General features: G+C 67.9%; 64 protein-coding genes (1 of these 64 cut by a window edge). 42 read left to right on the top strand and 22 right to left on the bottom strand.

All coding sequences use genetic code 11. The annotated features are described in order from the left end of the window. From rplW to VKA86_19145, 28 genes are all read left to right on the top strand, one after another. Positions 1-236 carry the 3' portion of a 50S ribosomal protein L23 gene (gene rplW, locus VKA86_19280; GenBank protein HKK73352.1) on the top strand. It extends 52 nt beyond the left edge of the window, so 236 of the gene's 288 nt are visible here — the last part of the coding sequence; its start codon lies off the left edge, out of view; the stop codon is at positions 234-236. 20 nt (positions 237-256) lie between these two features. Then, a complete protein-coding gene (rplB, locus tag VKA86_19275) occupies positions 257-1084 on the top strand; it encodes a 50S ribosomal protein L2 (protein HKK73351.1) in 828 nt (275 codons plus the stop codon). Between the two features lie 36 nt (positions 1085-1120). Beyond that, the gene (gene rpsS, locus VKA86_19270; protein ID HKK73350.1) at positions 1121-1390 is read left to right on the top strand and encodes a 30S ribosomal protein S19; all 270 of its coding nucleotides are present in this window, start codon (positions 1121-1123) and stop codon (positions 1388-1390) included. 15 nt (positions 1391-1405) lie between these two features. Further along, positions 1406-1774, top strand: a complete 369-nt coding sequence (gene rplV, locus VKA86_19265) for a 50S ribosomal protein L22 (protein ID HKK73349.1) — start codon at positions 1406-1408, stop codon at positions 1772-1774. Between the two features lie 14 nt (positions 1775-1788). Continuing rightward, a complete protein-coding gene (gene rpsC / locus VKA86_19260; protein ID HKK73348.1) occupies positions 1789-2460 on the top strand; it encodes a 30S ribosomal protein S3 in 672 nt (223 codons plus the stop codon). Position 2461: 1 nt separating this feature from the next. Beyond that, on the top strand, positions 2462-2875 hold the full coding sequence (gene rplP / locus VKA86_19255; GenBank protein ID HKK73347.1) for a 50S ribosomal protein L16: 414 nt from the start codon (positions 2462-2464) through the stop codon (positions 2873-2875). Continuing rightward, entirely contained in the window at positions 2876-3085 is a 210-nt protein-coding gene (rpmC, locus tag VKA86_19250) for a 50S ribosomal protein L29 (protein ID HKK73346.1), read from the top strand. It begins immediately after the preceding gene. A gap of 59 nt (positions 3086-3144) precedes the next feature. Continuing rightward, the gene (gene rpsQ / locus VKA86_19245; protein ID HKK73345.1) at positions 3145-3429 is read left to right on the top strand and encodes a 30S ribosomal protein S17; all 285 of its coding nucleotides are present in this window, start codon (positions 3145-3147) and stop codon (positions 3427-3429) included. Between the two features lie 43 nt (positions 3430-3472). Further along, positions 3473-3841, top strand: coding sequence for a 50S ribosomal protein L14 (gene rplN, locus VKA86_19240; protein ID HKK73344.1), 369 nt, complete (start codon positions 3473-3475; stop codon positions 3839-3841). 14 nt (positions 3842-3855) lie between these two features. After that, entirely contained in the window at positions 3856-4101 is a 246-nt protein-coding gene (gene rplX / locus VKA86_19235; GenBank protein HKK73343.1) for a 50S ribosomal protein L24, read from the top strand. Between the two features lie 38 nt (positions 4102-4139). After that, positions 4140-4676 carry a 50S ribosomal protein L5 gene (gene rplE, locus VKA86_19230; protein ID HKK73342.1) on the top strand — a complete coding sequence of 179 codons (537 nt, stop codon included), beginning with the start codon at positions 4140-4142 and terminating at the stop codon, positions 4674-4676. A gap of 16 nt (positions 4677-4692) precedes the next feature. Continuing rightward, positions 4693-4878 (top strand): type Z 30S ribosomal protein S14, encoded by a 186-nt coding sequence (locus tag VKA86_19225; GenBank protein HKK73341.1) that lies wholly within the window; start codon positions 4693-4695, stop codon positions 4876-4878. A gap of 30 nt (positions 4879-4908) precedes the next feature. Further along, complete coding sequence (gene rpsH / locus VKA86_19220) at positions 4909-5304, top strand: 30S ribosomal protein S8 (protein ID HKK73340.1); 396 nt, start codon at positions 4909-4911, stop codon at positions 5302-5304. A gap of 16 nt (positions 5305-5320) precedes the next feature. Continuing rightward, positions 5321-5863, top strand: a complete 543-nt coding sequence (gene rplF, locus VKA86_19215) for a 50S ribosomal protein L6 (GenBank protein HKK73339.1) — start codon at positions 5321-5323, stop codon at positions 5861-5863. A 20-nt stretch (positions 5864-5883) separates the two neighbouring features. Further along, a complete protein-coding gene (gene rplR / locus VKA86_19210) occupies positions 5884-6261 on the top strand; it encodes a 50S ribosomal protein L18 (GenBank protein ID HKK73338.1) in 378 nt (125 codons plus the stop codon). A gap of 19 nt (positions 6262-6280) precedes the next feature. After that, complete coding sequence (gene rpsE / locus VKA86_19205; GenBank protein HKK73337.1) at positions 6281-7003, top strand: 30S ribosomal protein S5; 723 nt, start codon at positions 6281-6283, stop codon at positions 7001-7003. Between the two features lie 6 nt (positions 7004-7009). Beyond that, positions 7010-7204, top strand: a complete 195-nt coding sequence (gene rpmD, locus VKA86_19200) for a 50S ribosomal protein L30 (GenBank protein HKK73336.1) — start codon at positions 7010-7012, stop codon at positions 7202-7204. Positions 7205-7211: 7 nt separating this feature from the next. Next, positions 7212-7682 (top strand): 50S ribosomal protein L15, encoded by a 471-nt coding sequence (gene rplO / locus VKA86_19195; protein HKK73335.1) that lies wholly within the window; start codon positions 7212-7214, stop codon positions 7680-7682. A gap of 24 nt (positions 7683-7706) precedes the next feature. Next, a complete protein-coding gene (gene secY / locus VKA86_19190) occupies positions 7707-9017 on the top strand; it encodes a preprotein translocase subunit SecY (GenBank protein HKK73334.1) in 1311 nt (436 codons plus the stop codon). A 16-nt stretch (positions 9018-9033) separates the two neighbouring features. Further along, on the top strand, positions 9034-9600 hold the full coding sequence (locus VKA86_19185) for an adenylate kinase (GenBank protein HKK73333.1): 567 nt from the start codon (positions 9034-9036) through the stop codon (positions 9598-9600). Next, positions 9581-10342, top strand: a complete 762-nt coding sequence (gene map, locus VKA86_19180; protein ID HKK73332.1) for a type I methionyl aminopeptidase — start codon at positions 9581-9583, stop codon at positions 10340-10342. Before VKA86_19185 ends, map begins: the two co-directional genes overlap by 20 nt. Before the next feature lie 19 nt (positions 10343-10361). Continuing rightward, positions 10362-10580, top strand: a complete 219-nt coding sequence (gene infA, locus VKA86_19175; GenBank protein HKK73331.1) for a translation initiation factor IF-1 — start codon at positions 10362-10364, stop codon at positions 10578-10580. A gap of 16 nt (positions 10581-10596) precedes the next feature. Continuing rightward, entirely contained in the window at positions 10597-10710 is a 114-nt protein-coding gene (gene rpmJ, locus VKA86_19170) for a 50S ribosomal protein L36 (GenBank protein HKK73330.1), read from the top strand. A gap of 68 nt (positions 10711-10778) precedes the next feature. Next, positions 10779-11147, top strand: coding sequence for a 30S ribosomal protein S13 (gene rpsM / locus VKA86_19165; GenBank protein ID HKK73329.1), 369 nt, complete (start codon positions 10779-10781; stop codon positions 11145-11147). A 67-nt stretch (positions 11148-11214) separates the two neighbouring features. Beyond that, on the top strand, positions 11215-11607 hold the full coding sequence (rpsK, locus tag VKA86_19160) for a 30S ribosomal protein S11 (GenBank protein ID HKK73328.1): 393 nt from the start codon (positions 11215-11217) through the stop codon (positions 11605-11607). A 129-nt stretch (positions 11608-11736) separates the two neighbouring features. Further along, entirely contained in the window at positions 11737-12741 is a 1005-nt protein-coding gene (locus VKA86_19155; GenBank protein ID HKK73327.1) for a DNA-directed RNA polymerase subunit alpha, read from the top strand. 21 nt (positions 12742-12762) lie between these two features. Beyond that, positions 12763-13305: a 50S ribosomal protein L17 gene (gene rplQ, locus VKA86_19150; GenBank protein ID HKK73326.1), complete on the top strand. Its 543-nt coding sequence runs from the start codon at positions 12763-12765 to the stop codon at positions 13303-13305. 188 nt (positions 13306-13493) lie between these two features. Beyond that, entirely contained in the window at positions 13494-13730 is a 237-nt protein-coding gene (locus tag VKA86_19145) for a hypothetical protein (protein ID HKK73325.1), read from the top strand. A gap of 7 nt (positions 13731-13737) precedes the next feature. On the opposite strand, the gene glp is transcribed toward VKA86_19145, so the two are convergent. From glp to VKA86_19080, 13 genes are all read right to left on the bottom strand, one after another. After that, positions 13738-14961: a gephyrin-like molybdotransferase Glp gene (gene glp / locus VKA86_19140; GenBank protein ID HKK73324.1), complete on the bottom strand. Its 1224-nt coding sequence runs from the start codon at positions 14959-14961 to the stop codon at positions 13738-13740. Beyond that, positions 14958-15893 (bottom strand): bifunctional molybdenum cofactor biosynthesis protein MoaC/MoaB, encoded by a 936-nt coding sequence (moaCB, locus tag VKA86_19135; GenBank protein ID HKK73323.1) that lies wholly within the window; start codon positions 15891-15893, stop codon positions 14958-14960. The genes glp and moaCB overlap by 4 nt, the downstream gene beginning before the upstream one ends. Then, positions 15890-16492 carry a molybdenum cofactor guanylyltransferase gene (locus VKA86_19130; protein HKK73322.1) on the bottom strand — a complete coding sequence of 201 codons (603 nt, stop codon included), beginning with the start codon at positions 16490-16492 and terminating at the stop codon, positions 15890-15892. Before VKA86_19130 ends, moaCB begins: the two co-directional genes overlap by 4 nt. Beyond that, complete coding sequence (locus tag VKA86_19125; GenBank protein ID HKK73321.1) at positions 16489-16941, bottom strand: MOSC domain-containing protein; 453 nt, start codon at positions 16939-16941, stop codon at positions 16489-16491. Before VKA86_19125 ends, VKA86_19130 begins: the two co-directional genes overlap by 4 nt. A 36-nt stretch (positions 16942-16977) precedes the next feature. Then, complete coding sequence (moaA, locus tag VKA86_19120) at positions 16978-18003, bottom strand: GTP 3',8-cyclase MoaA (GenBank protein HKK73320.1); 1026 nt, start codon at positions 18001-18003, stop codon at positions 16978-16980. A gap of 115 nt (positions 18004-18118) precedes the next feature. After that, positions 18119-18649, bottom strand: coding sequence for a molybdopterin-guanine dinucleotide biosynthesis protein B (gene mobB / locus VKA86_19115; protein ID HKK73319.1), 531 nt, complete (start codon positions 18647-18649; stop codon positions 18119-18121). Beyond that, positions 18646-19464: a 4Fe-4S binding protein gene (locus VKA86_19110; protein HKK73318.1), complete on the bottom strand. Its 819-nt coding sequence runs from the start codon at positions 19462-19464 to the stop codon at positions 18646-18648. The genes mobB and VKA86_19110 overlap by 4 nt, the downstream gene beginning before the upstream one ends. Then, positions 19461-20000, bottom strand: a complete 540-nt coding sequence (locus VKA86_19105; protein ID HKK73317.1) for a 4Fe-4S dicluster domain-containing protein — start codon at positions 19998-20000, stop codon at positions 19461-19463. Before VKA86_19105 ends, VKA86_19110 begins: the two co-directional genes overlap by 4 nt. 22 nt (positions 20001-20022) lie before the next feature. After that, positions 20023-20322 carry a chaperone NapD gene (locus VKA86_19100; protein HKK73316.1) on the bottom strand — a complete coding sequence of 100 codons (300 nt, stop codon included), beginning with the start codon at positions 20320-20322 and terminating at the stop codon, positions 20023-20025. 71 nt (positions 20323-20393) lie between these two features. Continuing rightward, positions 20394-22784: a nitrate reductase gene (locus tag VKA86_19095; GenBank protein ID HKK73315.1), complete on the bottom strand. Its 2391-nt coding sequence runs from the start codon at positions 22782-22784 to the stop codon at positions 20394-20396. A gap of 11 nt (positions 22785-22795) precedes the next feature. Beyond that, on the bottom strand, positions 22796-23215 hold the full coding sequence (locus VKA86_19090; GenBank protein HKK73314.1) for a multiheme C-type cytochrome: 420 nt from the start codon (positions 23213-23215) through the stop codon (positions 22796-22798). Between the two features lie 65 nt (positions 23216-23280). Then, positions 23281-24774: a NapC/NirT family cytochrome c gene (locus VKA86_19085; GenBank protein ID HKK73313.1), complete on the bottom strand. Its 1494-nt coding sequence runs from the start codon at positions 24772-24774 to the stop codon at positions 23281-23283. 12 nt (positions 24775-24786) lie between these two features. After that, positions 24787-26160 (bottom strand): multiheme c-type cytochrome, encoded by a 1374-nt coding sequence (locus VKA86_19080; protein HKK73312.1) that lies wholly within the window; start codon positions 26158-26160, stop codon positions 24787-24789. Between the two features lie 515 nt (positions 26161-26675). On the opposite strand from VKA86_19080, the gene VKA86_19075 reads away from it, so the two are divergent. The 10 genes from VKA86_19075 (at position 26676) to VKA86_19030 (ending at position 38818) form a co-directional block, all read left to right on the top strand. After that, positions 26676-28286, top strand: coding sequence for an ATP-binding protein (locus VKA86_19075; protein ID HKK73311.1), 1611 nt, complete (start codon positions 26676-26678; stop codon positions 28284-28286). Beyond that, positions 28258-29616, top strand: coding sequence for a sigma-54 dependent transcriptional regulator (locus VKA86_19070; protein HKK73310.1), 1359 nt, complete (start codon positions 28258-28260; stop codon positions 29614-29616). The genes VKA86_19075 and VKA86_19070 overlap by 29 nt, the downstream gene beginning before the upstream one ends. A gap of 188 nt (positions 29617-29804) precedes the next feature. Then, positions 29805-31289: a hypothetical protein gene (locus tag VKA86_19065; protein ID HKK73309.1), complete on the top strand. Its 1485-nt coding sequence runs from the start codon at positions 29805-29807 to the stop codon at positions 31287-31289. Positions 31290-31432: 143 nt separating this feature from the next. Continuing rightward, positions 31433-31705 (top strand): chaperone NapD, encoded by a 273-nt coding sequence (locus tag VKA86_19060; GenBank protein HKK73308.1) that lies wholly within the window; start codon positions 31433-31435, stop codon positions 31703-31705. 303 nt (positions 31706-32008) lie between these two features. After that, on the top strand, positions 32009-33196 hold the full coding sequence (locus tag VKA86_19055) for an aminotransferase class I/II-fold pyridoxal phosphate-dependent enzyme (GenBank protein ID HKK73307.1): 1188 nt from the start codon (positions 32009-32011) through the stop codon (positions 33194-33196). Continuing rightward, a complete protein-coding gene (locus VKA86_19050; GenBank protein ID HKK73306.1) occupies positions 33193-34203 on the top strand; it encodes a beta-ketoacyl-ACP synthase III in 1011 nt (336 codons plus the stop codon). Before VKA86_19055 ends, VKA86_19050 begins: the two co-directional genes overlap by 4 nt. Before the next feature lie 28 nt (positions 34204-34231). Further along, entirely contained in the window at positions 34232-35164 is a 933-nt protein-coding gene (locus VKA86_19045) for an ABC transporter ATP-binding protein (GenBank protein HKK73305.1), read from the top strand. Beyond that, positions 35161-35946: an ABC transporter permease subunit gene (locus tag VKA86_19040; protein ID HKK73304.1), complete on the top strand. Its 786-nt coding sequence runs from the start codon at positions 35161-35163 to the stop codon at positions 35944-35946. The genes VKA86_19045 and VKA86_19040 overlap by 4 nt, the downstream gene beginning before the upstream one ends. Continuing rightward, positions 35943-37436: a Gldg family protein gene (locus VKA86_19035; protein HKK73303.1), complete on the top strand. Its 1494-nt coding sequence runs from the start codon at positions 35943-35945 to the stop codon at positions 37434-37436. The genes VKA86_19040 and VKA86_19035 overlap by 4 nt, the downstream gene beginning before the upstream one ends. Further along, positions 37427-38818, top strand: a complete 1392-nt coding sequence (locus tag VKA86_19030; GenBank protein HKK73302.1) for a DUF4340 domain-containing protein — start codon at positions 37427-37429, stop codon at positions 38816-38818. The genes VKA86_19035 and VKA86_19030 overlap by 10 nt, the downstream gene beginning before the upstream one ends. A 1-nt stretch (position 38819) precedes the next feature. Here the strand turns inward: VKA86_19030 and VKA86_19025 are convergent, their stop codons facing one another. From VKA86_19025 to VKA86_19010, 4 genes are all read right to left on the bottom strand, one after another. After that, complete coding sequence (locus VKA86_19025) at positions 38820-40493, bottom strand: amidohydrolase (protein ID HKK73301.1); 1674 nt, start codon at positions 40491-40493, stop codon at positions 38820-38822. 10 nt (positions 40494-40503) lie between these two features. Next, a complete protein-coding gene (locus tag VKA86_19020) occupies positions 40504-41055 on the bottom strand; it encodes an outer membrane beta-barrel protein (protein ID HKK73300.1) in 552 nt (183 codons plus the stop codon). A gap of 95 nt (positions 41056-41150) precedes the next feature. Continuing rightward, positions 41151-43154, bottom strand: a complete 2004-nt coding sequence (locus VKA86_19015; GenBank protein HKK73299.1) for a PEP-utilizing enzyme — start codon at positions 43152-43154, stop codon at positions 41151-41153. Between the two features lie 43 nt (positions 43155-43197). Continuing rightward, a complete protein-coding gene (locus VKA86_19010) occupies positions 43198-44589 on the bottom strand; it encodes a peptidoglycan DD-metalloendopeptidase family protein (GenBank protein ID HKK73298.1) in 1392 nt (463 codons plus the stop codon). Between the two features lie 141 nt (positions 44590-44730). Between VKA86_19010 and VKA86_19005 the strand changes: the two genes are divergently transcribed. Next, on the top strand, positions 44731-47007 hold the full coding sequence (locus VKA86_19005; protein ID HKK73297.1) for an NADP-dependent malic enzyme: 2277 nt from the start codon (positions 44731-44733) through the stop codon (positions 47005-47007). A gap of 33 nt (positions 47008-47040) precedes the next feature. After that, the gene (locus VKA86_19000; protein HKK73296.1) at positions 47041-48999 is read left to right on the top strand and encodes a hypothetical protein; all 1959 of its coding nucleotides are present in this window, start codon (positions 47041-47043) and stop codon (positions 48997-48999) included. A 2-nt stretch (positions 49000-49001) separates the two neighbouring features. Here the strand turns inward: VKA86_19000 and VKA86_18995 are convergent, their stop codons facing one another. The 3 genes from VKA86_18995 to VKA86_18985 are packed head-to-tail and all read right to left on the bottom strand — an operon-like array spanning position 49002 to position 51257. Then, positions 49002-50282, bottom strand: a complete 1281-nt coding sequence (locus VKA86_18995; GenBank protein ID HKK73295.1) for an ATP-binding protein — start codon at positions 50280-50282, stop codon at positions 49002-49004. Next, positions 50279-50902: a hypothetical protein gene (locus tag VKA86_18990; protein ID HKK73294.1), complete on the bottom strand. Its 624-nt coding sequence runs from the start codon at positions 50900-50902 to the stop codon at positions 50279-50281. The genes VKA86_18995 and VKA86_18990 overlap by 4 nt, the downstream gene beginning before the upstream one ends. After that, positions 50895-51257 (bottom strand): response regulator, encoded by a 363-nt coding sequence (locus VKA86_18985; protein ID HKK73293.1) that lies wholly within the window; start codon positions 51255-51257, stop codon positions 50895-50897. The genes VKA86_18990 and VKA86_18985 overlap by 8 nt, the downstream gene beginning before the upstream one ends. A 195-nt stretch (positions 51258-51452) precedes the next feature. On the opposite strand from VKA86_18985, the gene VKA86_18980 reads away from it, so the two are divergent. Both VKA86_18980 and VKA86_18975 read left to right on the top strand, forming a co-directional pair. After that, a complete protein-coding gene (locus VKA86_18980; protein ID HKK73292.1) occupies positions 51453-53366 on the top strand; it encodes an ATP-binding protein in 1914 nt (637 codons plus the stop codon). Beyond that, positions 53363-53740, top strand: coding sequence for a response regulator (locus VKA86_18975; protein HKK73291.1), 378 nt, complete (start codon positions 53363-53365; stop codon positions 53738-53740). The genes VKA86_18980 and VKA86_18975 overlap by 4 nt, the downstream gene beginning before the upstream one ends. On the opposite strand, the gene VKA86_18970 is transcribed toward VKA86_18975, so the two are convergent. Together VKA86_18970 and VKA86_18965 are read right to left on the bottom strand one after the other, a co-directional pair. Further along, complete coding sequence (locus VKA86_18970; protein HKK73290.1) at positions 53741-55015, bottom strand: secretin N-terminal domain-containing protein; 1275 nt, start codon at positions 55013-55015, stop codon at positions 53741-53743. A 17-nt stretch (positions 55016-55032) separates the two neighbouring features. Further along, positions 55033-55294 (bottom strand): hypothetical protein (locus VKA86_18965; protein HKK73289.1); only part of this gene is annotated, 262 nt, incomplete at its 5' end.

The following is a 55294-nucleotide window of genomic DNA, read 5'->3' as shown; positions in this document are numbered from 1 at the left end:
CCGCAATGGGTGAGAGCAACAAGTACGTCTTCGAGGTCGCTCCGGCGGCCAACAAGGTCGAGATCCGACAGGCCGTGGAACGCTACTTCGGCGTGAAGGTTCTCGACGTCCGCACCATGAACGTGAAGGGCAAACCCAAGCGACTCGGCATGTACACCGGGCGCCGTCCCGGATGGAAGAAGGCCGTCGTCACGGTCGGCGAAGGCGACAAGATCGACCTGTTCGACGTGGTCTGAGGCGCTGGGAGAGAGGTCTCATGGGAGTCAAGAAGTTCAAGCCGGTGACCCCGTCCGCTCGCTACCGCACGGTGTCGGACTTCTCGGACGTCACGAAGAGTGAGCCCGAGAAGGCGCTACTGGAGCCGCGCAAGCGTACGGGTGGCCGCAACAACCGTGGCCGGATCACCAGCCGTCACCGTGGTGGCGGTCACAAACGGCGCTACCGTCTGATCGATTTCAAGCGCAAGAAGCACGACATCGAGGCCCGGGTCGCGGCGATCGAATACGATCCCAACCGCTCGGCCCGGATCGCGCTCCTGCACTACATCGACGGCGAGAAACGCTACATCATCGCGCCCAAGGGCCTCGAGGTCGGCGCGAAGGTCGTGTCGGGCTCGCAAGCCCCGTTCAACGTCGGCAATGCCATGCCGCTCGAACGGGTGCCACTGGGCACGCTGGTGCACAACGTCGAGATGGTACCGGGGCGCGGCGGTCAGTTGGCGCGCGGCGCCGGGACCTACGCGCAGGTCATGGCGAAGGAGGGCAACCAGGTCACCCTTCGTCTGCCGAGCGGCGAGATGCGCATGGTGCACCGCACCTGCCAGGCCACCATCGGCGAGGTCGGCAATCCCACGCACGAGAACGTGGTGCGGGGCAAGGCCGGCAAGAGCCGTTGGCTCGGGCGTCGACCGCACGTTCGCGGTGTGGCCATGAACCCGATCGATCACCCCATGGGTGGTGGTGAGGGCAAGAGCTCGGGTGGCGGGCACCCGGTGTCGCCGTGGGGCTGGAAGACCAAGGGCATGAAGACCCGGCGTAACAAGCCCAGTGACAAGTTCATCGTCCGTCGTCGGAACCAGAAGTAGCAGGCTGTCGGTCGACACCGACGAGGAGATCGCCGCATGGCACGTTCGATCAAGAAGGGCCCGTTCGTAGAGGACTCGCTCCTCATGAAGGTCGAGGTCCTGAATTCGAAGAGCGAGAAGAAGGTCGTGAAGACCTGGGCCCGGAACTGCACGATCGTTCCCGAGTTCCTGGGCCACACGATCGCCGTGCACAACGGGAAGCAGTTCGTTCCCGTCTACGTGCAGGAGAACATGGTCGGGCACAAGCTCGGAGAGTTCGCGCCCACCCGTACGTACCGCGGTCATACGACCAAGGGCAAGAAGTAGCGCAGGAGCAGAACCATGCAGAGCACGGCGATCTCCCGATTCAACCGGATCTCGGCGCGCAAGGTTCGCCTGGTGGCGGACGCGGTGCGCGGTATGGGGGTCGAGGAAGCGGTGCACGCCCTCGAGCTCATGCCGAAGAAGGCCGCGCCCATCCTCCAGAAGACGATCCTGTCGGCGGTCGCGAATGCGAAGCAGCACGACGAGAACGTCGGGATGAGCGAAGAGGACTTCGTGGTCCACGAGATCCGGGTCGACGAGGGCCCGACCTTCAAGCGGATCCGGCCGCGCGCCCAGGGTCGCGCGTTCCGTATCCGCAAGCGCACCAGTCACGTGAAGGTCGTCGTGCGAGCGCTCGCCGACGAGGCGACCGAAGCCGCCGAGTAAGGAAGGCAGACCACATGGGTCAGAAGACGCATCCGACCGGATTCCGCCTGGGAATCATCAAGGATTGGAACTCGAAGTGGTTCGCGCACAAGAGCTACGCGGACTGGCTCGAGGAGGACATCGCGATCCGGAAGATGGTGCAGAAGCAGGTCGGGAACGCCGGGATCGCCGACTGCCAGATCAAGCGCAGCCCGAAGAAGGTCACCGTCACGCTGCAGACCTCGCGTCCCGGCGTGGTGATCGGTCGCAAGGGCGCGACGGTCGACAAGCTCCGCGGTGATCTGCAGAAGCTCTCGGGCAAGTCGGTCACGCTCGACGTGAAAGAGGTCAAGAAGCCCGAGCTGACCTCGGTCCTCGTGGCCGAACACATCGCCCACCAGCTCGCGCAGCGCGTGAGTTTCCGGCGGGCCATGAAGAAGGCCATCGCGACGGCCATGCGTATGGGGGCCAAGGGTATCCGGATCCGGTGCGGTGGTCGCCTGGGTGGCGCCGAGATGGGCCGCGTGGAGAGCTACCACGAGGGATCGGTGCCTCTGCACACGCTGCGCGCCGATGTCGACTACGGGACCGCGGTCTCGTTCACGACCTACGGGACCATCGGCGTGAAGGTGTGGATCTGCAAGGGAGAGGTCCACCCCATGGAATTCAAGAAGAAGCTCGCCAACGAGGTCCAGGAGGCGCTCTGACATGTTGATGCCGAAGCGAGTCAAGCATCGAAAGCAGCAGAAGGGGCGCATGAGGGGCCTCGCGCACCGCGGCTCGCGGGTGTCGTTCGGTCGTTACGCGCTGCAGGCCTCGGAGGCGGGTTGGATCACCGCCCGGCAGATCGAGGCCGCGCGTATCGCGATCACGCGCCACGTGAAGCGTCAGGGCAAGCTGTGGATCCGCATCTTCCCGGACAAGCCGATCACCATGAAGCCGGCCGAGACCCGCATGGGCAAGGGCAAGGGAGCGCCCGAGTACTGGGTCGCCGTGGTGAAGCCGGGGCGGGTCCTGTTCGAGCTCGGTGGTGTGAGCGAGGAGCTGGCTCGCGAGGCGCTGACCCGCGGGCGCCACAAGCTGCCGATCCCCGTGCGCTTCATCGAGCGGGAGGACGACTAGATGAAGACCTTCGAGATGCGTGACCTCTCGGTCGAGGAGCTCGAGGCCCGGATCGCCGAGGAGTCGGAGAACCTCATGAACATGCGGATCAAGCTCAAGGGGCGCACGCTGGACAACCCGCTGAACTACCGGGCGGCGCGTCGTGAGCTGGCTCGCATGAAGACCGTCCTGACCGAGAAGCAGAAGGAAGCCGAGTCCGCTCGCGACTGAGCTGACGGCGAACCGGGTGATTCGGGGTGGCGCGAGCCACGCCGGACAGGAGACCGAAGATGACCGACGAGACCCAGGTCGACACCCAGCCCGAGCGCAATGCGCGCACCGTGCGGCAGGGAGTCGTGGAGAGCGTCAAGATGGACAAGACGATCGTGGTTCGCGTGACGCGCCGTGTTCGTCATCCGCTCTACGAGCGGTTCATCAAGAAGTCCACGAAGCTGCACGTGCACGACGAGACGAACGACGCTCGCGAGGGCGACGTGGTTCGCGTGATGGGCACGCGTCCGCTGAGCAAGTTGAAGCGATGGCGGCTGCTCGAGGTCGTCGAACGCGCCAAGTAGTCAGTCGTTCTCAGGAAACCGCGCAGGCGGAAGGGCGAGCGAGATGATCCAGGAAGAAACGCTGCTGAACGTGGCGGACAACTCGGGGGCCAAGACGGCGAAGTGCATCCGCGTGCTCGGGGGCACGAATCGCCGCTACGCCCACGTGGGTGACGTCGTGGTCCTCACCGTGAAGACGGCGTTGCCCGACGGGACGATCAAGAAGGGTTCGGTGGTCAAGGGCGTGATCGTTCGGACGCGGAAGGAACAGCGCCGGCGTGACGGCAGCTACATCCGCTTCAGCGACAACGCCGTGGTCATCATCAACGAGGAGAAGGAGCCGGTCGGGACGCGTATCTTCGGACCCGTCGCGCGCGAGCTCCGCGAGCGCAAGTTCATGCGCATCCTCTCCCTGGCTCCCGAAGTGCTGTAGGCGTCGGAGGAATCATGAAGATCGCGCGTAACGACATCGTCGAAGTGATCGCCGGCGACGACCGCGGCAAGCAGGGCCGTGTGATCCACATCGACCGGAAGAAGGATCGGGTGACGGTCGAGAAGGTTCGATTGACCAAGCGGCACAAGAAGCAGGTCCGCGGTCAATCGCAGGGCGGGATCGTCGAGGCCGAGGCCCCGATCGCCATCAGCAACGTGAAGCTGGTGTCGAAGGGTTCGCGCGGCACCGAGAAGTCGTGAGTTCGGAAGCCGAGCACCGCTAGAGAGGTCGAAACGACATGGCTCGCTTGAGAGAAGACTATCAGAAGACGGTCGCCCCGGCGCTCCAGGAGAAGTTCCAGTACGGGAACGTCATGGAAGTGCCCCGGATCGAGAAGGTCGTCGTGAACATGGGCGTGGGAAAGGCGATCGAGAGCGCCTCGCACATGGAGGCGGCGGTGAAGGACCTCACCGCCATCACCGGGCAGAAGCCCGAGGTGCGCCGTGCCCGGAAGTCGATCAGTAACTTCAAGCTGCGCGAGGGCATGCCGATCGGCGCCCGCGTCACCCTGCGAGGCGAGCGCATGTGGGAGTTCCTGGACCGATTGATCAATGTGGCCCTGCCGCGTGTCCGCGACTTCCGCGGCGTGCCGGGCAAGATGAGTGGCCGAGGAGACTACAACCTCGGTCTGAAGGAGCAGTTCATCTTCCCGGAGATCGACTTCGACAAGATCGACGCGGTGCGGGGGATGAACGTGACGGTGGTGACCTCGGCGAAGACCGACGAAGAGGGCCGCGAGCTGCTGCGCCTCTTCGGAATGCCGTTCCGGAACTGAGCCAAAGGACCAAGACGTGGCGAAGAAGTGCCTGATCGTGAAGGCCAACAAGAAGCCCAAGTTCAAGGTGAGGGCGTACAACCGCTGCCGCCGCTGCGGCCGTGCGCGTGCCTATTACCGCAAGTTCGGTCTGTGTCGGATCTGCTTCCGGGACCTGGCGCTCAAGGGCGACATCCCGGGTGTGGTCAAGGCCAGCTGGTAGCGATCCACCGAGTCAGGAGACGAGCGAGCCATGATGACCGATCCGATCGCGGACATGCTGACCCGCATCCGCAACGGAGCCAAGGCGCGTAAGCGCCGGGTGGACATTCCCGCCAGCAAGATGAAGCGGGCGGTGGCGGAGCTTCTCGTGCGCGAGGGGTACCTGCGTTCGGTGAAGTTCCTCGAGGAGGGCCCGCAGGGCACCCTGCGGATCTACCTCAAGTACAGCGAGGAACGGATTCCGGCGTTCGAGGGGATCGAACGCGTGAGCAAGCCGGGACTGCGGCGCTACGTCCCGAAGGACGAGATCCCCAAGGTTCTCGGCGGTTACGGAACAGCCGTCGTGTCGACATCGAAGGGAATCCTCACCGGACACCAGGCCCGCATGGCCGGTGTCGGTGGCGAGGTTCTCTGCAAGGTCTGGTAGTTCGACTGGAGGCATCATGTCGCGCGTCGGTCTGAAGCCGATTCCGCTGCCCTCGGGCGTCGAGATCGAGATCGAGGAGAGCCTCTCGATCGTGAAGGGCCCGAAGGGTGAACTGCGTCAGCACATCCCGGCCGGGATCGAGATCAAGGTCGAAGACGGCAACGTCGTCTGCTCGCGGCCGAGTGAGCATCCCCGTGACCGCTCCAACCACGGTCTGGTGCGCGCGTTGATCGCGAACCAGGTCAAGGGTGTGAGCGAGGGATTCTCGCGAGAGCTCACGATCGTCGGTGTGGGATACCGCGCCGAGCTGAAGGGCAGGAATCTGGTGATGAACCTGGGCTATTCGCACCCGATCGAGGTGCCGGCGCCCGAGGGCATCACCTTCGAGGTCCCCGAGCAGACCAAGGTGGTCGTGAAGGGCTCGAGCAAGCAGGTGGTCGGACAGATCGCGGCCGAGATCCGCGATCTGCGTCCGCCCGAGCCCTACAAGGGCAAGGGTGTGCGCTATGCCGACGAGAAAGTGCAGCGCAAGGCCGGGAAGTCGGCCACCAAGGCCTAGCCGCGAGGCAGGAGCGAGTCATGAGTGTTCGAGAGAGTGCGAAGTACCGCCGGGACAGCCGGCTGCGCCGGTCGCAGCGGGTCCGGCGCCGGGTGTCCGGATCGGCCGAGAAGCCGCGTCTGAGCGTCCATCGCAGCAACAAGCACATCTTCGCCCAGCTGATCGACGACGAGTCGGGGATCACCCTGGCCTCGGCCCACGATCTGCGCATGGATCCGCCCGAGATCGAGGGTGCCGACGGCAAGGTGGCCCGGGCCCGCGCCGTGGGACAGGCCGTGGCCGAGAAGGCCAAGGGCAAGGGGATCGAGACGATCGTCTTCGACCGGTCGGGCTATCGATATCACGGTCGCATCGCGGCCCTCGCCGAGGGCGCCCGCGAGGGCGGCCTGAAGTTCTGAGAGAGTTCGAGGAGGAATCGTGGCGGAACCGAGAAGCGCGGAGAACACGGGCGCTCGCCGAGGCGGGCGCGGCGACAACCGCCCGGGCGGCGGCCGCGGTGGCCGTGGTGACGGTCGCGGGCGCGGAGGTCGTGGCGGACGCCGGGACCGTGATGCCGAGAAGAGTGATCTCCTCGAGCAGGTGATCGCGCTCAACCGCAACTCCAAGGTCGTCAAGGGTGGTCGGCGATTCAGCTTCAACGCGATCGTCGCCGTCGGAGACGGCCAGGGGAAGGCGGGTGTCGGTCTGGGCAAGGCGAACGAGATCTCCGACGCGATCCGCAAGGCCGGAGAGAACGCCAAGCGCAACATGACGACCATTCCCATGGTGGGCGGGACGATTCCGCATCAGGTGATCGGTCACTTCGGCTCCGGCCGCGTGCTGCTGAAGCCGGCGGCCCCCGGTACGGGTGTCATCGCCGCCGGTGGTGTGCGCGCGATTCTGACGGTGGCCGGTGTGCAGGACATCCTGACCAAGCAGCTGGGGACCAACAATCCCCACAACGTGGTCAAGGCGGCCATGGAGGGGATCCGCTCGCTGCGAACCGTCGAGCAGGTCGCCCGGCGCCGCGGGATCTCGGTTCCCGAGGTCTACGGATTGAAGAAGAAGGAGCCCGCGGAGAAGGACGCCGAGGCGTCGGTTCCGCAGCCCGAAGCCAGCGCCGAGGCGCCGGCACCGAGCTCGTCGGAGAGCCAGGAGTAACGAGTCATGGCCAAGATCAAGGTCACCCAGATCCGGAGCGGGATCGATCGACCCGGGAAGCACAAGCGAGTCCTGGAGTCGCTCGGCCTGCGACGGCACCAGACGAGCCGCGTGCACGAGGACACCCCGGTGATCCGCGGCATGGTCGCGAAGATCCCCCACCTGGTGCGGGTCGAGCCCGTCGGCGCGGACGAGGAGTGAGATCGCGATGAAGCTCAACGAGATTCGCCGGCCCGCCGGCAACAAGAAGCCGAAGCCGCGCAAGGGTCGCGGGCCGGGCAGCGGCCTGGGCAAGACTGCCGGACGCGGCCACAAGGGCCAGAAGGCCCGCAGCGGTGCCAAGTTCCGGGCGTGGTTCGAGGGCGGGCAGATGCCCGTGAACCGACGTCTGCCGAAGCGGGGTTTCTACAACCGCTTCAGCGTCCGCTACCAGCTCGTCAACCTGCGCGATCTCGAGCGCCTGGGCGACGTGACCGAGGCCGACGCCGCGGTCCTGGCCGCCCACGGCCTGGTGAAGGACCCGCGCGGCCGCGTGAAGCTGCTCGGTGACGGCGAAGTGAACAAGGCGCTGACGTTGGTGGTCGACAAGGCGAGCAGGTCTGCGGTCGCGGCGATCGAGGCCGCGGGCGGCAAGGTCGAGATCCGGGCCGGCGAGCCCGAGAGCACGAACCAGGGCTAGCCCGGGAAGGATGACGTCGTGCGACTGACCGCCGGCTATCAGAACATGTTCAGGATCCCGGAGCTGAAGCGACGTCTTCTGTTCACGGCGTTCATCCTGATCATCTATCGACTCGGCAGCCATGTTCCGGTACCCGGAGTCGACGCCAACGCGCTCGAGCAGTTCTTCGACTCGATGCGCGGTGGACTTCTCGGCCTGTACGACATGTTCGCGGGTGGCAATCTGTCGCGGGCAACCATCTTCGCCCTGGGCATCATGCCCTACATCAGCGCGTCCATCATCTTCCAGCTCATGCAGGCGGTGGTGCCGGCGCTGGAGAAGCTGGCGAAGGAAGGCGAAGAGGGCCGGGCGAAGATCACGCAGTACACCCGGTACGCAACGGTGGCCCTGGCCGCGGTCCAGGCGGCGGGCATGTCGATCGCCGTCGAGAACCTCGCAGCTCCGGGCGGAGCAGCGGTCGTCACGAATCCCGGGCTGTTCTTCAAGTTCCAGATGGTGATCACGCTGATCGCCGGGACCATGTTCGTGATGTGGCTCGGCGAGCAGATCACGGAGCGGGGGATCGGGAACGGAATCTCGCTCATCATCACGATCGGGATCATTGCGAGCTATCCGGCGGATCTGAACCGCGTGCTGGCCCAGCTCGAGGTCGGCGCCATGAACCCGTTCACGCTGATCGGGTTGCTGATCTTCATGGTGTTCGTGATCGCAGCCGTGATCCTCATGACCCAGGGGCAACGCCGGATCCCGGTCCAGTACGCGAAGAAGATGGTCGGGCGCCGCATGTACGGAGGCGCGAGCACGCACATCCCGCTGAAGGTCAACACCGCCGGCGTGATCCCGATCATCTTCGCGCAGTCGATCATCATGTTCCCGGGGACGCTCGCGCAGTATTTCCCGGACAGCGGGGCCATGCAGTGGCTGGCGAACATCTTCGCGCCCGGCGCCCCGGTCTACATCGTCGTGTACTCGGTGATCATCGTCTTCTTCGCCTATTTCTACACCGCGGTGGTCCTGAATCCGGTCGACCTCGCGGACAACATGAAGAAGTACGGCGGGTTCATTCCGGGCATCCGCCCCGGCAAGCGCACGGCCGAATTCATCGATCGCGTGCTGACTCGGGTCACGTTGCCGGGAGCGATCTTCCTGGCACTGATCGCCGTCCTTCCGGACGTGCTGATCCGTTCGTTCAACGTACCGTTCTACTTCGGTGGTACGGGGCTGCTGATCACGGTCGGTGTGACTCTGGACACCATGCAGCAGATCGAGAGCCATCTGCTCATGCGGAACTACGAGGGCTTCATGAAGCGCGGCAAGCTGCGCGGACGCAGGTAGGCGGAGGCAGGCTGTCATGGCTCGCAACGTCTTGATCATGGGCCCTCCGGGGTCGGGCAAGGGCACGCAGGCGGATCGCATCGCCGAGAAGCGCGGAATGGTGCACATCTCGACGGGCGACATGCTGCGGGCCGCCATCGCCGAGGGCAGCGACCTCGGTGAGCGGGTCAAGGCGACACTGGAGCGGGGCGACCTGGTCTCGGACGACCTGATGCTGGAGCTCGTGAAGGAGCGTCTGGATCAGCCGGACGCCCGAAAGGGATTCCTGCTCGACGGATTTCCGCGGACCGTGGCGCAGGCCCACGCGCTCCTCGACGGACTCGAGGGCGACCGGCAGCTGGGCGCGGTGATCGTGATGCAGGTGCCCGAGGATGAACTGGTGCGTCGGGTGATCGGCCGCGGTCGGGACGACGACACCGAAGAGACGATTCGTCACCGTTTGAAGGTGTACGAGCAGCAGACAGAACCCGTTCTCGCCGTGCTCGAGGGCAAGGTCCCACGCTACGACGTGGACGGGGTGGGAGACGTCGAGGAGGTCACCCGTCGGATCGAGAGCGCACTGGATGCCTCGGATCCGGCCTAAGACGCCCGTCGAGATCGACGCCATGGCCGCCGCCGGAGGCGACCTCGCGGAGGTCTTCCTGGCCCTGCGGCGCGAAGGTGTCGTTCGAGCAGGAGCGCGGGCGAAGGACGTGGACCGCTTCGTGGAAGAAGTGATCCACGACCAGGGGAACCTCCCGGCGTTCAAGGGCTTCCACGGGTTTCCGGGGAGTGCATGCGTCTCGATCGACGAAGAGGTCGTCCACGGGATTCCCGGCGACCGCGTGATCGAGGACGGAGACATCGTCGGCGTGGACATCGGCCTCGTGCGCGAGGGGTGGCACGCCGACAGCGCAGAGACGATCTGCGTGGGCGTCGTGTCGCCCGAGGCCGAGCAGCTGTGCCGGGTCACCGAGCGCGCGCTGGCCGACGGGATCGGTGCCTGCCGCGTGGGCGCGAGCCTGGCGGGGATCGGGCGGGCGATCGAGTCGCAGGCCCGGGAGAACGGCTACGGGCTCGTCGAGTCGATGGCTGGTCACGGGATCGGTCGCGACCTGCACGAGGAACCGCAGGTGTTCAACTACGAGAGCTTTCGGCACCCGAACCTCGAACTGGAGGCCGGATGGGTGCTGGCGCTCGAACCGATGTTCAATCTCGGCACGGGCAGGGTGCGCGTGCTCCGGGACGAATGGACGATCGTGACGCTGGACGGGAAGTGGTCCGCCCACTTCGAGCACACCGTCGCGATCACCGAGGACGGGCCGCGAGTGCTCACGGCCCGATGATGGAAACGGGGAAACGTTTATGGCCAAGGAAGAGGCGATCTCGGTCGAAGGAACGGTTACCGAGGCCCTCCCGAACGCCATGTTCCGAGTGGAGCTCGAGAATGGGCACAACATTCTCGCGCACGTGTCGGGGAAGATGCGGATGCACTTCATCCGTATCCTGCCCGGGGACAAGGTGACCGTGGAGCTTTCCCCCTACGATCTGACCCGAGGTCGGATCACGTACCGCTACAAGTGACCGGGAGCAGGAAACCGTGAAGGTCCGGGCATCCGTCAAGAAGATCTGTGACAAGTGCAAGATCATCCGCCGCAAGGGCAAGGTGCGGGTCATCTGCGAGAACCGCCGCCACATCCAGCGGCAGGGTTAGTTCCCGGTATCGGCGGGGAACGACCCCGAGGCGTCCGCCCACCCAGGGCGGGCACGAAAGGAGCCAGAGTGGCACGAATCGCCGGAGTCGACATTCCGAACGAGAAGCGGATCGCGACCTCGCTGACCTACATCTTCGGGATCGGCGACACGCGCGCGTTCGAGATCTGCGAGAAGTGCGGGATCGATCCCCAGACCACGACCAGCTCGTTGACCGAGGATCAGGCGCGCCTGATCCGCAACATCATCGAGAAGGACTACCAGGTCGAGGGTGCTCTGCGCTCGGAGGTCAGCATGAACCTGCAGCGTCTGAAGGACATCGGATGCTACCGGGGTCTGCGGCACCGCCGTGGCCTGCCCGTGCGGGGTCAGAACACGAAGAACAATGCCCGCACCCGCAAGGGCCCGAAGGGTCGTCCGGGCGCGAAGAAGAAGTAGTCCTACGAACCCAACGGTTCCGAGATCCGGATTCACAGGTCCCTGAACGACGGGGCGAGGAGGAAACGTGGCTGCTGCACCCAAGAAGGGCAAGGGCCGCAAGGTCAAGAAGAGGGTCGATGCGATGGGCGTGGCCCACGTCAAGTCGTCCTTCAACAACACCATCATCACCATCACCGACACCCAGGGCAACGTGGTGACCTGGAGCAGTGGTGGAAAGGTGGGGAACAAGGGCTCGCGCAAGAGCACCGCGTTCGCTGCCCAGCAGGCCGCTCGTCAGTGCGCCGAAGAGGTGTACGGGCTCGGTATGAAGAAGGTCGAGATCTGGGTCAAGGGCCCGGGGAGTGGTCGTGAGGCCGCGATCCGCTCCCTGAAGACCTCGCCGCTCGAGATCGCGCGGATCAAGGACGTGACGGCCATCCCGCACAACGGGACCCGTCAGCCGCGCCGTCGGCGTTAGTCCTGGGAGAGAGCGCAGGGTTCCACCGCGGTGCGGTGACGGACCCGAACCGCTGTCGTCCCGACCTGACGTCCACGAGATCGATCCGCGAACGGCGGGGCCGCCGAGCGCCGCATTAAGGAGACCGAGATGAAGTGGGAAAAGCTCCTCATGCCCTCGGGCATCGATCGTGAGCAGAGCAAGTTCGAGGGCAACCACGCCGAGATCGTCCTGCAGCCGCTGGAGCGCGGGTTCGGTCTGACGTTGGGCAACGCCCTGCGCCGGACGCTGCTGGCCGCGATCCAGGGTGCCGCGATCAGCGCCGTGAAGATCGAGGGTGTGCGTCACGAACTGAGCATCATCCCGGGCGTCACCGAGGACGTCACCGACATCGTCCTGAACCTGAAGCAGGTCGTCTTCGAGTTCGACCGCGAGGAGCCCTGCTGGATAAGCCTGAAGGCCGACAGCGCGGGTGCCGTCACCGCAGGTATGATTCAGGTGCCCGAGGGTGTGAAGGTCATCAACCCGGACATGCACATCTGCACGCTCGGCGAGGGCGCCAGCGTTCAGATGGAGATGTACCTGGTCACCGGCCGGGGCTACGTCGATCGCGAGGAGATCGAGTGCCCCGACGAGTCGATCGGTGTCATCCGCCTCGACGCGAACTTCAGCCCGATCCGCCGCGTGAGCTACCGGGTCGAGGACACGCGTGTCGGTCAGCGGACCGACTACGACCGCCTGGTGCTGACCGTCGACACCGATGGCAGCATCACGCCGGACGACGCCGTGGGCCACGCCGCGAAGATCGTCAAGGACTACGCCCAGCTGCTGATCAACTTCGACGAAGCTCCCATGGACGAACAGGAGAGCCAGGTCGACGAAGGTACCGAGAAGCTCGTGGAACTGCTGCGTCGCAGCGTCGACGAGTTGGAACTGAGCGTCCGCTCGGCCAACTGTCTGAAGGCGGGCAACATCGACTCGCTGTACGACCTGGTCACGAAGAGCGAGAGCGAAATGCTCAAGTTCCGCAACTTCGGGCGCAAGAGCCTGAACGAGATCGGCGAGCTGCTCGAGGGTATGGGACTGCGCTTCGGTATGAGCTTCGACGAGGACGTGCAACGTCTCGTCAAGGGCGAGACCGCCGCCAACAAGTAGGAAACACGAGGAAGTCGAGTCATGCGACACAACGTTGACGGACGGAAGCTGGGGCGCACCGCTGCCCACCGCCGGGCGCTGTACCGGAGCCTGGTGATCTCGTTGATCCAGCACGAGCGGATCAAGACGACCACGCCCAAGGCGAAGGAAGCGCGTCGGCTGGCCGAGCGGCTGATCACCTTCGCCAAGCGCGGGGATCTGAGTGCGCGTCGTCACGCCGCCCGGATCCTGAACGACAAGGCGGCGGTGAAGAAGCTCTTCGACGAGATCGGACCTCGCTACACCGAGCGGGCCGGCGGCTACACCCGCGTGGTGAAGTTCGGCAAGCCTCGTCGTGGCGACAACGCGGAGATGGCGCTGCTCGAGTTCGTGAGGGACGGGGATCGCCCCGACCGCAAGCGCAGCGCCCGCAAGGCCCAGCCCTACGAGGTTCCGGGCCGGCCGGCCGCCGCCGCGGTCGAGGAGACGCCGGCCGAGCCGGTGGTCGAGGAGGTTCCGGCCGAGGAGACCACCACCGAGGCGGCTTCCGAGGAGTCCTCGGAAGAGGAAACGAAGAAGGACTGACCGGGGGCGGTCCGGCGTCTGCCGAGGCCCCTGGCGGCGTGTTCTCAGCGGAAGGGGAACCCACGGGTTCCCCTTCCGGCGTTTCCGGTGCGGTGCACGTGAGGACGGAGCACCGACCGCCGTCATCCGCTTCGTGGTAGGCTTCCGGTGACTCGTCGCCACGCGACTCGTGCCCGGAAGGCACACCCATGATCGAGTCCCGCCCCCTCCTCGTCCTGTTCGTGCTGGCCGTCGCGGTCGGTCCCGCAGCCGCCGATCCGGACATCACACGCGACGGTGCGGTCGACCTGGCCGACCTCGGCGAGTTCACGGTCGACTTCGTGGCGGGTGCGCCGGTCTTCCGCAGCGATCTGGTCGCCGACGGTTCGATCGACATCGCCGACCTCGGCACCTTCGCGATCCACTTCGGCGACGCGTGCTTCTGAGTCGGGACTAGTCGAACCAGCGGAGCCAGCGCAGGGTCACCGCGCTGCCCTCGTCGAAGACCTCGCCCTCGCGGTCGAGTTCGATCAGGGCGTCGGCCCGGGCCAGTCCGGTGAGCATGTGCGAGCCCTGCGCGGCCACGGGGTGGGCGACCAGCGTGTCGCCGTCCCAGCGGGCCGCGCCGCGCACCCATTCCAGCCGGCCGGCCTTCTTCTTCGCCCGGGCCTCGAGGCGCGCGGTGGCACTGTCCAGCGCGGCTTCGTGTGTTCGCCCGATCATGTGCCACAGCGCGGGCCGGACGAAGCGATGGAACGAGACCATCGCCGACACCGGGTTGCCCGGCAGCGAGAACACCGGGACCTGCTTCGGCCCCACGCCGAACACGTTGGGCTTACCCGGCTTGATGGCCACGCGTGCGAAGAGTTCGCGGACTCCCAGTTCCTCGCGGGCCGCCCGCACGTGGTCGTGATCGCCGACGGAGGCGCCGCCGGCGGTGAGGACCACGTCGCAGGTCCCCAGGGCCTTCTTCAGGGCGCGCACGAGCGAGCGTGGGCGGTCGTCGACGCGCCACGACTTCAGGTCGTCGAATCCGAGCCCGCGCAGGGCGGCGCGAAGGGCCGGTCCGTTCGCGTCGTGGATCTGGTGGGGACCGAGCTTCTCGCCCGGTCCGGCGACTTCGTCGCCCATGGTGATCACGGCCACCCGCGGGCGCGGGCGCACCGGCACCGTCTCGTGGCCGAAGAGCGCGAGCAGCCCGACCACAGGCGGTGTGATCAGGGTGCCCGCCTCGAGCAGTTCGTCTCCTCGAGCCACCTCTTCGCCGGCGCGCCGGACGTTCTCCCCTGGCATCGCGGCGCGCTCCACGAACACCGTGTCGCCCTCGAAGCGACAGCGCTCGACCACCACCACCGCCTCGGTCCCGTCGGGGATCGGTCCGCCGGTGAAGACCTTCACCGCGTGGCCGGGTCGCAGGCGGGGTGTCCGCGCGCTGCCGGCCGGGATCTCTCCGGCCAGGCGCAGGGCGACCGGCGCGGCCGGATCGGCGCCCTCGACGTCGGCGACCCGCACCGCGATCCCGTCCATGGCCGACTGGTCGAAACGGGGCATGCGCAGACGCGCCTTCACGGGCTTCGCCAGCGCCAGGCCGAGGGTGTCCTCCAGCGGGGTCGATCGGACCGGATGCCGCTTCACGTGCTCGAGGATCGTCTGCAGCGCCTGTTCGTGGTCGATCATCCCTGTGTCCCCCGTGGGTCGTCCTCGTGCCCGCCACCGCGGAGCATCTTGAATCCGTGGATCACGCCGGTGAGCACCGCGTCGATCGAGTCCTTCACGCCCCCCGTCGAACCCGGCAGGTTCACGATCAGGCCTTCGCCCCGGATTCCGGCGCGGCCGCGGCTGAGCATGCTGAAGGGTGTGCGCTCCTGACCGTGGGCCCGAGCGGCCTCGACGATGCCCGGCGCTTCGCGTTCGATGACGGCGTCCATGGCCTCGGGCGTGTGGTCGCGGGGGCCGAAGCCGGTTCCGCCGGTGGTGATCACCAGGCGGATCCGGTCGTCGTCGATCCAGCGGCGTACGGTCGACGCGATCGTGTCCTCGTCGTCGGGGACGACCTCGTACTCCGCCACGTCGAATCCGCGTCCGACCAGGCGCTCGCGGATCAGCTCGCCCGAGCGATCGGTCTTGTGGCCCGCGCTGATCGAGTCGCTGCACACCAGCACGCCCGCGCGGATGCCGCTGGGGTCGATCTTGTTCCAGTCGGTCTTGCCCCCGGACTTCTGCACCAGGCGGATGCCCTCGATCGACACGCTGTCGTCGAGCATCTTCAGCATGTCGTAGATCACCAGCGACGCGGCCGACGCGGCGGCCATGGCCTCGACCTCGACACCGGTGCGGTCGACGGCGTGGACGGTCACGTCGACCTGGATCTGCTCGTCGGTCATCTCGTACAGGGTCCCGACCCAGTCGATGCGGATGGGATGGCAGTAGGGAATGGTGTTCGCCACGTTCTTGGCGGCGAGGGCGGCGCAGGCGCGGCCCACCTCGAGGCAATCGCCCTTGGGTACGGTCCTCTCGCGCACGCGGTCGAGCGTGGCACTGCGCGCCTGGATCACGGCGCGGGCGGTGGCGGTGCGCAGGGTTGTGGTCTTGTGGCCGACGTCGATCATCGCAGGTCCTCCGTCCCGGACGCACGCCGGGGATCGATCGGGGTGTTCACGTTGAGGAAGGTCTCGCCGTCCGGATCGACGGAGCGCCAGACGTCTTCGTCGATCCAGTGCGCGCGCACCTGCCGCAGAGCGCGTCGGGGAGCGACCTCCCCCGACGCGAGGGCGCGTTCGAAAGGGTCGAGGCAGCCGCGCGCGTAGGCGGCCACCAGGGGTTCGGGGTGTCCGCCGTGACGGAAGACCACCGCGTCGACGCCGTCGTGCGCGTGGTCCATCAACAGTTCGAGCATCGGCGGGCGCAGGCGGGGGAGGTCGCAGCCCAGGATCCAGTTCCACGCCGACGTGGTCGCCCGCAGACCGGCGACGACGCCACGGAGAGGGCCATCGGGCGCCGCTGGATCGTCCCGGACCACGCGATCGATCCCGGGACAGGTGTCGGTCTGGTCCTCGCGGAGCACGAGCAGGACCTCGCGGCGCTGCATCGGGATCGCGGTCAGCACCTGTTGCAGGAGCGTGGAGTCGGCCCAGGGAGCGGTGACCTTGTCGCGGCCGTAGCGCGTCGACCGACCGCCGCCCAGGACGATGGCCGAGGGCGTGTTCACCGCACGTCCGTGGTCGTCGCCGCCAGCTCGACGGTGTCGCCGCATCGCAGTTCACCGCCGGACACCACGCGGCAGAAGATCCCCTCGCGGGGCATGATGCAGTCGCCGGTCTTCTCGCGGATCACGCAGCCGTGGTGGCACTCCTTGCCGATCTGCGTGACCTCGAGCTCGACGCCTCGGCCCAGGCGAAGGCGATCACCGATGCCCAACGCGGCCAGGTCGACGTCCTCGACCACCACGTTCTCGGCGAAGGCGCCGTCCTCGATGGCGGGGAACACCGCACGCATGCGCTCGATGCTCTCGTGGGCGAGCAGCGACACCTGACGGTGCCAGGGGCCGGCGTGGGCGTCGCCCTCGATGCCGTGCTCGGTCGCGAACCGGCAGGCGTCCACGGGGACCTTGGTGGTGCCCTTCTTCTCGCTGATGCAGATGGCCTTGACGTTTCCCATGATCGTTCCTCGTCTCGATCGGCAGGGTCCGGGGGATCAGCCCCCGATGCTCGACATGGATTCGTTGGTGGTGGTGCGGCAACGGGTGGCCTCGGCGACGTAGCCGTCGGCATGGCGACGGGTGATCGCCTCGGCGATCGCGCCCCGCACGGTGTCGGGGTGACCTCCGCTGCGCAGGATCGCGCCGAGGTCGGCGCTCGGCGTGCCGTACAGGCAGGTGCGCAGGCGACCGCGGGCGTCGAGCCGCAAGCGGTTGCAGTCGGCGCAGAAGGCGCGGGTGTGGGCCCGGATCACGCCCAGACGACCACGCAGTGCGTCGCTCTCCCAGGTCTCGGCCACGTCGCGAGGACCGCGGCCGAGAGGCCTCAGGTCGACGTGGGTGCGCAACCGGTCGACGATCGTGTCGCCGTCCATGCTCGTGGCCTCGCGGCCGCCGTCGCCGTCGAAGGGCATCGGTTCGATGAAGCGCACGGTCACGTCGTGGTCGCGGACCAGATCGACGAAGTCACCGAACTCGTGGTCGTTCGTGCCCGGCAGGACGACCACGTTGATCTTGAGGTTGAGCGGCGAGGCGAGCAGCAGGTCGAGGCCGCGGCGGACGCGGTCGAAGTCGTCGCGCCGGGTGATCCGCGCGAAGGTCTCGGGACGGAGCGAGTCCAGACTCAGGTTCACGCGGTCGACACCTGTGGCGAGCAGGGCATCGAGCTTGTCCTCGATCAATACACCGTTCGTGGTGACGGCCAGCGTCGGCGGGGTCGGAAGCTCGTCCAGGCCGCGCAGCAGGTCGAGCACTCCGCGCCGGACCAGGGGTTCCCCTCCGGTCAGTCGGATCTTGCGCACACCGAGGTCGACGAGGATCGAGCAGAGTTCGAGCATCTCCTCGATCCGCAGCACGTCGTCGTGCCCGACCTTGGCCACGCCCGTGGCCGGCATGCAGTAGCGGCAACGCAGATTGCAACGATCGGTGACCGACAGGCGCAGGTAGTCGAGCCGGCGGCCGAAGGGATCCTCGAGATGTTCGCCGCTCGGCGCGGGAGTCACGCGGCGGGTCGGGTGGATCATGGCTTCCTTCCAGGAACGGGAGCTGATCGAGGGGTTTCCCCCGCGACCGTATCGGCCCTTCGCCGTGCCGCGTCGCGCGCGGGGTAGGCAGCCGGGCTCGGAAGTCACGGATGTTCTACTGTGGGACGCGCGTGAGCGGCCTCCGGCGGATCAGGGTCGTCTCGAGGAACGCGGCCACTTCGGCGGGCCGGTCCAGTGCGAAGCAGCGGACGCCGGTCTCGAGCTCGACATCGGTGACCACCGCGATCAGGTCCGGGTCGTCGATCCCGACACGCAGGGGCTGTCCGGTCGCCGCCCGGTGGACCGCGATCTTCGGCAGGTCCCCGGTGGAGTAGCCCTCGACCAGCACCAGGTCCTCGTCGCCGAAACAGGTGGCGAGGACGCGGTCGAGCGACCAGGCCGACGCGGTCGTTCGCATGACGGCCACCTGTGTGGCCGACGCGATCGCGGTCGTGCCGGCTCCGGCCTCCCGGAAACGATGCGAGTCCTTGCCGGGATGGTCGATGTCGAAGTCGTGAGCGTCGTGTTTCAGGGCTCCCACGCGCCATCCGCGCCCCCGCAGGGTCCGGATCACGGCCTCCACGAGGGTCGTCTTCCCCGTGCCGGAGGGGGCAACGAAGGCCACGGCCTGCGGGCGCGCGTTCATGCCGGGGTCTCCTCCAGGATCTCTTCCCGCCGGCGGGGGCGGGTGAACGTCAGGTCGAGGCTGTTCCCGGGGCAGGTCTCCACGCACTCCGCGCAGTTCCAGCACACCAGGAGGTTCACCTCGTTGCGGCCCGGCTCCAGGCCGATGGGGCAGGCCTCGGTGCAGAGTCCGCAGTTCAGGCAGTTGCTGGGGTCGAAGGTCACGTTCAGGACGCGCCTGGTCCCCAGCAGGCCGAGCAGACCGCCCACCGGGCACAGCCCACGGCAGAACCAGCGGCGCGTGATCAGGCCGAGCACCAGGACCGCCGCGATGATCGCCGTCTGGAAGCCGACCAGACCGAAGAACCACATGCCCATCGCCTCGCGGCTGACGAGCCCGGGCGGCGAGACGATCGAGAACAGCGGCGTGGCGAGCAGGAAGCTCAGCACCAGATCGGCGCCCAGCACGATCCAGATCACCGGCCGGGGCATCGGAAGTCGGTTGCCGGGGCGGTAGCCGAAGAGCGTGCGGGCGAGCCACTCGGCCAGTTCCTGCAGGGTGTTGATCGGACACATCCAGCTGCAGAAGACGCGGCCCATGAACACCGCGAGCAGAGCCAGGGGGACGGCGCCCACGATGATCGTCCAGGGGATCGACCGGCTCGCGAGCGCCGACTCGACCCCCTCGAGCGGCGAGAGGAACCACACGGGCCCGATGCCCAGGGACTGGTATCCGCCCTGGATCCACGACCAGCCGAAGAACACGTGGATCGCCGGCAGGGCGATCGGCAGGAGCAGAGCGAAGGCCTGGACGGAGTGTCGCCAGCGCCGGATCACGACCGCACCCCGGGAGGGTCGACGTAGATCGCCTTGCGGTCGCCCGTCTCGTCGGAGATCGGACAGGCATGCACACACACGCCACAGCCGGTGCAGACGTCGTCGACGACCTCGGGCTTGAACTCCCAGTTCGTGATCGCACGGTCACGCAGCGGGCATACGGTGTAGCAGGTGCGGCAGAGGCTGGTACCGTTCCACGCGACGCACATCTCGCGGTCGACCTTCGCCGTGCCCATGGTGATCTCTTCCATCTCGACCGGCTCGATCGCGCGCGTGGGGCAGACGTCGACGCACTCCATGCACATGTAGCAGGGCACCTCGACCGGTTCGACGATCGGGGTCGCGGCGTGCAGGCCCTCGCCCAGGCCGAGCATCTGGATGGACTCGTAGGGGCACACGGCGGCGCAGCGGCCGCAGCGGATGCAGCGCGAGGCGAAGTGGTCCTCGTCGAGCGCTCCTGGCGGCCGAAGGCGATCGCGCCCCACCGGACCGGCCAGTGCGAGGGAAGGAGCACTGACCAGCCCGGCCAGGGTCACGGCCGCCAGGCCCCGGAGGACCTCACGACGACTCGTTCCTGCGTCGCTTGCGGAGGTCGGGAGTGAGCTCTCCGCGGATGATCTTTTCGACTTCGTCTTCTGCATGGAGATAGGCCAGTCCGACCGACAGGATCCGGGCATCCTGCTCGAGTTCGTGGACGATGTCGTCCATGGCGTCGCTGGTCTCGGTGTCCAGCACGGCCACGATGTTGCCCTTGTCGTCGGTCCCGTGGACCTCGCACGCGTCGCGGCCGGAAAGCTCCGCCTCGACGGTGTCGATCTCCTCGGGGGCGACGGTGATGACGAATCCTCCGATGGGCATGTCGGCTCCGTTCAGGGGGTTCGGGACGGCCGGGGAGGGACGTGGATCCGTCCCTCCCCGACGCAGGATCATCAGAGTTGCGTCACCACGGGGTCAAGGTCCCGCGGGCCGGAGACCCGGCGGATCCGGCACGCCCCGATCTTGAACTCGGGCTCCTTCGAACCGGGATCGAAGACGTCGTTGACGACCTTGTTGATCATCCGGCTCTCGGCCATGTCGTGCCAGTAGGCGAACACGGTGCCTTCGAGCGGACCCTCCATGACGCGGGCGGGCATGGTCACCTTCCCGCGGCGGGTGGTGATCTCGATCATGTCGTTGGGTTTGATCCCCATCCGCTCGGCGTCCTTCGGATTGATCTCGACGAACGAATAGGGATTGGCCCGCAGCAGTTCGGGAATGCGACCCGTCATGCTGGTGGTGTGCCAATGGTCGATGATCCGTCCGGTGGACAGATACATCGGATACTCGTCGTCGGGCACCTCGCCCGGCAGGGCATGCGGGCGGAACCACACGTAGAGCTTCTTGTCGGCGTGAGCCGGGCCGTAGAAGACGTAGGGGGCATCGCCCTCCCCGTGCTCCTCGACCAACGGGTCCTTGCCGCGCACGAACTTCTTCACTGCTCCCCCGGTCAGGGCGAACTTCTCCGTGGGAGCCGGCCACTGCACACCATCGGGCATCTGCAGGAGCACGTCGTAGGTCGCTCCGCGCAGGTCGTTGTCGCGACCCTTGGTGAGCTTCTGCGTGTACTCGTCCCAGATCGCCTTGGGCAGGTCGAAGTCCGGCTCGAGACCCTCGAAGGGTTCGATGACCTTGGCGAACACGGGGTCGTTCAGCTTCTCGCCCATGCGCCGCGCCCACTCGCGGATCATCCACACCTCGGGCATGGCCTCGCCGGGAGCGTCCTTGGCCTTCGGCGTGATCTGCGAACGGCGCTCGGTGCACCCGTAGACGCCGGTCTTCTCGAAGTGGAAGGCCGTGGGCAGCACCAGGTTCGCCACCTCGGTGGTCTTGGTGGCGAAGACGTCGGTCACCACAACGAAGACCTCGTCCTGCGCCATACCGTCACGATAGGGGGTGAGGTTCGGCAGGGACTGTGCGGGGCTCGTGCAGTTGATCCAGATCGCCCGGATCTTCCTGTCGTTCACGGCGCTGAACATGGCCATGGTGTGGTAGCCCGGCTTGGGAGGGATCCTGCCCTCGGGCACTCCCCAGAGACGCTCGACGTCCTTGCGCAGCGGATCCTTGGCGACCGGACGGTGGCCCGGAAGGATGTGGCACAGGCCACCGCCCTCGCGCACGCCGCCGCAGGCATTGGGCTGACCGGTCAGCGAGAAGCTGTCGGCGCCCGGCTTGCACAACTGCCCGGTGAGAAGGTGCAGGTTGTGGATCAGGTTGTTCGCCCACACCCCACGCTTGCGCTGGTTGATCCCCATGCACCACATGCTCATGGTGCCCTTGCTGTTGGCGAACCAGCGGGCGGTCTTGCGGATGTCGTCGGGGTTCATGCTCCCGCCGCAGATCTCGGCCGCCTTCTCGGGCGTGTACTCGGCCACGTCCTTCGCGAACTGATCGAAGTCGATCGTGTCGCCACCCTTCTTGAAGACGCAATAGTCCCTCAGGAAGTCGTGGTCGACGAGATCCTCCTCGATGATCACGTGGGCCATCGCGTTGAGCAGCGCCAGATCCGTGCCCGGATCGAACTGCAGATGCAGGTCGGCGATACGCGATGTTGCCGAGATCCGGGGGTCGGCGTTGACGACCTTCACCGTGTCGGGGTTGTCGAGCTTGCGACGCATGACGCGGCGCCAGATCACCGGATGCGCTTCGGCCATGTTCGACCCGATGATGAAGAAGTAGTAGCACTGCTCGATGTCACTGTAGCCGCCGATCGGTTCGTCGGCTCCGAAGCTGGTCAGGTAGCCGCCCACGGCGCTCGCCATGCAGAGACGAGGATTGCCTTCCACGTTGTTGGTCTGGAGCCCGGCGCGCATGACCTTCTGGAAGAAGTAGGTCTCCTCGGTCTGGGCCTGGCCAGAGCCGTAGTACGCGCAGGCGTCGGATCCGTACTCGGTCTTCACGTCGACGAACTTCTGGGCCGCGATGTCCAGGGCTTCTTCCCACGAGATCTCACGGAAGTCGTCGGACTTCTTCTCGCGGTAGAGCGGCTTCGTCAGGCGGTCGGGGTGCTCCATGATCTTGTGGAAGAGCATGCCCTTCATGCACAGGTAACCGAGGTTGGTGCGTGAATCGGACACGCCGCGCAGGGCGACCGGCTTCCCGTTGCGCAGGCCGAGTTCCAGACGGCATCCGACCCCGCAGAGGCGGCAGGTGCCGCGGGTCCAGGTGTCGGCGTCCTGACCCTGGGCGTCGGCCAGGAAGAAGGGCAGCTTCATGCCCACGTACGACGCCGCGGTCAGGGCCGCCGCACGCTTGATGAACTGTCGTCTCGAGATCGCATTCATGTCTTCGCCTCCTACTCCGCGTGCGGATCGAACGTGTGGGCGGGGTGGCAGGTCCAACACGCGGGAGCGTCGGCCTGTTTCGTGATCATGTCCGCGTGGCAGGTAGCGCAGTTGGACACGGCCGGTGCCACTTTCATGTCCTCGTAGGTCCCGTGGCACTGGTAGCACTTCACGTTGCCGATGCCGTGGGTCGAGGCGTACCAGGAATCGTAGACGTCGGGGGTGGTGTCGCGGTGGCAGTCCGCGCAAGCGATCAATTGTTCCTGCTCGGACAGGGACGGGTGGTCGGCGGGTACGTCCACCCGCGACGCCTGCGCGGCCACTTCGACCGTTTCTTCGACGGTCGCCACCCCGGAACCCGTTCCCTGCGCACACGAGGCGAGGGCCAGGGCCACCAGGGGGATCAAGGCGGTCAACATGGCGGATCTCAAGGGACTTCCTTCCGATGTGTGCCGTTTCTCGCGGACCTCCACTCGAGGCCCTAGTCCGACACGGGTCATTGATCGAAGAAGGAGTTCAGGAACTCTTCCTTCAGGTAGGTGTGCATGGCCGCCGTCCGCTGTCCCTCGGCCGGTTCGCGGATGTAGAGGAACGGATCCGGTTCCTCGTTGGCGAGCATGGAGTGGCACATCGTGCAGTCGTCGCTGATGTGACTGCCGTCGGCAGCCTTCAGCTTCTGGTTGTGGCAACGGAAACAACCCGCGCTCTCTTCGTGACCGAGAAGGCTCGGATAGGAGCCCCACGTGATGTTCATCTCCGGGTGGATGTTGCGCCGGTAGATCGACCGCAGCGATTCGATGGCCGCGTCGATCTCGTTCGTGTTGCCACTGCTCACCTCCGGGTAGAACCGTCGGTAGTAGCCACGCATGTGATTGGCGATGCCGGCCATGGCGGCTTCCACGTCGGGGTAGTCGAAGGTGATGGCGGCCAGGGCCTCGCGCTTGACGAAGGGAAGGTCCGGGTCGATGTGGCCCAGCCGCATGCGTTCGTCGATCGCGAAGTCCGGCTGCTCGTAGACGTGCGTGGCCCGGTTGTGGCAGTCCACGCAGTCGAAACGACGCTCGTGTCCGGCGGTGTCGGGGTCCCCCACGAGATCGGTGTTCTCGTAGCGCTTCCACGAGCCGTCGGGCTGACGTGCGTCGACCCAGATCATCTCGCGACGCTGGTCCTCGACCGACGCGTAGCGGACCTCGTTCTCTTCGGCCACGTGCCAGTGCACGCCACCGTCGCCGCGTCCGCGCGAGTCGATCTTGATGCTGAGAGTGGAGTAGATCGGGGTCGACTCCTCGTCCTGCTGGTAGCGGACGAAGGTCTCGAGCTTGTTCCCGTAGAACTTCTCGGGCCAGTGGCAGTGCTCGCAGGTCTCCTGCGCCGGCCGGAGGGTGTGCACGGGAGTGGGGATGGGTCGTTCGTAGAGATCGAAGGTCACCGAGATCATCTGCCACGCGCCCTGGATCTTCGAGTCGATCAGGGCGTCGACGCCTTCGCCCACGTGGCACTCCACGCAGTCCACCCGCGCGTGAGGGGAGGCCTGGTAGGTGGTCCACTCGGGGTTCATGACGGAGTGGCAGGCGGTGCCGCAGAACTCGGGGGACTCCATGAAGTGCAGCCCTTGCATTCCCGCGACGCCGAGGAAGATCACGTTCACCAGGGTGAGCACCAGAACGGTGCGCGTGATCGGGGCACCGAGAGCACCCCCTTCGACCTGTTCGGGCCCCACCCGGTCCTCGAGCAGGGCCTGCAGGCTCTTGCCCGAGGATCCGCGGACCCTCCAGAAGGCCACCGGGATCAGCAGCAGACCGAGCACGAACAGCGTCGGCAGACCCAGGTAGAGGATCAGACCGAAGTAGGCGTTCGCGATCAGGCCGGAAACGCTGGCGATCTGGAAGAGCACGAAGGTGACGAACGATCCCGTGACCAGAGCGATCCCGAGACGCCCGATCGAGCTGATCGATATCGCTCGCAGGAACATGGAGAACGTTCGGATCATGGATGAGTCTCCCTACTCGTTTTCTTCTTCGTCTTCGCGTGCTTCCGCCTCGATGTAGGCATCGAACATGTTGGCGAAGACCTCTTGCATGGTGCCCTCGTTGATCCGGCGCTTCAGCGTTTCGGTGTCGGTCATCACCCACTGGTGCATCGGATCGTTCTGGAGCAGGTCGTCGATCATCGCCGTGACCTCGGGATCGCCGTACTCACGCGCCTTCGGCAGGAAGTCGAAGTAGAAGTTGTGCAGCACGTCGTAGAAGCCGTGCCACCACGTGTAGTCGGGGCCCATCATCGAGGCGCCGTGGCGGGCGCGACGGCCTTCGTGGTGCCAAAGCTCCCAGAACGCCCACTCGACGTCGTTCGAGAAGGCGGCCGGCGTCTCGAGGAGGTCCTTCTCCTTGATCTTGTTCATGATCGCCTGGGCCGGCTGGGCGAACTTCTCGTTGTAGAGCTTCACCGAGGCGTCGTACTGGTAGAAGTGGCCGTCGGCGAAGGTGTCGCCGTGACAGGCCAGGCAGACGTCCTGCATCGCCGTGCGCTTCTGGACGTGGTTCTCCTTGTGCTTCGAGATCACCGGACGGTTGGTCCAGGCGATGCGGTCGCCCACGTCGTGCGTGAACGCCTGGGTGCGCGTGGCCGACATGTGGCACGTCGCGCAGGTGGGGGCCACGTTGTAGTCCTCGCCGACCACCCACTCCTGGGCGTCCAGGTTCATCTTCTCGCGGTTGGTGAAGTACGTGTTGCCGTGCTTGCTCTCCTCGTAGATCTCCTTCTGGGGATGATCCGGGCCGAGGTGGCACTTGCCGCACGATTCTGGCTGGCGGGCCTGAGCGATGTCGAAGGAGTGCCGTGTGTGGCAGGCGTTGCAGCTTCCGAGCGATCCGTCGGGGTTGATGCGCCCGATGCCGCTGTTGGGCCAGGTCTTCTTGCTGAGCTTGTTCGGCGACTCGGGATCGATCTCCATCTTGGCGCCGTGACAGCTCTCGCAGCCCTGGATCGCGGCGGGATGCCCCGCGCCGACGTGGGCCAGGTAGGCGTCGGCCGAGTCGAGGATCTGGCCGGCTTTCGCGTGGTAACTGTCGTTGACCTGCTCGGCTTCCTTCTCGTGACAACGACCGCAGTCCTTCGGCGTGACCATGGTCGCGATCGTTGCGTCGTAGTGCTCGTAGGCGTCGGGTTCGCCTTCCTTGGCCTGGTGACAGCTCATGCACGTGACGTTGTGGATGCCGTGGGCCGACTCGTACCACTGCTGGTACAGGCCGGGATGCTTCTCCTTGTGGCAGGTCATGCATTTGCCGGCCACGGAAGCTTCGTCGGGGAGTTGCGCCGTGGCGCCGGTGGCCAGGAGGGCCAAGGCACACAGGGCGATCAGGCAGGCTCGGATCATGGTTCGGACCTCTCTGCGAAGAACGTGGACCGGCTCGTACGGACGAGCGCACACGGAGCGAGCCGGGCTCCGGTGTCTCCGGACGGGAAACGACGGGATCAGCGAAAAGGGGTTTCCACGATCCGGCGGGCACGCCACGGCATGCCACGGGGCGGGCATGGTGGACGTGCGCACACCGGATCGGGAACCGCGGTGGGGATCCACTGCGGACGAGACGCGTTCGTCGTCGGGCACGGAGGACGGCGCACCGATCCGGCGGACCGGGGTCGCGCACCGCGCGTCCTGGCGGACGCGGCGCTCCATGAGCGGATCTCCGATGCCTTCGTTGCGCCGAAGGCGGGCGGCAAGAGCGAGGGCGACTGTGCATCGGCGCTGGGAGCGCCGTCGGCCTCGGGGACAAGTCAACGCTTCCGCCGCGCGGCGCGCAATGCAGATGTTGTCCTACTTCTGTGACGCCCCCGTTTCCGCGCTCGCCGTGCCCTGGACGGCCCTCGTCCACCTGATACCCTTTCACCATGAACTGGCCCGGACCTCTTTCCAGTCTGTCCGTGCGCATCGGTGTCGGGGTCACGGTGATCGTCCTGGCGATCAACCTGTTGGCCTTCCGTCACGTCGGGCAGCGCACCCACGAGCTGCTCGAAGAGGGGATGCGCGACGTCTCGCGGCACCTCTACCACGAGATGGTCGTGGTCCGTGGTTGGGTCGCCTACCACGGCGGCGTCTACGTGCCGAAACGGCCGGGAGTCGAGGACAACCCGTTCCTCAGCGACGACGTGGCGATCACCGCCGACGGCGACTCGCTGGTCCTGCGCAACCCCGCCATGCTCACCCGGGAGATCGCGGAACTGAGCCCGAACGAAGAGTTCGACGTCCACTTCCACATCACCAGTCTCGATCCCATCAACCCGGTGAACGCTCCCGACGGCTTCGAGCGGGAGGCGCTCGAGGAAGTGCACGCCGCCCGCGCCGAGGGCCGGGAGCTACGGGAGGTCGCACGGGTGGACGACGGGCCGGAGGGACGCCGGTACCGTTACCTGGCGCCGCTGGTGGCCGACGTCTCGTGCCTGGAGTGTCACGGCGAGCAGGGCTACGAGGTCGGTGACGTGCGCGGAGCGCTCAGCGTGTCCATTCCCATGGACGACGTCGACGAGGCGCGCACGGACTTCTTCTGGTGGAGCGTCCTGATCTGCCTGATCGCCTCGGCGGTGATCGCCACACTGGTCTACCGCTTCATCGAGGGTGCGGTCGTGCGGCGAGTGAAATCGCTGGAGTCGGCTGCCGCGCGGATCGGCCGCGGGGACTTCGAGACCCCGATCCCGAATGGGGACAGCGACGAGATCGGGGGGCTGTCGCGGGCTCTCGATCGCATGCAGCAGGAGATCCGCGACACCACCGAGCGCCAGATCGAGAGCGAGAAGATGGTCTCGCTCGGCGAGATCGCGGCCGGGATCGCCCACGACGTCCGCAACCCGCTCTTCGCCGTCCGCAGCAACCTGGACTACCTGCGTCGCCGTGGGGTGGACGACGAGGAGGAGGCCGAGGTCTACGACGAGATGGACGAAGGCCTGCAGCGCATCGGTCGGATCGTCAGCGAGGTCAACGACTTCGCCCGGCCGCATCCGCCCGAGTTCGGCGAGCACGACCTGCACGAGATCTTCGACCGCGTGATGTTGTTGTCGGGCAAGCAGATGCAGCGGGAGTCGGTCCGCGTTCGCGTCGACGTGTCCGGGGACGTGCCCACGGTCGAGATCGATCGTCATCGGATCGAACAGGCCCTGCTCAACCTCGTGTCGAACGCGATCCGGGCGGTCGAGACCGTCGCCGATCCCGAAGTGGACCTGCGCGCGGAACTCGACGGCGAGCAGGTCGTGATCGAGGTGGCCGACAACGGTCAGGGGATCGGTGAGGACCTGCTGCCACGGATCTTCGATCCCTTCTTCACACGCAGTCGCAACGGGACGGGCCTGGGGCTCACGATCGTCCGTCGCGTGGTCCAGCAGCACCAGGGCACGGTCCAGGTGCGCAGTCAGAAGGGTGAGGGTAGTGTGTTCACGCTTCGTCTGCCGTGCCGGCACCCATCGCAAGTGAACGATGACCATGGGCTTCCGACTGCTGATCGTCGATGACGAGCGGATCGTCCGAAACTCCCTGTCGCGGTCGCTGCGGCGTCGTGGGTGGGAGATCCGAGCGGCCGCTGGGGTGTCCGAGGCGCGGAAGACCCTCCGGTCCGAGGACTTCGACCTGATCCTGGCGGACTACCGGTTGGGCGACGGAACGGGGCTCGAGGTCCTCGCCGAGGCGCGTGAACTCTGCCCGGAGGCCGCGGTGGTCATGTTGACCGCCCACGGCAACATCCAGCTGGCCGTCGAGGCCATGCGTGGCGGTGCCTTCGACTTCCTCGAGAAGGGCTGCGATCCCGAGCTCATGCGCATGGTCGTGGAGCGTGCACTCGAACAGGTGCGCCTGCGGCGCGAGGTCGAGGCGCTCGGGTCCGAGGGCCGAGCCCGGGTCCAGGGCGTAGTGGCCGAGAGTGCGGCCATGCAGGAGGTCCTGCGGGCAGCCCGCGAGTACGCGTCGACCGACGTCACGATCCTGCTCCGGGGCGAGACGGGAACGGGCAAGTCGCTCATTGCCGAGTACGTGCACCATCACAGCGACCGTTCGGACGGTCCGTTGGTCACGTTGAACTGTGGAGCCATCCCGTCGGAGCTGCTCGAGAGCGAACTCTTCGGCTACGACGAGGGTGCGTTCACGGGGGCGTCGCAGCGGGGCAAGACGGGTCTGGTGGAGCGGGCGAACGGGGGCACGCTGCTGCTCGACGAGATCGGGGACCTGCACCCGGATCTGCAGTCCAAGCTGCTGCTGGTGCTCGAGAGTGGGCAGGTGCAACGGGTGGGATCGGTCGAACCGCGGCCGATCGACGTGCGCTTCATCGCTGCCACGAACGTCGACCTCGAGGCCCGTGTCGCCGAGCGCAGCTTCCGACGGGATCTCTACTACCGCCTGAACGTCGCCCCCCTCACCATCCCGCCCCTCCGCGAGCGTCCCGCCGACATCCTGCCGCTGGCCCACCGTCTCCTGCTGGGGATCGAGAAGAAGCTGAACAAGCGCTCGATCGAGCTCAACGAACACGCCCAGCGTTCGTTGCGCGAGCATCCCTGGCCGGGCAACGTGCGGGAGCTGCGCAACGTGCTCGAGCGCGCGGCCCTGTTGAGCCGGTCGGGTGTGCTCGGGACGCAGGACCTGCACCTGGGCGTGAACGGCAGCGCCGACGATCCCTTCGAGGTACGCCTCCGCCTCGGTGACGAGGCCGGCAACCTGCTCCACCAGGCCACCGATCACCTCGTGGAGCGGGCCTGGGAAGCCTCGGGTCACAACCAGAGCCGGGCGGCCAAGCTGCTCGGGGTGCCGCGCACCACGTTGCAGCACCACCTGCGCAAGCTCGGCCTGGCCTGATCACGTTCCCACAACCGACCTGCCGAGATCCGGTGCCGAACCGTCGGCAGATGCTCCCGTCCTCCGCGGTCAAGCTCCTGCAATCGCGTCATTTGCGTCTGGTATGCCGGATGCGAGCCGATCTTCCGTACCTGGGTCCGGCTACCGTCTCGGTGTCGGCCCCGCTTGGCTTTCAAGGAGGCGACGGAATGTCGAGACGACGGATGATGGTGACGGTGGCGGTGCTGATCGCACTGATCGCGACGACACCGGCGCAGGCGGAGAAGAGCTTCGAGTACAGCGGTCTGTACTCGGCCTGGGCCCAGTCCCAACAGGACTTCTTCTTCGGCAAGACCGACTACAACGACAACTACGCCGTGCAGATGCTCCGGCTGAACCTGAAGTTCCACGCGAACGAATACGTGGGTGCCGCCACGCGTTTCGACATGGCGCAGGGCTTCTGGGGCGTGGACAACGCCGATCGCACCAACGATCGCCCCGGTGGCCGCGACGGCTTCAGCCAGCTGTTCGACTTCAAGGACACGAACTTCCTGCTGCACGTCGATCAGGCCTACGGATTCCTGAAGTTCCCGGACCAGGACCTGACCGTGCGCGTGGGCCGCATGCACTACCAGCTCGGCAACAAGATGATCCTCGACAACAACCTCGACGGCGTGCAGGTCGACTTCACGCGCACCGGTACCTGGCGTCTGCAGTACTCGAAGGTGAGCGAGGGGCTGGACTCGCTGACCGACAACGAGATCGAGTCCGAGGGCGAGGTCGTGGCCGACGGCGAGGACGCCCACCTCTTCGCGCTGTCGTTCCACAACCGGACCCGGCACCTGCAGTACAGCGTCTTCGGTTCGTACTACCTCGACCAGAGCTTCGACGACGGCGGCAGCTACCTGCCCAACGACCTGAACTACTTCCGCAGTCGTTTCGCGCCGAACGTCACCGACCTCTACGTCATCGGTCTGACGGGTGACTACGCGAAGGACAACCTCAAGATCAAGGGTGAGGCGAGCTACCTCGTGGGCGAGGACGACCTCGACAACCCGATCATCGATCCGAACCGCCAGTTCAACGACGTCAACGACGGCGACATCTCCGGCTGGAACGTCTACGTGAAGGCCGACTACGACGTGAACGACATGGTCGCCTTCGGCGGTGTCTTCGGTATGGGCAGTGGTGACGACGACGTCACCAGCGGCGAGGGCAACGTCAACAAGATCCGCACCTCGGGCTTCTTCTACCTGACCGAGGTCTGGGAAGACTCGATCATGCCCGACGAAGAGGGCATCACGCCGCAGGGTCTGGGTGCTCCGAACACGCGCGGTTACCGCGAGCTCGAGAACACCACGGCCTTCCAGGTGAACGCCACGGTCAAGCCGGTCGAGAAGTGGAAGCTGTTCCTGAGCTACACGTATCTCATGGCCACCGAGGAGATCCCGGCGTGGAGCGTCGGCGAGGTCGACGGGGTGCAGCAGACCATCGTGGACTACGGCGCCGCGGCCGACGACATCGGTTCGGAGTTCGACTACAACCTGTCGTGGGCCGTCCGGCCCAGCGCCACCGTCGGCATCCGCGGCGGTTTCTTCATGCCCGGTGACGGGGCGCTGAACCTGATCAACGGCAACACCGCCAACGACGACATGGCCTACGAGACGAAGGGTTACCTGGCCGTTCGCTTCTAGGTCTTCACCGAGTGCCTCCCGGCCGAGCGGAGCAGGGAGTCCGGAACGCGTACCTTTTCCACTGCAAGAGTGGGCGACTGTGCAACCGCGTGTTCCGGACTCACCCTGCCTCGGCGCGACATCGGGAGATCCGGATCCTCTGGATGGAGACGATGCTCGTCGCGAGTCGGATCGTCGAGGTCGAGCACGGGACGGCCGCCGAGGTGGAGGGGCGGTTGGAACGGATTCCGCGATTGACCATCCTGGGTCGTTGTCGCGAGGAGCACATCGTGGTGGTGATCGAAGGACACGACCGCGAGCAGGTCCACGACGTCGAGCGCTTCGCTCGGACGGAGATCCCCCAGATCGTGACGATCGACGCCTCGGCGCGCGTGCCCGTGGGGGAGGGGCGCCGTCGGCCGGATCCCGACCACTGATCGGGTTCCGCCTTTTCTTCGCGGTGCCCCCTCGCGGGATCCCCGCCGGCCGGCCGCCGGGCGTGGGTTCGAAGACCCGCGTTGCCGAATTGTCAACTCGGCGTAAACCGCGATCCGGGGGTCTTCCCCGGGCGGGGGGTCGTGTTATGGTGTCGCTGCATCCTCACAACAGGGGGATGAGGATGTCTGTGGCGGGGCGGCGATTCGGCCGTCCCGCTACTGCTTTTCACCGGGTGGTAGCCTCTCCGTGAGGGCGACGATCCGGACTCGCGGGGCCTGCGCCCCGGTGCTAGAGTGCGCCGCATGATCCGCTGGCCCGACATCCCCTATCTGCGCTGGGCGCGCTCGCAGGCCGAGCCTCCGTTTCCGGAGATCGCGCTGACGGCGAGCGGCATGGCCCCTCCCGACCCGGCGCTCCTCGGCCACGTGAACGTGGCCGATCTACTGCACTTTCCGGTGGGTGATCATCCGCCCCTGACCTTCCGGCTGGCCGAGGAATGGAAGGTTCCGCCGGAGCAGGTCCTGGTGCAGCCGGGCACGCATCTCTCGATCCTCTTGCTGCTGGCCGCGCGTCTGGGTGAGCGTCCCGGACCGGTGGTGGTCGAGGAGCCGGCCTACGAGCCGCTGTGGGCGATCGCCCGGGCCCTGGGCGCCGACGTGCTCCCGTGGCCGCGGCCCCGGGCGACATCGTTCGCCCTCGATCCCGGCGCCGTCGACCGCCTGGCCGCCGCGCATCCGTCGGCCGTGGTGCTGAGCCATCCGCACAATCCGACCGGGGCCACGCTGATCGACGCCGATCTGGAGGCCCTGCAAACCCTGCAGGACCGCACGAGCTGCGCCGTGATCTCCGACGAGGTCTACGCCGACTTCGACGCCGATCTCGTATCGCCACGGGCCCGGCTCGCAGACGTGGCCGCGGTGCGCAGCTTCACCAAGGTCATGGGTCTGGGGACGCTTCGCTGCAGCGGGATCACGGCGCCGCGCGACTGGATCGAGCGGACCGCCGCTCTCACCGACCACGCGGCCGTGGCCGTCCCGGGGCCGAGCCAGGCGCTCGCCCATCGCGCCTGGGACCAGCGCCACGTGCTGTGGCAGCGAGCGCGTGAATCCGCCGCGCGCGGACGCGACGTCGTCCACGCGTGGTCGGCCCGTCAGGGCGGGCGGATCGACGCTCCCCTCCCCACCACGGGGATCATCTGCTTCCCGCGTCTCGACGAGGAGACGCACCGTGCCGCCGTGGCCCACGCCCGGCGCCACGGCGTGCAGCGACCCCTGGGCTTCGGCCTCGACGGTGATGAGGACGGGTCCGAACTCTGGATCGAGGACCTCCGCCGCACCCACGGCGTACAACTCACGCCGGGGGCGTTCTTCGGCGACGCGCGCGCGTTCCGGCTCGGTTTCGGCGGGGACGTCGAAGCGCTGCGCGAAGGGCTGGCCCGGCTCGACGACTACCTCCAGCAAGCGCGGAGCACCGCCACGGAAGGCGCATGATGGCGACGACCGATCGGATCCATTCCGGCATCACCGGAGTCGGGAAGCACTTCCCGGAGCGCGAGGTCACCAACCACGATCTCGAGAAGATCGTCGACACCGACCACGACTGGATCGTCGAGCGCACGGGAATCCACGCGCGCCGCTTCTCCGATCCCGGAACCGGAGCGAGCGAGTTGGCCGCTCCCGCCGCTCGGCAGGCCCTGGAGATGGCCGGCGTCGAGCCCGACGAGCTCGACGGCATCATCATGGCCACGATCACGCCCGACATGATCTTCCCGCCCGGAGCCTGCTCGCTGCAGCGCAGGCTGGGCACGAAGAACTGCTTCGCCTTCGACCTGAGCGCGGCGTGCAGCGGCTGGGTCTACGCCGCGAGCGTGGCCGACAGCATGATCCGCAGTGGGGCGGCCGACAAGATCCTCGTGGTGGGCGTCGACGTCATGACCGCCATCATGGACATGACCGACCGCAACACCTGCGTGCTCTTCGGCGACGGCGCCGGCGCCACGCTCTTCGAGCGGATGCCCGCCGGGCAGGAGGGTGTGCTCGACGTCGAGATCGGTGCCGACGGCGAGGGCGGCGAATTCCTGTACATGCCGGCCGGTGGCAGCCTGAAGCCGGCCTCGGAGGCGACGGTCGCGGCGCGCGAGCACTCGATCTACCAGGACGGCCAGAACGTCTTCCGCGCCGCCGTCGACGGCATGTCGCGGGTGACCCTCGACATCCTCGAGCGGATCGGCGCGACGGGTGAAGAGGTCGACCTCTTCGTCCCACACCAGGCGAACGCCCGGATCATCGAGTACGCCCGCCGCAAAGCGAAGCTGGCGCCCGAAAAGGTCATGCTGACCATCGATCGCTTCGGCAACACGACGGCGGCGACCATTCCCACGAGCTTGTGCATTGCCCAGGAAGAGGGCAAATTGGAGCGCGGTTCGCTGGTGTTGATCTCCACCTTCGGCGCCGGCTTCACCTGGGGTGGGGCGGCGTTACGATGGACGATCGACTGACCGCTCCTCGTCCCCGGTTCCCGGCCCCATGATCGAAGTCCGTGGTCTCACGCACCGCTACGGCCCGCTGACGGCCGTGCGCGATCTCTCCTTCACCGTGCGACGCGGAGAGGTGCTCGGACTGCTCGGTCCGAACGGGGCCGGCAAGAGCACCGCCATGCGCGCGATCGTGGGCCTGTTGTCTCCCACGGAGGGGACCATCCGCATCGGCGGCCACGATCTGGCCGACGACAGCCGCGCCGCGCGGGCCCTGCTGGGCTACCTCCCCGAACACGTGCCCCTCGACCGCGAGCTGCGCGTGCGCGAGTTCCTGCGCTTCGCAGCTCGCGCCAAGGGTGTGCGGGCGGCGCAGCTCGACGACGAGATCGAACGGGTGATCGGGATCTGCGGACTCGAGGAGGTCCGGGACCGGTTGATCGGCTTCTGCAGCCGCGGCTACCGGCAGCGGACGGGCCTGGCCCAGGCACTCGTGGGCGATCCACCGGCGCTGGTGCTCGACGAACCCACCGTGGGTCTCGACCCCTCGCAGATCGTCGACATCCGTGAGCGGGTCGCAACGTTGGCCGCGGACAAGGCGGTGATCTTGAGCACGCACGTGCTCAGCGAAGCCAGCCGCCTGTGCGATCGCGTCCTGATCCTGCACCACGGAGAGCGACGCGCCGAAGACACCCCCGAGCGCCTGGGCGAGGCCCTGTCCGAGCGCCCGTTGCTGCGGATCGTCGTCGACCCGGTCGATCGCGCTCGGGAGGCGCTGGCCCCGATCGCAGGACTCGACGTGGAGGATTCCGACGCGGATTCGGTGCGCGTCCGCCAGTCCGGAGATGCCGGTGCAGCCGACGCCGTCCGCGAACTGGTCGCCGCCGGCTGCTCGGTCCACGAGGTGCGTCCCGAACGCATGGGATTGGAAGAGGTCTTCCTGCGGTTGGTCCGGTCGGATCCGGGCGTCGAGGTCCCGTCATGACCGGCGCCTGGGCGGTCACCCTGCGCGAACTCCGCGCGCTCGTACGGTCGCCGGTGGCGTGGACGGTCACGGCGATCTTCCTGTTCCTGCACGGGCTCTTCTTCGTGCAGCTCATGGAACGCTATTCGGCGAATTCGCTCCGCATACTGAGCGGGACCACCGCGCAGGACTTCACGTTGGTCGACCGGGTGGTGCAGCCGCTGCTCGTGGGGGACACCTTCGTCCTCATGCTCCTGCTGCCGGCGCTGACGATGCGTCAGATGGCCGACGAGTGGAAGAGCGGTACCAGCGACCTGCTGCTGACCTATCCCTTGAGCGAGAGCCAGATCGTCCTGGGCAAGTACCTGGCGGCGACCTTCGTGGTCACGGCCATGGTGTTGCTTGCCGCGCTGCACTCGGCGGCCACCGCCTTCTTCGGTCAGGTCGAGGTTCCGGTGGCGTTGCTGGGGCATCTCGGTCTGTGGCTGTACGCGATCATGGTCCTGGCCGCGGGACTGGCCATGAGCACCCTGACCGAGAACCAGGTGATCGCCTTCGCGTCGACCTTCGTGATCCTGCTCACCCTCGTGGTCATCGGAGACTGGGGGGTGGAGGTCGATCCGCCCTGGGGCACGGTGCTACGGCTGGTGAACTTCACCGGCCACGTCGGACACTTCGCCCACGGGGAATGGCGCCTGTCGAGCACGGTGTTCTTCGTCGGCGCGGTGGTGTTCTTCCTGCACCTTGCGATCGGATCGCTGGGCCGGCGTCGCTGGCGGCAGACCCGGAGGGTGGCGGGATGAGCGCGCGCCGCGGCATCGGATTCGTCGTGACCTCGGTCCTGCTGGGCCTGCTCGTGGTGCTCGGGACCATCGCGGTGTCTCGCAACGAGGTGCGCGTCGACGTCACGCGGGGCGATCGTCGCACGCTGTCGCCGCAGTCGCTGCGGGTCCTCGCGATGATCGATCGCCCGGTCGAGGTGGTCTCGTTCTACGCGCAGCGGCCCCAGGAGGAAGCGCGCCTGGCCGACCTCGTGCGACGCTACCGTGAGGAACAACCCCTGCTGAGCCTGCGTACCGTGGATCCCGACCGCCGTCCCGACCTGGCCGAGGAGTACGGCGTCACTGCCAACGGAACCGTCGTGCTCGCCCAGGGCGATCTGCGGATCCGTATGGTCGATCCCGTCGAGGCCCAGCTCACCGCGGGGCTCGTGCGCCTGCTGTCGTCGGAGCGCCCGCTGGTGTTGTTCGTCACCGGCCACGGTGAGGCGTCGCTCGAGGACACATCTCCGGCGGGCTGGAGCCAGGCGGCGCAGCTCCTGGTCGAGCAGAACTTCGACGTGCGGACCCTCGCGACCCAGACCGTCGAACGGATCCCCCAGGACACCTCGTTGCTCGTCCTGGCCGGACCGGAGTCGGACCTGACGACGGCCGAGACCGACATGATCGCCGACTACGTCCTGCGCGGGGGGCGGGTGCTGGCCACGCTCGAGCCCCTGGCCTCGAGCAGCACCGATTCGCTGATCGCGGAGTTCGGGATCGAGCCGGGTCCCGGATTCGTGGTCGACACCAGCGACGAGCAGATCAACCTGACCCGCGGGGGCGACGGACGCATCGCGATCGCGATGGGCGGCAATCCCGAGCACCCGATCACCCGCGACTTCACCTACACCGCGGTCTTCCCCCTGGCGCGGAGCCTGCGTGTGGTGCAACCCGTGCCGTCGGGCGTGCGCGCGGTGCGGCTGCTGGAGTCGCAACCCGAGGCGTGGAGCGAGCGCGGCGGTCCGGAGGAACAGGTCGACGGGATCGCGTTCGATCCCGAGGTCGATCGTCCCGGCCCCCTGCCCCTGGCCTACGCCGTGCGGATCGATCTGCGCAGCTTCTTCTTCGGTTCCGAAGAGATCTCGTCGACCATGGCCACCACCTTCGAGATGATGCGCGATGCCGTCGACGTGCGGGACACGACCCGCGTCGACACCCTGCGCGCCGCCGGCCTGGAGCTCGAGCAGGAACTGGCGGAGAACGCGCGCATGGTGGTGATCGGCGACACCGACTTCGCGGGCAACGCGAACCTGCGTGTCCAGGGGAACACCCAGCTCCTGCTGGCATCGGTGCTGTGGCTCACCGAGCAGGAGAATCGGATCGCGCTGCCCCCGCGTCCCGACCTCAACGATCCCGTCGTGCTCTCGTCGGCCCAGGTCGAGGTCCTGCGCATCGCGGCGCTGATGGTGGTGCCGCTGGTCTTCCTCGCAATCGGGGCGTGGACCCTGTGGAGGAGACGCCAATGGGTCTGAACCGATGGACCTTCCTGCTCGCACTGGTCGTTCTGGCTCTGGCCGTGTGGATCTTCGGGATCGACATCCCACGCGAACAGCGGGTCTTCGAGGCACGGCAGGAGGCTGCCCTGCTGTTGCCGGTCGACCCGTCGGCCGTGGACACGCTGCGGGTCGAACGTACGGGCGGCGGCTGGACCCTGGTCCGGCGCGACGAGGGGTGGTGGTTGACCGAGCCCATCGTGGAACGGGCCGAGGATCGTGTCGTCGCGTCGGTGCTCGAACGGATCACGACCGAGGTGCGGCAGCGCGAACTCAATCCCGAGCTCGACGAGGCTTCGTGGGCGAGCTACGGCCTCGAGGTAGGACAACCCGCGCGCACCGAACTCGTGCTGGCGTCGTCCGACGGCGCGTCCCGTCGACTGGCCGTCGGCATCGAAGTCGTCACCGGCGAGTTCTGCTACGTCCGGCGCGAGGACTCCTCTGCGCTCGAGCTGGCCGACATCAACGTGCTCGAGCTCGTGCGGTCGGCCCACCACGGTTTCCGCCGCCGTTCGTTGTTCGACGTCGACGACGAGGCGATCCTTCGTCTCGAGGGACGGGGTCCTGCCGGTCGGTGGGTGGCCGCCCGGGACACGACCACCGGCCTGTGGTGGTCGGGACCGCCCGGAACCCCGCCGCGTCTGCGCCGCTGGGAGCTCGACGACATCGCATTGGTCGTGGCCACGCAGACCATCGCAGGGTACCTGCGCGACGACCTGGGCGAACGCGAGTGGTCGGGCTACGGCCTCGACCGTCCGTGGGCCGAACTCAGCGTGACCGATCGTTCCGGCCGGACGACGACCGTGTGGTTCGGCAACGAGGCGAACGAGCAGCAGTACTTCGCCCGCAAGCAGGGTCTGGACACCGTGCTCGCGCTGACGCCGTCGTTCGTCGGTCTGCTCGACCGTGGACTCCGCGGGTGGGAGGATCGCAATCCCATTCCCCGCAACGTCAAACGCGCGATCGCCTTCCGGGTGGACGACGGCTCGGGCCGTTGGGCCGAGATCCGGCGAGGGGACCGCGAGTGGGTGCTGCTGACCGAGGACGGCCAGGTCCCCACGTCGTCCTACCGCGAGAACGCCGCGCGGAACGTGGCCCGCGGGATCGAGGAGATGCAGCCCGGAAGCACGGTCTTCGTGTCCGAGGGGCGGCCCCCTGCCGTCATGCTCTCGGAGAAGACTGCGAGCGTCGACATCCGATGGCCCGACGGCGAGATCACCCTGCAGTTCGGTTGGCGTCCCGACGAAGAGGGCGCGTGGTTCTACATGGAAGGCGACCGCGCACTCGTCGAGGTCGAGCGCGGTATGTACCTGCGGTTGCGCGCCCTGGTCGACGCGCTGCACGCGCCGGCCGAGAGCTGACTCAGCGTTCGAAGACGATTTCGCCGTCGACCATGGTCATCTGCACCGTGGTGTCGAGCAGTCGGGATGCGTCGACCGAGAGCGGGTCGCGGTCGACCACGACGAGGTCGGCGCGTGAACCCACCGCGAGGGTTCCCCATGCCTCGGCATCGATCGCCCGCGCGGGCCAGACCGTGAAACCGAGCAGGGCCTCGAGCGGCGTCAGGCTCTGATCGGGCGACCAGCCGTCCGGCGGATGTCCGTCGGGCGTCTGCCGCGTCACGGCCGCGTGCAGTCCCAGCAAGGGCGAGGCCTCCTCGACCGGGAAGTCGCTGCCCAGGGGGATGATGCACCCCAGCTCGCGCAGGGTACGCCAGGCATAGGCGCCCTCGAGACGTTCCTGGCCGAGACGATCGGGGGCCCACGGCATGTCGCTGGTGCAGTGCGTGGGCTGCATGCTGGGCAGGATCCCGTGCCGGGCGAAGCGGTGCAGGTCGTCGGGGTGGACGATCTGCGCGTGCTCGATGCGCGCGTTCAGGGAGGGAAGTGGTGCCACGTCGACACGGCGCTCGGTCAGCGCGGTGTGCGCGGCGACGATCCGGTCGAGCACGATGCGATTCGCGCGGTCGCCGATCGCGTGCACGGCCAGGCCGAGGTCGCGGGCGAAGACCCGCTCGATTCTCTGCTGCAGTACGGCGGGCTCCTGGATCAACAGCCCGCGGTGCCCCGGACGATCGGAGTAGTCCTCGAGCAGCGCGGCGCCCCGGCTGCCCAGTGCCCCGTCGGCGTACAGCTTCACGCCCTCGACGCGTACGCGCGACGAGGGCTCGAGTCCCGCGCGCCCGCCCTCGTACGCGGCGAGGATCTGATCGCCGCCGAGGTAGACGACCATGCGCAGGTCGAGCCACCCCTCGCGCTCACCGCGGCGCAGGACCTCGAGTTCCTCGAGCGACACGCCCATGTCGTGGACGCCGGTGATGCCCAGTTCCACGCAGGACTGCACCGCGCGGCGGTAGCGCCGTTCGATCTCGGCGGCGTCGGGCTCGGGGATCGCGGCTCCGACGAGCGACTCGGCGGCGTCGATCAGGATCCCCGTGGCCCGGCCCGTGGCCGGATCGCGCTCGATCTCCCCGCCTTCGGGATCCGGAGTGTCGCGGTCGATGCCGGCACGGCGCAGCGCCGCGGTGTTGACCCACGAGGCATGGCCGTCGATGCGGGTGAAGCGCACCGGCCGGTCGCCGAAGGCCTCGTCGAGCAGCGACCGGTCGGGAAAGGCCTGTCCGTCCCAGCCGTTCTGATCCCAGCCCCGGCCGAGTAGCCACGCGCCGTCGGGCAGTTCGCCGTGCACGGCCCGGGCCCGGTCGACGCACTCCTCGGCCGAGCGGGCTCCCCGCAGGTCGACCCGGGCCAGGGCCGCGCCCAGACCGCTCAGGTGTGCGTGGGCGTCGACCAGCCCGGGGATCACGGTACGGCCCGCCAGGTCGACCACTCGGGTGGCGTCGCCCACGTGAGCCTCCACCGTCGTTCGGTCGCCGGCCGCGACGACGGTGCCGTCCCCGATCGCCAGGGCCTCGACCGTCGAGGGTCGTTCTCCGGCGAGCGTGTGGATGGTGCCGCCCACGAACACGACGTCAGCGGCACCGTGGGCGAGCCCACCGGCCAGGAGCAGGAGTGCGAGCGTCGAGAACCGGATCATGGGACGTCTCCTAGAACGGCAGACCGAGCGCAGCGGTGAGGGTCGTGAAGCGAGGGTCGATCTCTTCGTCGTCGGCTCCCACGCCGAGGTGCAGCCGCCCCTCGACCTCGACGAAGACGCCACCGAGTCCGAAGTTCAGCCCCGCCCCGAAGGTCGGACCGAAGCCGTCGGTCGAGGCGTCGATCGGCCCGAAGTCCAGATCGGTCGACATGTACTCGATGCCGCCGTGCAGGAAGAAGGGCAGGGCCATGGAGTACACGCGCACGCCGGCGCCCAGCGCCCACAGCGAAGCACTCGCGTCGAGATCGGTGTCGAGTTCGAGATCTGCGTAGCCGGTCTGCACCACGAAGGCAAGTTCGGCGACCTGGCCGAGCGAGTTCATGGGCTGGTACTCGGCCCGCGCTCCGATCCACGCACTCGCGTCGACCGCGTCGGCGAAGTCCGAGAAGGGGACGAGCGGACCGGCCTCGACGCTGAAACGCGTCTGCGCCTGGGCCGGGGAGGTGCTCGCGACGAGCACGAGAGTGATCAGGGCGAGACCGACACGTGGAAAGCGCGACATGGATACCACTCCGGAAGCCGAGGGAAGGGTCGTCCGACACGACCGGATCGCGGGGCGACGATCGTAGGCCGCGCGCCCGTGGGCGACAAGACGTCTCAGGAGGTGACGATCACACGGCCGCTGTCGCCGTCGACCACCACGCGGTCGGCGCGGGCGAGCCGACGCCGCGCGTCCCCGACGTCCACCACGCAGGGAATCGCGGCTTCGCGGGCCAGGATCGAGGCGTGGCCGAGGACATCGCCGCTCTCGCACACGAGCCCGGCCAGGAAGGGGACGATCGACGCGTCCGCCGGCAGCACGGTCGACACCACGGCGATCGTGTCGGGGCGGTCGGGTTCGACGTCGCCGAGGTGAGCGGCCCGGACCACCGTTCCCTCGGCGCGGCCGGGGGCGGCGGGGCGGCCCACCAGACCGCTCGCTGCGCCGTCGTCGATCGCGCCGCGCCAGTGTGCGGCGAGAGCACGCCCGCGGTCGAGGGCCCCGCGGAAGGCGGTCTCGTCGCGTTCGCGCATCCAGTGCTCGAGATCGTCGACGATCAGGTCGAGCAACGGGTCCGGCGCGCCGGCTGCCGGGGTGGTCGGTGCGACCGCGGTGAGCGCCCGGCGCCAGCGCAGGTATGTGCGCAGGAGCAGGTCGTCGTCGTCCTCGGCCAGTGTGACCACGTCCCGGGCGAGGGCGGTCGCCCGGTCGTCGTCTTCATGGCGTTCGGGCCCGGCGACCGGGGACTTCGCGTGGCGCAGCAGGGCCCGGAGGAAGGGCGCGGGATCCTCTTCCCAGGGTACGCCACGGCCGTCGTAGGGCAGGGCGCACAGATGGCCGGCGTCGTCGAGGGCGGCGCGGATCTCACGAGCGAGGGGGTCGTCGCCGTGGGCTTCGATCCAGGAGCGCAGACCCCGGGCGGTCTCCGCCCCGACGTCTTCACGTTCGAGGATGCGCCGTCCCAGCGCGCGCCAGGTGGCGGCCCGCTGTGCGGCGACGGTGGTCCCCGGGCGAGGCCGCAGGTCGATCCCCTGGCGCTGCTCGAGCCGGTGGGCCCAGCGGCGGAGGCGGCCCGAGGGCACGTCGAAGTACAGCGCCTGCACGTCGAGCCAGCGCGACACGAATTCCCGCCAGGTCTCGACGCCTCCGTCGAGAGCGGCGATCGCGGTGTCCACGCGATCGATCGCGCGGGGAAGCGCGTCGAGTGCCGTGCGCCAGCTCGACAACAGCGCCTCGACCATGTCCGGGTCCTCGCGCGTGGCCTCCCGATCCCGGGGCCGGTCGTGCCAGCGCCCCTGGATCAGGCGGCTCGGATAGGCGCCTTCGAGCGCGTCGATCCATCGCCCGAAGACGGTGGCGAGCAGCGGGCACAGGGGAAGGGGCGAGTGCTCCCGATCCCACACCCAGTCGACGTCGGCGTCCCCGGGGGCGACCCGTGCTCCGAGGCCGGGAAGATCGGCCGGCGCCTCGATCCGGGGTTCGTCATGGCGCGGTCTCCGACCCGGCGCGGGCCGGATCTGCAGGACCCACACGTCGTCGGCACGGGTTCCGATCTCGAGCAGGGCGTGGTCGATCGACGCCGCCCGCGCCGCCCGGCGTGCGATCCCGACGATCCGGTCTCCCCGCCCGCCCCCCTCCCGCCAGCGACGGGGTGCGCCGTCGTCCTCGAAGATCCATCCTTCGAGTTCGTATCCCTCGGCGTCGAGCTCCAGCGTGCACCAGCGGTCGAAGGCGACGAAGGGCTGGGCGAGGACGGCCACACGGGCGGCGTCGTCGCCCAACAGCGAGCGAGCGCGATCCGTCCGTCCGGACGCGCGGACGGCGTCGATCTCGTCGCGGAGTTCCTCGACCACGGCGGGGGCGTGGCCGCTGTGGAAGACGCCGGCGGCCGAGCCCTCGGGGCGGTCCTCGAGCGGGCTCGACGAGCGGAGCATCCAGTCGCGGGTCGCGTGGAGGTCGAGCAGGGCACCCGGGTCGGGGTCGACGTCGACGGGGGCCACCCATCCGGGCAGGACCGGCGAGCGCGCCTGCACCAGGGCGGCCAGCGTGGCCGCTTTGCGACCGAAGCGCTCGGGGTCGAGCGCCTCGCGGAGCGGGGTCCAGTCGGAGCGGCTGTCCACGGCGGCCTCCGTCCGCGCCGCACGTGGATGTGGGCGCGAGGTGTCAGTCGGTGACCGCGGCTCCGAGGGCCGGAGCGAGGCCCGTTCGCAGGACGACGTTGGCGGCATCGACCGGAACGATCTCGAGCTGGGCGTCGAGCGCGGCCACGTGCTCACGGTACGCCGGCAGTCCGGCCTCGTCGATGGGATCGGCCGGTGGCAGCGACAACTTGTTCGGGTCGATCCACTTGCCATTGCGCCGGATCCGGTAGTCGAGGTGGGGTCCGGTGGACCACCCGGTGTTGCCGACGTAGCCGATCACCTGGCCCTGCGTCACCTTCCCGCTCTTCGACACGCCCTTCGCGAAGCGCGACAGGTGCAGGTAGTAGCTCTCGTAACCGTTGCCGTGACGGAGCCCGACGAAGTTCCCGCTCGCCCGATCCCGCGTGCGCTCGATCACCACGCCGTCGGCGGTGGCGTGCACGGGTGTGCCCAGCGGGGCCGCGTAGTCCACGCCGTAGTGCGGACGGTAACGCTTCAGCACCGGGTGCAGACGCCGATGGCTGAAGCGGCTCGACACACGCGTGAACTTCAACGGAGCCCTCAGGAACTGCCGTTCGAGCGAGGTTCCGTCGGCCTGGTAGTAGGCGGGTAGGCCGTACTCGTTCTCGTAGCGGTAGGCCCGCAGTTCACGCCCGCGGTTCACGAAGCGGACGGCCAGGATCTGGGGATCGCGTACGATCTCGTCGTCGTGCACGTATTCCGCGTACAGGATCAGGAAACGATCCCCCACGCGCAGGTCGCGGAAGAAGTCGATGTCCCAGCCCAGGATCTCGGCGAGCTGATCGGCCAGGGTGGGGTCGGCGTCCTGGGCCTTCAGCGCGTCGAAGAGATTGGTGCGGATCGAGCCCCGGGCCGCCCGGACCTTCCGCTCGACCGGATAGCGCGAGAGTTCGGTGCGCGGCTCCTCGGTCGAGAGGTCGATCACCACGTAATTCTCGTCGCGCACGTCGAAGCGGATGGCGCGCAGGGAATCGTCGTCGTCGTCGTGGGCGAGCAGGAAGCGGTCGCCGCGACGGACACGGCTGAGGTCGGCGTGGGGCTCGGCCGCGTCGACCACCCGCATGATGGTGTCGTGGTCCAGTCCGGCGCGACGAAGGGCGACGTAGAAGGACTCGTTCCGGCCGATGACCAACTCGTCCCACTCCTCGATCTCGGACATCGGGACGCTACGGCGCACCCGTTCGAGGTCGTTCTCGTGGTCGAGCGGCGGGTAGCCGAACGACGGGCCGTCGTCGGGGCCGCCGGCCGCGACGGTGTCGGCGGTGGCCTCGGTCGTCGGCGCCGGCTCGCGGGAGTCGGTGGACTCGCCGGTCATCGGACCGAATCCGCCGATCTGCCAGTAGATCGCGGCGAGCACGCCGATGCCGAGGACGAGGCGGAGGTATCGCAACATGCAGTGGTTCCCCGGAGCCGCGGGTCGAGCACCGAATTCGTGACTGGCAAGGGTTTGCCGTGGCCGCCGGGCCAGGCTAGTGGTTGGTTCCCCGCCGTGCAAGGATCTATGCTAGGTCCGTACCCGACGGGAGGTTCCCCCATGAGTGACGAGCGGCGATTCAACGAGGCCCTCGAATACCACGCCCATCCACGGCCGGGGAAGCTGCAGATCTCTCCGACCAAACCCACGGCCACGGCGCACGATCTCAGCCTGGCCTACTCTCCCGGCGTGGCCGAGCCCTGCCTCGAGATCGCCCGGGAGCCGGACCTCGCCTTCCGTTACACGAACCGAGCCAACCTGGTCGCCGTGGTCAGCAACGGGTCGGCCGTGCTCGGACTCGGCAACATCGGCGCACTGGCCGGCAAGCCCGTCATGGAGGGCAAGGCGGTCCTCTTCAAGCGCTTCGCCGACATCGACGTCTACGACATCGAGCTCGAGGCCAGCGATCCCGAGGACGTCATCCGCGCCTGCGAGATGATGGAACCGACTTTCGGCGGCATCAATCTCGAGGACATCAAGGCGCCCGAGTGCTTCGTCATCGAGGAGACGCTCAAGGAGCGCCTGGACATTCCCGTCTTCCACGACGACCAGCACGGCACGGCGATCATCGCCGGTGCCGGCCTGATCAACGCCTGCGAACTGACCGACCGCCGGCTCGAGGACCTGACGCTGGTGATCAACGGCGCCGGCGCGGCGGGGATCGCCTGTGCGAAGTTCGTGATCAGCCTCGGGGTGCAGCAGGAGAACGTGATCCTGTGCGACAGCAAGGGCGTGGTGCACGACGGACGCGACGACCTGAACGATTACAAGCAGGCCTTCGCCGTCTCGACCGATCGCCGCAGTCTGGCCGATGCCATGCGCGGCGCCGACGTGTTCTTCGGGGTGAGCGTGAAGGACGTCGTGGACGAGGACATGGTGAAGTCCATGGCTCCGAAGCCGATCGTGTTCGCGTTGGCGAACCCCGATCCCGAGATCCCCTACGACCGCGCGAAGGCGGCCGTTCCGGACGCGATCGTGGCCACCGGGCGCAGCGACACGCCGAACCAGGTGAACAACGTCCTGGGATTCCCCTTCCTGTTCCGCGGCGCGCTCGACGTGCACGCGACCGGGATCACCGATCGCATGAAGGTGGCCGCGGCGCACGCCCTGGCCGATCTGGCCAAGGAACCGGTGCCCGCCTCGGTGCTCCGTGCCTACGAGGCCGACGCGCTCGAATTCGGCCCGGACCTGATCATTCCCAAGCCCTTCGATCCCCGCGTCCTGTGGCACGTGGCGCCGGCGGTGGCCCGGGCCGCGACCGAGGAAGGCGTGGCGCGCGTGCCGCTGCAGGACGTGGACACGTACGCCGAGGACCTGCGGGCGCGCTTCGAGGTGACCTTCGGCGTGATGCACAACGTGCGGGTGCGGGCCCAGCAGGAGCCGAAGCAGGTCGTCTTCCCCACCGGCGACGACGTGCGCACCTTGCGCGCTTGTGCGCGCCTGATCGACGAGGGCATCGCGCGGCCGCTGGTGATCGGCGACGAGCACGAGGTCCGGACCGCGATCCGCGAGATGAACCTGGATCTGGAGGGTCTGCAGGTCCGCGACCCGCGCACCGATCCCGAACGCGAGGTCATCGCCGGGGAACTCTTCGGCCTGCGGCAAAGGCGGGGCATGACCCTGGTCGACGCGCGCGAGGAGCTCGACGACCCGAACGTCTTCGCGGCCATGCTGGTCCAGCGCGGAGACGCGGCGGCTCTGGTGGGAGGCCTCACCAACTACTTCCCCGAGACGATCCGGCCCGCCCTGCAGGTCATCGCGCTCGAGACGGGGCGCACGGTCGTCAGCTCGACCTACGTGGTGCTGCTCGGCGGGCGCACGTGGTTCCTGGCCGACTGCGCGGTGAACCTCGAACCGACGGCCGAACAGCTGGCCGAGATCGCCCTCGCCTCCGCCTCGCTGGCCCGGGACATGGACACGGTGCCGCGGGTGGCCATGGTCAGCCATTCGAACTTCGGCAGCGTTCGGAGCGCCGAGGCGGCGAAGGTGCGCCGTGCGGTGGAGATCTGTCACGAACGCGAGCCGGAACTCGAACTCGACGGCGAAATGCACGCCGACACGGCGGTCGTGCGGTCGCTCATGCGGGAACGGCATCCGTTCAGCCGCCTGAGTGACACCGCGAACGTCCTCGTGTTCCCGAATCTGACCGCGGCCAACGCGGCATACAAGCTGCTGTACCGTGTGGGTGGCGGAGAGCTGATCGGCCCGATCCTTTCGGGTTTCTCCCGATCGGTCCACGTGCTGCCGCGTGACGCCGAGGTCGGCGACATCGTGAACCTGGCCGCCTACGCCGTGTTGGAGGCCCAGAGGAAGAAGGGCCCCGTGGTGGCGCGTTAGAGGCTGCCGAGGGCTCGTGACCCAGGAGATCCCGTGAAACGCCCATCGCAGTTCGCATCGTGGATCCTCGTGACGATCGTCGCCGCCGCACCGTCTGCGTGGGCGGCGACCGATCTCTTCCAGAGCCCCTCGACCGGCGGCAGCGAGATCCGCCACGGTTTCGCCGTGGATCACGCCGGCGACGTCAACGGCGACGGGATCGGCGACTTCATCGCCGGTGCGCCCTTCGACAATGCGCTGGGCGCCGAGGCCGGACGGGCCTTCGTGTGGTTCGGTGGGTCCAGTATGAGCGATCGGCCAGACGTCGTGCTCGACGACGGCAGTGCCGGGGACTGGTTCGGGTTCTCGGTGGCGGGCATCGGCGACGTCGACGACGACGGCTACGACGACGTGGCCGTGGGCGCGCCGGGCGACGATCCGTCGGGCGAGAAGAGCGGCGCCGTGTACGTGTATCTGGGGGGACCGTCCTTCAGCGGTTCCTCCGAGCCGATCTTCGCGGGTGAGGTCGGCGGGGACCGTTTCGGGTGGTCGGTGTCGGCCGCCGGCGATCTCGACGACGATGGCATCGACGATTTCGTGGTGGGCGCCCCTTACAGCGACGCCACGGGGACCGACCGTGGACGCGTGTACGTGTTCCGTGGCAGCCGCGCGTCGAGCCTCCCGACCACGGCCGCGGCGACGTGGGACGGGCCCGCGCTGGGCGGCCCGATCGCCACGGGCGACTTCGCGGACTTCGCACCCGACGCCGAACCCATCGGTGGACCCGGCTTCGGCTGGTCGCTCGCCGACGTTCCGAACTTCCGGGGCGACGGTCGGGATGCCGTGGCCGTGGGCGCCCCCGGTGCGGCCGGCGCCAGCGGACGTGTGCATCTGTTCGTCGGAGCGAGCGCCTTGCCGTCGACACCCACCGTGGTCTTCGGGAATGCGACCTCCGACCAGCAGTTCGGCTGGTCGGTGTCGCGGGGTGGCCTGATCAGCGGGGACGCGCGCCAGGACCTGTTGGTCGGAGCACCCGGTGCCGATGGCGACCGCGGGCTGGTGAAGGTCTTCTACGGATCGAGCAGTCCTCCGTCGACCGACGACGTGGCCGATCTCGTGCGTACCGGGCAGACCGCGGGCGATCGCTTCGGCTTCGCCGTGGCCGCGGCGGGCGATCATCGGGGCAGTCCGGGTTCCTGGGTCGCCGGGGCACCCGGGCGGGACGACAGCGGTCTCGACGCGGGCTGGATCCACCTCTTCGACGGGACCGGCCCGATTCCCGAGGACGTCCTGCCCGCGAACCGATCTTCGCTCGGCGTGGCCGGCGACCGCTGGGGTTGGAGCCTGAGCGATCACGTGGACGTCGACGGCGACGGGGCCGACGACTTCCTGGTCGGCGCGCCCGATGCCAACGTCGAGAACGGCGCGGTGCGCGGACTGGTCGGGATCGTATCGTCGTCGTTCGGGGTGGTCGCGGCCGACGGCGTGCGCATGCGCGTGGTCGACGCGGTGTCGACGGTGACGACGCTCGACTTCGAGTCGCGGTCGCTGCAGCGCGCCTCGTCGGTGACCCTGGCGGCGGGAACCCGGGTGCTCGCACGTCTGGGTTCGGGCATCGAACGGACGGAGGCGGGGGTTCGTGCGACCTTCGGTCGGTCCGAAGGGACCGACACGGTGGTCCTCACCTGGGAGGACGGCGGTCTCGATCGATCGCGCTCCTTCCGGCTCCCCTCACGCAGCGACGTGTCCCTGCGTCTCGACGTCGTCCGTGGCGGTGCGGGCCACGAGGTCCGTCTGCGTGCCGACGCCGACGCGCCCTGGCATCTGCGTCTGATCGACGTGCGGGGACGGGTCGTGCGCACCCTGGCGCGGGGCGACGGACCGGTCGCCGAGCGGCGGGTCGTTCTCGACGGCCGCGACGCCGCGGGACGGGGCACGGCGCACGGAGTCTACTTCGTCGTCCTCGAGCAGGACTCTCGCCGGCGCACCGCGCGGATCGTCCGGACTCCCTGAGTTCAGGCTCCGACCGTATTCACGACGGGTTCGGCGACGGCATCGAGCGATCCCGTGTCGTCCTCTTCGATCACCGCGGGGAGCACCACGTGGAAGGTGGCGCCGCGGTCACGCCGGCTCTCCGCCCAGATCTGTCCGCCGTGACGGCGGACGATGCGACGACAGATCGACAGACCCAGTCCGTGTCCGTGGTAGGAGCGATCGCGTCCGTGCAGACGCCGGAAGGGTTTGAAGATCTCGCTCGCGTAGCGAGGGTCGAAGCCGATTCCGTTGTCCCGGACGACCAGTCGCACCGCGTCGAGCTCGCCCTCGGCCGTGAGCACGGATCCCCGGCTGGCCTCGATCTCCACTCGGCACCGCCGGTCGGGATGCCGGAACTTGAGCGCGTTCGACAGCAGGTTCAGGAGCAGGTGGTGAACCGAGACGGCATCGGCCGTCACCGGAGGCAGGTCGCCGAGTTCGACGACGGCGTCGGCCTCGGCGATACTCGAATCCAGGTCGTCGATCGCGTCGCGCGCGATCTGCTCGCAGTCGACCCTTCCCGTGGTCTCGACGTTCTCTCCGGCACGCAACAGGGCCAGGCTCTCGGTGAGCAGATCCTCGAGACGCTCGGTGGCGCGCCCGATGCGGTGCACCGTGTCGAGGGTCTCGTCGTCGGCGGTGTCCCGGATGTCCTCTTCGAGCAGGCCCACGAACATGCGCACCTTGTGAAGGGGCTCGCGCAGGTCGTGGGAGGCCATGTACGCGAACTGCTGCAGCTCGTCGTTGGCCGCGGCCAGGTGATCGGCGTGCTGGCGGAGTTCGCTCTCGCTGCGTTGGCGCCGGACGACCTCGTCGCGCGCGCTGTCGCGCGACGCCCGCATCTCGTCGCAGAGCTCGTGCAGGGTGCTGCGGTCCTCGACGACGATCACCGCGAAGCTCGCGTCTCCGGCAGGGTCGTGCCATGGACCGACACCGATCCGGACCCGTGGGCCGGTCTCGGCCCCGCGGGGATCCTTCAACAGTCCGGAGTGCAACAGCGAGTCGAAGGTGGCCGCCGGCGCCCCGCGCAGTACCTCCTCGATCCGCAGTTCGAAGCGGGGTCGGGCCAGAGCCGGAAGTACGTGCCGGAGATCGTGCCCGAGCGCCCAGGAGGGATCGACTCCGGTGAGTGTGCCGAGTGCGGCGTTCCAGGCGTGGATGCGGTAGTCGGTGTCGACGACCGCGGCCCCGACGGGGAGGGCCTCGAGCACACCGAGGGCCGCAGGATCGGGATTCGGGTCACGTTCGGTGAGTCGCGTCATCGGATCCCTCCCGTCATGCCCTGGACGGCGAGCAGGAGATCGTCCAGGGCACGTGGTCCGGCGACCAGGGCGAACTGTACCTGCAGGTCGTGGTCGCCGTCCTCGACGGTCAGCTCGGTACGGACTCCACCGACGGCCTCGGTGCCTGCGTCGCGCCACCAGGCCGCCAGGTCGGTCGACGGTTGCGGAGGCGAGAATCGGAGCTCTGGCGACAGCAGGGGACGGAACCCGTCGACCAGGGAGTTCAGGAAGATGCCCGCGATCTCCTGGCCGGTGACGGCCGGAACCGCGCGGCTCGCGTCGCGCCAGGCATCGAGTCCACCCAGGCGCGAACACAGGTAGTCGATCGTGGTCCGCGGCAGCGCGGCCGCGACCCGACCCGTCGAATCGCCCCGGAAGTCCGCGGAAACCGCCGACCACGGATCGTCGAATTCCTCGCGCTGGTGCAGGTCCTCGTCCGGGAGCGATACGAAGTGCACCACGGGTTCGCGCGGACGCAGTCGTACGCCGAGCACGTCGCCGAGTACGGCGATCGCCCGCCCCAGGCCGATTCCGGTGAGGTGCGCCAGGGCCGCTTCCTGGTCGGGCTCCAGCACGCGTTCGACCAGCAGATCAGACAAGGACTCCGCCTTCCTCGACGTGCTCGAGCAGGGTCTCGGCGTCGACGGGCTCGGGGAGGAGGGCGGTGGCGCCGTGGGCCAGCGCGAGGTGGCGCGTCATCGGCTGCCGATCGGCGGTCACGACGATCCGGGGACCGACGAAGCCACGGCGTCGGAGTTCGCGCAGGAGGTCGAGACCGTCCTGTTCGGGGACGATCAGATCGAGCACGACGGCGTCGGGTGCCTCGCGGAACACGCACTGGACGGCGGTCCGCACGTCGATGGCTTCGAGCACCTCGTGTGCCCGGGACTCGAGCAGGGCCCGCGTCCGCGCGCGGAAGTACGGCGAGACGTCGACCACCAGGATCCGCGACATGGGTCCCCCCCATCTGCTCGGATGTGGCCGGGAAGACGATCTGCATCGCCTCGACGGCATCAGCGATGACGAAAGGATCATCGGATCCACTGCGGGCGAACTTGAGGGATGATGCAATTGCAACGCTTTTCCGCTCAACCCGGCTGCCCGGTCGCCCGATATCCCTCACTCGTCCCGATCCCAGTGGGAGAGTCCATGTCGACCACCACCGTGCGCGTACTGCTCGTCGACGACGACGTCGAGGATCTGACGATCGTGCGCAAGCTGCTGTCGAGGGCACGCGGTCTCCAGTGCGAGCTGGCCACGGCGACGTCCTACGAGTCCGCCTGTACCCTCCTCGAGCGCGGTGCCTTCGATCTCCATCTGGTGGACTACTGCCTCGGCGAGAAGAACGGCCTCGACCTGGTCCAGCAGATCCGACGTATCGACCGTGACGTGCCCGTGATCCTGCTGACGAGTTTCGACCAGCCCGAGCACGACGTGCAGGCCCTGCGCACCGGAGCTTCGGACTACCTGCCGAAGAGCCGACTCTCGACGGCCGAGCTGCAACGAGCGATCCACCACGCGCGTGAGCGAGCGGCCAGCGTACGCATGCTGCGCGCCAGCGAGGAGCGACATGCCCTGGCGATCGAGGGTGCCAACGATGGCATCTGGGACTGGGACCTCCAGACGAACGAGGTCCACTACTCCTCGCGATGGTGGGCGCTGATCGGCGTCGAGGACCCGCCGCCGAATCCCGCCCGGATCGAAGCCTGGACCGACCGCGTGCACCCCGCCGATCGGGAGGATCTGCACCGCGCCCTGAGCGAACACATCGAAGGATCGGCGCCGCACGTCGAGTGCGAGTTCCGCATGCGCAACGAGGACGGCGAGGACCAGTGGATGCTGGCCCGCGGCGTGGGCGTGCGCGGATCGGGGGGATCGGTACGGCGTATGGCCGGAAGTCTGACCGACGTGTCCGAGCGCCGCTACGCACAGGAGCGGCTGATCTCGCACGTGTCCCACGAATTGCGGACACCGTTGACCGCCATCTACCAGTTCCTGACGAATCTGGTCGACGGACTGGCCGGTGACGTGAACGAGGGGCAGGAGCAGCTGGTGCAGGCCGCTCTTCGGAACGTCGGAGAACTCGACACCATGATCAGCGGTCTGGTCGAGGCCACGCGCGCGCGGACCGACAAGTTCTCGCTCGACCGGCAGCGTCTCGATCCGTTCCGGCTGATCGACGAGGTGTGCGAGGCACAACGGTCGGTGGCCCAGACCAGTGGCCTGGAGCTGGAGGTCGACCGGGCGGGGACCGTCCCGTCGATCTACGGTGACCCGACGCGCCTCCGGCAAGTGCTCGTGAATCTCGTGGGCAACGCCGTCAAGTTCGTACCGCCGGGCGGACGGATCGTCCTGCGCGCCGAACACCGTGCCGACACTCCGGACCGTGTCCGCTTCACCGTCGAGGACGACGGGCCGGGAATCCCCATCGTGCACCAGCGCCGCATCTTCGAGCGGCTCGTGCAGGTGGAGGACGTGGCTGTGCGCTCGCGCAAGGGCCTGGGCCTGGGATTGTTCATCAGCAAGGAGATCGTGGCGCGTCACGGGGGACGGATCTGGGTCGAATCGTCCACGGGCGAAGGCTCCACCTTCTTCTTCGACGTTCCGCTCTTCGATCTGGCCACGCTGGTGGCGCCATCGGTGATCGAGGCGCGACGGCTAGGGCGTGGCCTGGCCCTCATCGACGTGATCCTCGCGCCACCACCCGGCGTGCGCCGGGGGGAAGTCGATCCGGTGGAACTGCGTCAGTTGCGCGCGATCGCCGAGCGCAGCGTGGTGGGCAGTACCGATACGGTGGTTCCGCGCCCCGCTTCACGTTCCGGCACGGGTGTCGTGATCGTGGCCTCCACCGATGCTCGCGGTGCCGAGGTGATCCTCGACCGCTTCGGGCGCCAGGTGGCGGACACCTTCGACCCCGATCTCGAACGTATCACGTGGACGGTCTCGGAGATCGAGCCGTCCGCCCTGGCCGCCCGCGACGAGCAGGATGCCGTCACCCGGCTGGTGGCCGAACTGGAGGAGAGCGACGTCCGCGTCGCCGTCCGTCAAGGAGTCGACGAATGAATCAACGAAGGATCCTCGTGGTCGACGACGACCAGGACCTGCTCATGGGGCTGGGGATGCGTCTGCGTGCCCAGGGCTACGACGTGATCACGGCCGCGGACAGCTACACGGCACTGGCCACCGCGCGGAAGGAGCGCCCCGATCTCATGATCCTCGACCTGGGGCTTCCGGCCGGAGAGGGCTTCCTGGTCATGGAGAGGATGCAGAGCATCGGTGAACTGGCGAATCTGCCGGTGATCGTCCTGTCGGCCCGCGATCCGATCGGCAACCGCGATCGGGCCCACAGACTGGGTGCCCGGGCCTACTTCAAGAAGCCGGCCGACAACACCCGCTTGCTCGAGGCGATCGACGACGCTCTCGGGGCCGTCGTCTGATCAGCGGTCGCCGACCACCTCGTCGCGCAGTCGTTGCGCGCGCCGGTCGGCGCGCATCTCGCTGGGGTCGTCGAGGATCAACGGGCGGATGAAGACCAGGAATTCGGTCTTGGTCTTCTGCACCGCGTCGCGGCGGAAGAGCATTCCCAGCAGCGGGATGTCGCCGAGGATCGGGACCTTACGGGTGACGGTGTTCACGTTGTCCTTCATCAGGCCGCCGATCACGACGGTGTCGCCGTGGCGCACGAGCACACGGGTGTCCGCCTCCCGGGTGCCGATGCGCGGGACGTTCTGCACGCTCTGGTCGAGGACCTCGCTCACCTCGCTGTGGATCTGCAGGTAGAGCATGTCGTCGGCGCTCACCGTCGGCGTGACATCGAGCTTCACACCCACGTCGATGAACTCGACCTCGGCCAGGGTGGCTCCGGTCTGGGTCTCCACGGTCGCGCGCTGGTAGGGCACACGCTCGCCCACGTGTACCTTGGCCGGTTGGTTGTCGAGCGTGGTGATCTCGGGACTGCTCAGCAGGTGCGCCTCGCGGTCCTCGCGCAACACGGCCAACAGTCCCCGGATGTCGAAGTCGCCCTGCACGGTGGCGACGTTCAGGTTCACGTTCTCGTTGCCGTCGGAGAACGAGGTGTTCAGATCGGCGTCGAACTCGCCGCCGGAGAAAAGCGTGGTGAGGTCGACACCGCGCACGTCCTCCTGACCCAGGGTGACCTCGACCATTTCGGCGCGGATGCTCACCTGGGAGCGGTAACGGTCGACGCTGTCGATCAGCCACGCCACTTCTCGCACCGCCGCCAGGGGGCCACTGACGATCAGGCTGTTCGAGTGCGCTTCGGCGTTCACGGTCACACCTGCGACCTGGGCGGCGATCACCTGCACGAGTTCCGCGGCGTTGGTGTACGACAGCGGATAGACCTCGGTGACCGGTGTGGTGCGGCTGAGGACACGGACGACGTCGCGTTCGCGTCCCTCGCGTCTCCACGTGAATCCGGACCCCTCGAGCAGCACGTCGAGCGCGGACTCGAGGTCCATGCCACGCAGGTTCACGGTCGTGGTCGCGTCGATCCGGCCGGAGATGGCCAGGTTCGCGTCGTAGCGCTCGGCGAGGACGCGCAGGATGTCGTCGACGCGGGCGTCGCGGAACTCCATGTCGTACTGCAGTTGGGACTGCGGATCGGACTGCAGATCGGACTGCGCGATGGCCAGTGCGGGCGTCAGCAGCGCGGCCAGGATCAGCGTGTGCAGACGGGCGGGGATGCGGTCCATGCTCACTCCTCCTGCTCTCAGAGCGTGCGGCGGACGATGCGCCGACCGCGTTCGAGGGTCACCGATCGGGCGTCGATCGCGGTCACGCGCCAACCGCCCACGGTGTCGTCCACACCGGCCGAACCGCCGTCGAAGAGTGCGACCAGGCGACCCTCCGAACGGACGATGCCGCGCAGGGACGGCGCCGGGACCGGTCGCGCGGTCCGGACGCCGGGAGCGGGCGGGGGGTCGGGTTCGGTCCGGTCGACGAAGGGGTCTCGTTCGACCGCGTTCGGTGCC

This window comes from Candidatus Krumholzibacteriia bacterium (assembly GCA_035268685.1).
In the GTDB taxonomy this organism is placed as follows: domain Bacteria; phylum Krumholzibacteriota; class Krumholzibacteriia; order JAJRXK01; family JAJRXK01; genus JAJRXK01.
The sequence above is the reverse complement of the archived record's forward strand: the minus strand, read 5'-3'. Positions and strand labels throughout refer to the sequence as shown.

Bases quoted from the DNA above. Each gene is read 5' to 3' on its own strand.
- VKA86_19065 (HKK73309.1), top strand. From the start codon at position 29,805: ATGTCGAGACGACGGATGATGGTGACGGTGGCGGTGCTGATCGCACTG.
- rpmD (HKK73336.1), top strand. From the start codon at position 7,010: ATGGCCAAGATCAAGGTCACCCAGATCCGGAGCGGGATCGATCGACCC.
- VKA86_19055 (HKK73307.1), top strand. From the start codon at position 32,009: ATGATCCGCTGGCCCGACATCCCCTATCTGCGCTGGGCGCGCTCGCAG.
- rplQ (HKK73326.1), top strand. From the start codon at position 12,763: ATGCGACACAACGTTGACGGACGGAAGCTGGGGCGCACCGCTGCCCAC.
- rpsH (HKK73340.1), top strand. From the start codon at position 4,909: ATGATGACCGATCCGATCGCGGACATGCTGACCCGCATCCGCAACGGA.
- VKA86_19040 (HKK73304.1), top strand. From the start codon at position 35,161: ATGACCGGCGCCTGGGCGGTCACCCTGCGCGAACTCCGCGCGCTCGTA.
- rplO (HKK73335.1), top strand. From the start codon at position 7,212: ATGAAGCTCAACGAGATTCGCCGGCCCGCCGGCAACAAGAAGCCGAAG.
- VKA86_18975 (HKK73291.1), top strand. From the start codon at position 53,363: ATGAATCAACGAAGGATCCTCGTGGTCGACGACGACCAGGACCTGCTC.
- mobB (HKK73319.1), bottom strand. From the start codon at position 18,649: ATGAACGCGCGCCCGCAGGCCGTGGCCTTCGTTGCCCCCTCCGGCACG.
- VKA86_19155 (HKK73327.1), top strand. From the start codon at position 11,737: ATGAAGTGGGAAAAGCTCCTCATGCCCTCGGGCATCGATCGTGAGCAG.
- VKA86_18980 (HKK73292.1), top strand. From the start codon at position 51,453: ATGTCGACCACCACCGTGCGCGTACTGCTCGTCGACGACGACGTCGAG.
- rplX (HKK73343.1), top strand. From the start codon at position 3,856: ATGAAGATCGCGCGTAACGACATCGTCGAAGTGATCGCCGGCGACGAC.
- VKA86_19125 (HKK73321.1), bottom strand. From the start codon at position 16,941: ATGGGAAACGTCAAGGCCATCTGCATCAGCGAGAAGAAGGGCACCACC.
- rpsQ (HKK73345.1), top strand. From the start codon at position 3,145: ATGACCGACGAGACCCAGGTCGACACCCAGCCCGAGCGCAATGCGCGC.
- rpsC (HKK73348.1), top strand. From the start codon at position 1,789: ATGGGTCAGAAGACGCATCCGACCGGATTCCGCCTGGGAATCATCAAG.
- VKA86_19010 (HKK73298.1), bottom strand. From the start codon at position 44,589: ATGTTGCGATACCTCCGCCTCGTCCTCGGCATCGGCGTGCTCGCCGCG.
- VKA86_18985 (HKK73293.1), bottom strand. From the start codon at position 51,257: ATGTCGCGGATCCTGGTGGTCGACGTCTCGCCGTACTTCCGCGCGCGG.
- VKA86_19050 (HKK73306.1), top strand. From the start codon at position 33,193: ATGATGGCGACGACCGATCGGATCCATTCCGGCATCACCGGAGTCGGG.
- rplN (HKK73344.1), top strand. From the start codon at position 3,473: ATGATCCAGGAAGAAACGCTGCTGAACGTGGCGGACAACTCGGGGGCC.
- VKA86_19025 (HKK73301.1), bottom strand. From the start codon at position 40,493: ATGATCCGGTTCTCGACGCTCGCACTCCTGCTCCTGGCCGGTGGGCTC.
- glp (HKK73324.1), bottom strand. From the start codon at position 14,961: ATGATCGACCACGAACAGGCGCTGCAGACGATCCTCGAGCACGTGAAG.
- rplP (HKK73347.1), top strand. From the start codon at position 2,462: ATGTTGATGCCGAAGCGAGTCAAGCATCGAAAGCAGCAGAAGGGGCGC.
- VKA86_19095 (HKK73315.1), bottom strand. From the start codon at position 22,784: ATGAATGCGATCTCGAGACGACAGTTCATCAAGCGTGCGGCGGCCCTG.
- VKA86_19020 (HKK73300.1), bottom strand. From the start codon at position 41,055: ATGTCGCGCTTTCCACGTGTCGGTCTCGCCCTGATCACTCTCGTGCTC.
- VKA86_19005 (HKK73297.1), top strand. From the start codon at position 44,731: ATGAGTGACGAGCGGCGATTCAACGAGGCCCTCGAATACCACGCCCAT.
- VKA86_19085 (HKK73313.1), bottom strand. From the start codon at position 24,774: ATGATCCGAACGTTCTCCATGTTCCTGCGAGCGATATCGATCAGCTCG.
- VKA86_19185 (HKK73333.1), top strand. From the start codon at position 9,034: ATGGCTCGCAACGTCTTGATCATGGGCCCTCCGGGGTCGGGCAAGGGC.
- VKA86_19100 (HKK73316.1), bottom strand. From the start codon at position 20,322: ATGCCCATCGGAGGATTCGTCATCACCGTCGCCCCCGAGGAGATCGAC.
- rplV (HKK73349.1), top strand. From the start codon at position 1,406: ATGCAGAGCACGGCGATCTCCCGATTCAACCGGATCTCGGCGCGCAAG.
- VKA86_19045 (HKK73305.1), top strand. From the start codon at position 34,232: ATGATCGAAGTCCGTGGTCTCACGCACCGCTACGGCCCGCTGACGGCC.
- VKA86_18995 (HKK73295.1), bottom strand. From the start codon at position 50,282: ATGACGCGACTCACCGAACGTGACCCGAATCCCGATCCTGCGGCCCTC.
- rplB (HKK73351.1), top strand. From the start codon at position 257: ATGGGAGTCAAGAAGTTCAAGCCGGTGACCCCGTCCGCTCGCTACCGC.
- rpsS (HKK73350.1), top strand. From the start codon at position 1,121: ATGGCACGTTCGATCAAGAAGGGCCCGTTCGTAGAGGACTCGCTCCTC.
- VKA86_19030 (HKK73302.1), top strand. From the start codon at position 37,427: ATGGGTCTGAACCGATGGACCTTCCTGCTCGCACTGGTCGTTCTGGCT.
- rpmC (HKK73346.1), top strand. From the start codon at position 2,876: ATGAAGACCTTCGAGATGCGTGACCTCTCGGTCGAGGAGCTCGAGGCC.
- VKA86_19145 (HKK73325.1), top strand. From the start codon at position 13,494: ATGATCGAGTCCCGCCCCCTCCTCGTCCTGTTCGTGCTGGCCGTCGCG.
- rplE (HKK73342.1), top strand. From the start codon at position 4,140: ATGGCTCGCTTGAGAGAAGACTATCAGAAGACGGTCGCCCCGGCGCTC.
- infA (HKK73331.1), top strand. From the start codon at position 10,362: ATGGCCAAGGAAGAGGCGATCTCGGTCGAAGGAACGGTTACCGAGGCC.
- VKA86_19080 (HKK73312.1), bottom strand. From the start codon at position 26,160: ATGATCCGAGCCTGCCTGATCGCCCTGTGTGCCTTGGCCCTCCTGGCC.
- VKA86_19075 (HKK73311.1), top strand. From the start codon at position 26,676: ATGAACTGGCCCGGACCTCTTTCCAGTCTGTCCGTGCGCATCGGTGTC.
- map (HKK73332.1), top strand. From the start codon at position 9,581: ATGCCTCGGATCCGGCCTAAGACGCCCGTCGAGATCGACGCCATGGCC.
- VKA86_19035 (HKK73303.1), top strand. From the start codon at position 35,943: ATGAGCGCGCGCCGCGGCATCGGATTCGTCGTGACCTCGGTCCTGCTG.
- rplF (HKK73339.1), top strand. From the start codon at position 5,321: ATGTCGCGCGTCGGTCTGAAGCCGATTCCGCTGCCCTCGGGCGTCGAG.
- moaCB (HKK73323.1), bottom strand. From the start codon at position 15,893: ATGATCGACGTCGGCCACAAGACCACAACCCTGCGCACCGCCACCGCC.
- VKA86_18970 (HKK73290.1), bottom strand. From the start codon at position 55,015: ATGGACCGCATCCCCGCCCGTCTGCACACGCTGATCCTGGCCGCGCTG.
- VKA86_19070 (HKK73310.1), top strand. From the start codon at position 28,258: ATGGGCTTCCGACTGCTGATCGTCGATGACGAGCGGATCGTCCGAAAC.
- VKA86_19060 (HKK73308.1), top strand. From the start codon at position 31,433: ATGGAGACGATGCTCGTCGCGAGTCGGATCGTCGAGGTCGAGCACGGG.
- rplR (HKK73338.1), top strand. From the start codon at position 5,884: ATGAGTGTTCGAGAGAGTGCGAAGTACCGCCGGGACAGCCGGCTGCGC.
- moaA (HKK73320.1), bottom strand. From the start codon at position 18,003: ATGATCCACCCGACCCGCCGCGTGACTCCCGCGCCGAGCGGCGAACAT.